Source organism: Kitasatospora sp. NPDC049258, from assembly GCF_040678895.1.
GTDB lineage: Bacteria > Actinomycetota > Actinomycetes > Streptomycetales > Streptomycetaceae > Kitasatospora.
On the sequence record NZ_JBFAQT010000016.1, the window covers coordinates 110520 to 160806 of the forward strand.

The following is a 50287-nucleotide window of genomic DNA, read 5'->3' on the forward strand; positions in this document are numbered from 1 at the left end:
CCACTTCACCACCGACCCGGCCTACCTGGAGCCGACCCGCCGGCTGATCGAGGAGTTCGGCGTCTCGTACCTGTCCAACGTGCAGTTCCGCCACCACCGCGGCCGGCCCGTGGTGCTGGACGTCAACACCCGGCCGTCCGGCGGGCTGCACCAGCTCCGGCTGTGCGGGCTCAACCTGCCCTGGGCAGCGGTCCAGCTCGCGCTCGGCGAGGCCCCCGCCCAGCTGCCCGAGGTGGGCCTGCTCGGCGCGGACTACACCCTGGTCTCCGGCGTCCAGCCGGTCCTGCCGCGCCAGAGCCTGCTGCCCCGGCAGGCCCCCGCACCCGCTCTGGAGCAGGCCGGCGCAGCGGTGCTCGGTCTGGTCTGAGCCCCGGCCGGCCCTGAACTCGGGTGACCGGGCCGGCCGGGGATCAGTCCCCGGCCGGCCCGTCCCAGTCCAGCGTCGGCGGCAGCACTCCCTCCAGGGTGAGCAGCCAGCGCTTGGTCTCCATCCCGTTCGGGCCGCCGCCGAAGCCGCCGATCCCGTCCGCCGCCACCACCCGGTGGCACGGCACCAGCAGCGCCAGCGGGTTGGCGCACATCATCTGGCCGACCGTCCTGGCCGCCAGCCCGGGCTCCGTCACGTCCTCGAACACCCCGCTGCGGGCGGCGAGTTCGCCGTAGGTGATGGTCCGGCCGTAGCCCACGTCGGCCAACAGCCGCTGGAGCACCGTGCGGTGCGGCCCGGAGGCGAACCGCCAGTCGATCGGCAGCCCGAACTCCTTTCGCCGGCCCGCGAAGTAGTCGGCCAGCCGGCCCCGGACGGCCTCGACCTTCCGCTCGTCCGTGCAGCGCGGCACCCCGACCGGCAGGCCGGCCAGCGACTCCCCCGCGTACGAGGCCGCGGCCACCCCCAGCGGGGTCACCGCCAGTTGCATCGCTCCGGTCGGCAGCGGTGTCCCGACGGGCACCCAGGAGATCTCCATACCCGCAAGCTACTCCGCGGGGCCGTCGGTGACCGCCGCCCGCAGGCCCGCGATGTCGAACACCACGGTGGAGTCGACCACCAGCCCGTCGCGCAGCAGCATCCGGTCCACCCCCTCCCCCTCGGCCGGGCGGCCGGCCACCAGGGCCGAGGCGCGCCGGGCGATGAACGAGGTGTCCCCGTTGCCGGCGTGCGCGGCCGGACATGCCGCCGGCCAGGGCGCCGGATCCGGCCGCCACCCTGGCCCGGCTCACCGCCGAGACCGACGCCCTGCTGGACGCCTTCGCGCTCAGAGATGCGTCTTCAGGTACTCCGACAGGTCCCGGCACCACTGCGTGAACTCGCCGCGGTCCTGGGGCCGGCCCGGGCAGAGCGCCGTCACCTGCGCATCGGTGAGCCGGTCGGCACCGGACTCCGCCAGCATCGACGACATCCCGCGCAGCACCGTGGCCAGCCGCTCGGCATCCGCATGGCTGAGCGCCACCAGCGCCTCGGCGTGACCGATCGTGACAGAACCAGGCATCGCGACCTCCTCCGACGAACCCCCGCCCCCACCGTACGACCGCCCCCGCCTGGGCGCGCCCCGACCGTCCCAGCACCCGCCGCGCCCCCGTGGCCGTACGCCCGCACCGTGTGCCCCCTACGACGCCGGAAGGCCGGCCCCCGGGGAACGTTCCCCGGGGGCCGGCCTCCGTGGTGGAGCCGCGGGTGCGGTCAGGACCGCGGGCGGCGGGGCTGGTCGACCCGCTCCGCCTTCTTCTCCTTGATCCGCACGGTCTCCTTGCGGACCTCGGCCTGGGTGGCGCGCTCGCGCTGGAGCCACTCGGGGGCTTCCTCCTTCAGCGCGTCGATCTGCTCGGTGGTGAGCGCCTCGGTGACTCCGCCGCGCGCGAGGCCGGCGATCGAGACGCCCAGCTTGTTCGCGACGACGGGGCGCGGGTGCGGGCCGTTGCTGCGCAGCTCCTGGAGCCACTGCGGCGGGTCGGTCTGCAACGCGCTCAGCTCCGCACGCGAGACGACACCCTCCTGGAACTCGGCGGGGGTGGCCTCGAGGTACACGCCCAGCTTCTTCGCCGCGGTCGCGGGCTTCATCGTCTGGGGGCTCTTGTGCGACGTCATGAGGTCAAGGGTAACGAGCGCGTGCGCCGCCTCCGACCACGCCGGGTAACCTGGCGGGGTGACTGGCCCGGATGCAACCCCTTCGTTCCGACTCGCCTACGTCCCCGGGGTGACGCCCACCAAGTGGGTGCGGATCTGGAACGAGCGGCTGCCCGACGTCCCGCTGACCCTCGTCGCGGTGTCCGCCGCCGAAGCGTGCGGTCTGCTGCGCGGCGGCGGGGCCGACGCCGGCTTCGTCCGGCTGCCGGTCGACGGCGCGGACCTCAGCGCGATCCCGCTGTACACCGAGACGACGGTGGTGGTGGTCCCGAAGGACCACGTGGTGGCGGCGGTCGACGAGGTCACCGCCGAGGACCTCGCCGAGGAGCTGGTGCTGCACCCGCTGGACGACACCCTCGACTGGGAGCGCCCGCCGGGCCGGCCCGCCAAGGAGCGCCCGGCGACCACGGCGGACGCAATCGAGCTGGTGGCGGCCGGCATCGGCCTGCTGGTGGTCCCCCAGTCGCTCGCCCGCCTGCACCACCGCAAGGACCTCACCTACCGGCCGCTCGCCGGCGCCCCCGAGTCGCGGGTGGCGCTGTCCTGGCCGCAGGAGAAGACCACCGACCTGGTGGAGCACTTCATCGGCATCGTCCGCGGCCGGACCGTCAACAGCTCCCGGACCACCGCCCCGGACCCCGCCGCGCCGCAGGCGAAGGCCCAGGGCAAGGCACCGGCCAAGGCGAAGGCCCAGGCCAAGCGCCCCGACACCGCCGGCACCGGGCGCAAGAGCGCCGCCGGCAAGCCCGGCGCCAGGAATCCCCGGAGCGGCTCCGGCGCCGCCAAGCCCGCCAAGCGCGGCAAGCCCCGGCGCCGTTCGTAGCCGTACCCGTGCCGGACTACCCCCTGCCGGGCCGCGCTCCGAGCTACTCTTGACACCTGAGCGACAGTCAGATGGTGCGGGATGGATCTCGCCGGAGCGGGCAAGGGGTTGGGCGGAGGGTGCTGTGCCTCATTGGCAAAGCTTCGTATGTGGAGCTCTAGGCGGTGGGCTGATCTCCCTCCTGGCTTTCTACCGGGTCTTGCGCAGCAAGAACCAGTGGCCGTGGGCGGTCAAGAACGGACCCACGCCCGCCATGTACGTGACGGGCGAGGTGGTTCGCATCATCATCGGCGGGGTGGTCGCCTGGGGGTTGGCCGAGGCCGGTCCGCTCGGCGCCCTCGGTGCGCTGATGGCGGGGGCCGGCGCTCCGGCGATCCTCGACACCTGGCAGCGGACGGGCCCGCAGGCCACCGCTCCCGCCCGGTCGCGGCAAGCTCCCCGGCAGGCCACCAGGGCCTCGCGGGGAGGCGGGCCGGCGGCGCAGCCGTCGGCTCTCGAAGGTGTGTCGGCCTCCACAGCGTCCGAAGGCGGTGCCTGAGATGACTACCAAGTTCTCCGACGTCCTGACCAGGGGCGGGGTCGACGGCGAGGCGGACCCGGAGCGGAGCTGGTCCACGCCGCGCGCTTCGCTGGCCGGCCGGTTCCTCGACTCCCTCACCCACAGCGGCCCGGGGTACTGCCCGGCGTCGGCGGAGGAGCTGGCCGACCACGCCGCGGCGGGCCGGCAGGCGAAGGCCGAGCTCGTGGAGTTCCTCCGCACCTCGGTCGGGCAGGTCATCGCCATCAGGGAGTCGATGGCGGCGATGGAGTCGGCCGGCGGCGGCCAGCGCGACCTCCGGAGGGCCGACGCCGAGCGCACCCTGCGCGAGTTCCTGGAGTTCTTCGACGACCGGTGGCCGTCGACGCTCCGGGCCGTGCGCGAGACCCTCGGCCCGCTCGACTTCCGCGGCCGCCACCTGATCTCCCGGCTGGCCCGGGCGCAGCGCAAGGCGGTGGACCAGATCGCCGGGCTGGCCGACGAGCTCGCGCAGCAGGGGCGCAGGCCCGGTACCGATGCGTTCTCCGCGGCCCGGGCCGCCGGTCGGAGCACCGTGGGCCAAGGCGCGGCCAGTGCCGCGGACCGGGTGAACCGCTCGCTCACCCATCTCCTGCACTCCGCCGCGCGCTCGGCCCAGGGGCGGCCCGACGGGCGGCGGGCGGCCTGACGGCCCGCTGCGGGCCGGTGGGCCACTGAGCTCACCGGCTCGGGAAGCCCCCTGCTCACCGGCCCGGGACGCTCCTGCTCACGGCTCCGGGACGAGGTGCCGGCGGCCGGCGATCTGCTCGAAGATCAGGTTGGTCCGGGTCTGGGCCACCGCCGGGTGGGTGGTGAGGTGCTCCACCACGAAGTCGCGCAGGGCGTCGGGGTGCGCCAGGGCGACGTGGAGCAGGTAGTCGTCGGAGCCGGCCATGTGGAACACCGCCACCACGCCCGGCATGTCGGGGGCCGTGGCACGGAAGCTCTCGTTCTGCTCGCGGGTGTGCGCCCGGAGCCGGACCGAGATCATCGCCTGCAGCGGCAGGCCGATCGCGCCCGGGGCGATCTCCGCCCGGAAGCCGCGGATCACCCCGCGCTCGCGCAGCGCGCGGACCCGGGCCAGGCAGGTCGACGGGGCGATGCCCACCGCGTCCGCGAGCGCGTTGTTGGGCGTGCGGGCGTTGTCGGCGAGGATGCGCAGGATCGCGCGGTCCACGTCGTCCAGGGGCGCCCGCCGGGGCGGGGGAAAGTTCGGCACGAGGCCCAGGGTCGCCCCCCGCACCGACGATTCGCAAGGTCTTGCCCGCCGATTCGAAATCTTCTTCGGACTGCTTCCCCCTCCGGCGTCACAGGTTCCATCCTGGCCGTTGATCGGATCGGCCTCCGCCACCCCACCGGGCTCGCCCGGCGGGTCGTCCGACCCAGCGACCCGGGAGTGCTGTGCCATGAGCCGAACCGACACCCTGACCGTGCCCGCCGGCCATGACGAACCCGTACGGCTGCGCGTCCACCTCCCGCCGCCGGCCGCGAACGCCCTCCACCGGTCGCCGGACCCGACCGAGGAGCCGGACGCCGCCGACTTCGCGCTCCCGGCCGACGGGCTGGGCAACGAGCGCCGGCTGCGCGCCCTCGACCGGCTCGACGGCTACCTGACCAGGAAGCGCCGTCACCTGCTCGGCTACCAGGCCACCCAGGAGATGGGCGGCTGCGCGATCGACCTCGGCCGGTTCATGCAGCACAACATCAACAACCTCGGCGACCCGTTCCAGAGCGGCGGGTACAAGCCGAACACCAAGGTCGTCGAGCGCGCGGTGCTCGACTACTACGCCGCGCTCTGGCACGCCGACCGGCCGTACGACGCGCACGACCCCGAGTCGTACTGGGGCTACGTGCTGTCCATGGGCTCGACCGAGGGCAACATGTACGCGCTCTGGAACGCCAGGGACTACCTGAGCGGCAAGGCGCTGATCCAGGCGCCGGCGGGCCCGGGCGGCGCTGTGCGGTACGTCCAGGTGCCGGGCGAGCCGAGCAACCCCAACGCCCACCGCCCGGTGGCCTTCTACTCCGAGGACACCCACTACTCGTTCGCCAAGGCGGTCCGGGTGCTGGGCGTGGAGACCTTCCACGCCGTGGGCACGGAGCGCTACCCCGGCGAGTGCCCGCTGGGCGGGCCCGGGGCGGAGCAGGGCGAATGGCCCGTCGAGGTGCCCTCCCGCAGCGGGCCCTCGGGCCACTCCTGGGACGGCACCGGCGAGATCGACGTCGACGCGCTCGCGGTGCTGGTGGAGTTCTTCGCCGCCAAGGGGCACCCGATCTTCATCAGCCTCAACCTCGGCAGCACCTTCAAGGGCGCCCACGACGACGTCCGGCTGGTCTGCGAGCGCCTGCTGCCGGTCTTCGAGCGGCACGGGCTGATCCAACGGGAGGTGGCGTACGGCAAGGACCGGGCCACCGGCGAGCCGCTGGTCGACCTGCGCCGGGGGTTCTGGATCCACGTGGACGGCGCCCTCGGCGCCGGGTACGCACCCTTCCTGCGGATGGCCGCCGCCGACCCGGAGGCCTTCGGCTGGAGCCCCGGGGCGGACCTGCCGGAGTTCGACTTCGGCATCAGGCTGCCCACCCGGGAGTTCGGCGACCTCGACATGGTCTCCTCGATCGCCATGAGCGGCCACAAGTGGCCCGGTGCGCCGTGGCCGTGCGGCATCTACATGACCAAGGTCAAGTACCAGATCTCACCGCCGTCCCAGCCGGAGTACATCGGCGCGCCCGACACCACCTTCGCCGGGTCGCGCAACGGCTTCTCCCCGCTGGTGCTCTGGGACCACCTCTCCCGCCACTCCTACCAGGACCAGGTGGACCGGATCCGCCGGGCGCAGGACCTGGCCGCCTACCTGGAGGACGGCCTGCGCCTGCTGGAGCAGGAGCGGAACATCGACCTGTGGCCGGCCCGCACCCCCGGCGCCATCACGGTGCGGTTCCGCAAGCCCAGCCCCGAGCTGGTGGCCAAGTGGTCGCTGTCCTCGCAGGACGTGCTGCCCGACCCCGGCGACGAGTCCACCCGGCGCGGCTACGTGCACGTCTTCCTGATGTCCTCGGTCGACCGCACCAAGCTGGACGCCCTGCTGGATGACCTCGCCCACGACCCGGTCATCCTGGCCCCGGCGCTCGGCTAGCCCCCGGCTCCGGCCCCGTTCTCGTCGCGGTCCCCGTTCGCGTCGCGGTCCCCGTCGAGCAGCGCACCGAGGGCCCGCTCCATAGCGGTCTCGCGGCCGCGGTCGCGCAGGACGTGTCGGAAACGTGTTCGCCCGGGGGGAGATCGTCGCTGTACGATCACTCGGCCGACCGCTGCACAGTCGCGGTGGGGCTCATTCGCATGCAGATTCCCGGGGGAATGTTGAAGATCCGTCGTTCGCTTGCCGCTGCCCTCTTCCTTGCCACGGCAGCCGCCCCCGTCGCCATGGGCGCCACCCCGGCGTTCGCCGACACCGTCCCGGCGGGGCACGAGCAGACCGACCCGGCCGAGACGAAGGCCGACGCGGAGAACCGGGCAGCGATCGAGAAGCTGCTCGTCTACCCGAACGACTACCTGCTCACCGCCCCGAGCGACTACCTCCGCGAGCACGCGGCGGCGGCCCTCGCCGGCACCCCGGCGGACCGCGCGCACTTCCTCGCGGTGGAGGTGGACAGGATCCGCCGGGACGACGCGCGGATCGCGATCCTGCGGATCATGAACGCCGGTGGTCCGGCGGTGAAGAGCGCCGGCAACGCCGCGGTCGGATCGGACGACATCGAGGTGCTCCGCGCCTTCCTGAAGGTCGGCCAGTTCACGGCCCGCGCCGAGGACGAGAACCGCGCCGAGGTCCAGCGCATCCTCGACGACCCGAGCAGCGGCCCGGTTGTACGCGAGGGCGCGCAGCGGGCACTCGCGGGTACGGCCGCGGACGTCGAGACCTTCCTCAAGGTCGGTCGGGCCGCGGCCGCGGCGACCGACGACCGGATCCACGTCACCCAGATCATGTCGGTCGGTGGCCCGGCAGTGCGGAAGGCCGCCGGCGCCGCGCTCAGCGGCACCATCGAGGACGTCCGCGAGTTCCTGAGGGTCGGCCAGTACGTGGCCCGCGCCGAGGACGAGAACCGCGCCGAGGTCCAGCGCATCATCGACGACCCGAACACCGGCCGGCACGTCCGGGAGGCGGCCCAGAAGGCGCTCGCCGGCACCGCCGCAGACGTCGAGCACTTCCTCAAGACCGAGCTGGAGCCCCTGCGGGAGTCCGACGACCGGATCCGCGTCTCCCAGATCATCGAGGCCGGAGGCCCCGAGGTCCGCAAGGCCGGCAACGCCGCGCTCAACGGCACCATCGAGGACGTCCGCGCCTTCCTGAAGGAGGGCCAGTACACGGCCCGTGCCAAGGACGAGGCCGCCGCGAAGGCCGCCGGCGAGGCCGGACAGGGCAATTCCGGCACCACCGGATCGGGCACCACCGTGGTCCGCGCCTCCGACACCACCGGCACCTCGACCACCGACGACCAGGCCACCAGCGGCTCGCTCGCCTCCACCGGCCCGACCACCCCGCTCGGACAGCTCGCCGCCACCGGCGCCGCAGCCGTCCTGCTGGGCGCCGGCACCCTCGTCGCCGCCCGCCGCCGCCCGCAGGCCTGACCCACCGTCCACTCCGCCGGCCGGCCGCCCAGGGCGCCGGCCGGCGGAGTACTTCCATCGGACCACTGCCGGCCGCGCGAACCTCACCAACGTCGAGGTTGCCGCACGACCTGCACTCCACACCGAACTGCTTCAGCGCACGATCCGAAACGACAACCCTGGAGCCGGAGCGACCTCCTCGAGCCCGACTGGACGGCTCGCTCCGGCCTCGGTGACGTTGCCTCAGTCACCGACCCGACCCGTCATCCACTCCGGGTCGGACAGCGATCCGTCTGCCTCGAGTCCAGATGCCAGAAGTCTCATGGCGCGGTCTCGCTCCCCGGCTCGCTCCCACAGCTTTGCGAGGCCCTCGATGGCTCGGCTGTCTCCAGCGTCGGCTCCTTGCCGGTAGAGCAGTTCCGCTCCTTTTCCATCTCCGGCCTCTTCTCGGAGCCTCGCGAGCTCTCTCAGGGAAAACGGGTCCCCCGCATCGGCAGCCTGGCGATACATCCGCTGGGCGCTCTCCAGATCACCTTCGTCCTCCCATGCCCGCGCAAGCGTGACGAGTGCTTCCCTGTTCCCGGCATCAGCAGCTTGCCTGGCCAGCTGCTCCGCGCCCGTCTTGTTCCCGGTCCGGGACCATGCTCGTACGAGACTGGTCAGCGCCTTGGTATCCCCAGCATCTGCAGCCTCCTTCGCCAGGTGCTCCGCTGCCTCCCAGGACTCGCCTCCGAGCCATACGAAGTCGATCAGGTCGGAGACCTGGCCGGCATTGGAGATGCGCACAGCCAGCGCCTCCGCTTCCTGCTCGTTGCCGAGCCGCCGAAGCATCCTTGCCAGGCCAACGAGCGCATACCTGTCTCCGCTGTCAGCAGCATGTCTGGCCAGCTGCTCCGCTCTCTCCTTCTGCCCAAACCGTTCCAGCAGTTGTGCGAGCTCCAGCAAGGGATATGAGAACCCGACGTCAGCGGCACGGACAGCAAAGCGCTCAGCCTCTTCAAGGTCACCGGCCTCCACTCGAAATCGCGCGACTTCGGCCAGCGCCAGGGGATGCTGTCCATCTGCGGCCTGCCGGTAGAGCCGCTCGGCGTCGTCTCGGTGCCCACCTCGGTCCCAGATTCCCGCCAGGTCCACCAGCAGGGAGAGATTTCCCAGCTCAGCAGCCTGCTGAGCCAGACGTTCAGCCTCCTCGGGATCCGCCAAGCGTTCCCACATGAGCTCGAGGATGGGGGCTCCCATGCCGCTGAAAGCGGCCTTCATTGCCAGCTGCTCTGCTTCGTCCTGGTCACCTGCCCTCTCTCGCAACATCGCGAGATCCGCCAATGCCACGATGTTTCCGGTGCCAACGGCGTGACGGTGCAATCGCTCTGCTCCCTCCGAATCCCCGAGTTCTTGCCTCAACCACCCGAGTTCCATTCGGGCGGAGGAGCGACCGAGATCGATGGCCTTCCGGTAGAGGCCGTCAGCCGTGCGATACCGGCCACGTGCTCGCGCAGCCCCGCCGAGAGACTGCAGTTCCGCAGCAGTGACCGCATGGCGTTGCGAGGCGCTCCAGAACGAGGCTGGCGGGCAGCTGTAGTAGCGGGCAGTGCGCGCGTGACGGTCGAGATAGTCCGCGAGACAGAACATGTCCGGTAGCGCACCCATCGCCTCCGGGTCCGGAGCATTGTCGAGAGCCGCGACCACTCCCTTGACCTTGAACCTGGCGTAGTCCAGTGCATCTGCGAACCAGCCGGGGCGCGCCTCTCTGCGCTGGTCCTGTGTGAGGTAGCCGATGGCAGCCGTTTCAAGGAAGCGGGCAGAGACCAGGGAGCCACCACCGAGGCGGCGGGCATCCATGGCAGCCGTGATGATCGCTTTGCCGAAACACGCCGGGGCTGTTCCTGCTTGCTCGTAGTGGTCAACCAGTTCGGGACCAGCCGCCAAAGTCTGGGCGACGGCTCCGCTTCGGCTCGCCTTCTCGGCTGCGGCCAGCGAAGCGTCGGTCTTGGAACGAGCGCTCAAGTCATTCATGGCCTGGGTGGAAAACGCGTCCGGAACGTGAACGGGCAAGTGAGAACCGAGCAGAGCGCGCACGTTGGGACGGTGCTCCTGGCCCGGTGAGGGTGTGGCGGTCAGCTGGCGGTAGTGGACGGGCCAGAGCGTCATGACGATGGCAACAGGTCCGGGGCGTTCCAACTGGGTGCGCAATGCTGCAGCAGCGGCCTCTCCAGCAGTGCCGGTCAAGTAGTTCTGAGCCTCGTTGAGCCAGAGCACCGTCCCCGACGTGAGCACATCGGCCGCCAGGATCGCGAGCAGGCTCTCAGGCGTCTTGGGGAAGACGAGATCCCAGGCCGGAAAGCACGCTCTGACAGCTTCGAAAGCCGTGCGGGTCTTCCCGGTGCACGACTCGCCTCTCACAACCACCAGTGCCGTCTCCGCCCCCGAAGCCACCACGGCGAGCCGTTGCCGAAGCACCCGATCGTGTTCGCGCTCGACGTAGGCCGGCAGGACGAAGTTGCCGGCGATCCGGTCCGACAGCAGGCCGGGAATGGCGGGATGAACGCCGAGCTGCTTCGGGGTCCACTCCTTCAGTGGACGCGGCCTGTCAACCAGAGCCTCGTACCTGGCCTTTGACTCCCGTTCCTCCAAGCCCGCAACCGCTGCCGCCCGGCCGACACTCTCGCGGACAACGTCCGCCCGCTCTCGGGCGACCGCGTCATAGAGCTTCTTCCAGACTTCCTGGTCCAGCACTCCTGAATCACGGGCGGCTCGACTCAGGTCTGCATCGTCGGCGGCCGCTCGCAAGATGTTGATCAGTCGGATGAAGCGATCCCGCTGTTGGGGAAAGGACTTCCCGTCCAGCCAATTGGACACCGTGGTCGGTGCCACCTGCAGTTCCCTGGCCAACCATCTCAGTGGCCGACGCTCAGCGAGAGAGGTCTTGTAGTAGTCGCTCAATCGGCGAGCTGCCTCGATGAAGTCCCGTTCAACGCCGGTGCGCTCCGCTGCCACCACATCGCCCCCGAACCTGGTGTCCAACCACGCGTCTGGACACACCCGGCAGCGTACGGGCCCCACCAGCGTGATCGTCGACAGATCGAGCAACTCCACCCCGAAGGCTGTTGGACACCCCCGTGGACAGGGAGCTTGGGCTCAGCAAGCCGGCGCCGTCGGCACTGTTGACCACAAGGGAGCTGTTCATGTCAGCCGCCTGCACCACCGCCAAGGCGCTCCTCCTCGCTGCCTCCACCTTCGATCCGCTGACAAGCCTCTGCCTGCTCGTGTTCGTCCTGATCTATCTCGGAGTGATCCTGCCGACGGTCTGGTCTCGGCACCCCGATCGGCGCAGTGCGGCACGACGCACTCTCGAGACCCTGGTGGGCGCTCTTCGGAAGGCCGGGCGGCGGTGATCCGCCGGGGCGAGAACTCGTCGTCCCCACAGGTCGGCCGGGATATCTCCGGAGAAGTAGTCCACCTCTCCCTGCGCAATCAAACTGTGCAAGGAGCTCGGTCGATCACCGTGTCCGGCGCGGCCGAGCCACCCGCTCATGCAAACGGCCCCGGACGAGTCGTCCGAGGCCAGCGCTGGAGCCCCCTGTCGGGTTCGAACCGACGACCCCCGCTTTACAAGACGAACCCGGATCATGACGGCGTGTGACGCCTGATGCCGCGTGGCGCTGAACCTGCAGGTCGGCCGCCACGCAGCCGATTACTTGATCCACATCCAGTTAGGTCCTGCCACCTCGTCCGCTCACGCATCGCTCACGCACACGGGAGCCTCCCTGCGTTGTTCTCCCATATCAGCGACGGCGATGAGAGAGAGCCTCCATCAGCAACCGTAGAACTGAACGAGCGGCAGCCCGTCGATACGCGTGACGGGACCAAACCGCTGGTAGTGCGACACCGACAACCACAACCAGCGCAAGGCCCGCCGCCGCTGCCAAGACAACCGGCACATCCGCCGCCTGCACAACTCCAGTCAGAAGCTTCACCCTAGTCTCCGAACTCCTCGTCCCTGCTCGCTGACGACTGGAAGTAGTCCAGACTGGGAAGTGTCCGTCGATCGCTCAAGACGGTCGGCCGGGGAAACCCGCAGGTGAGAAGCGTGTCCGGAGTATCCGGAGTCGGACAGTGGGCAGCATGGACGGGACGGTCAGGTGGAACGGTTGGATAAGGCTGGCAACGCCCGGACCAGGCTGGCTGCCGCACTGCGGACGCTGCACCAGTCCGCCGGGGGCCCATCTCTTCACGCCGTCGTGCGACGAGCGGCGGAACACGACAAGCACTCGCCATTGAACACGTCATCAATCAGCGAGTGGATTAATTGCAAATCCATACCAGGGAGAAAGCGCGAGCTAGCCGTCCTAGTCAGAACATTGCTACTCTGGGGGAATTCGTCATTCGACTCTCAGAAAAACGCCGGGCTGACAATCGGGGAGATAGCAAGAATTGAGCGACTGCGACTGGCCGCGCAGGCCGAAAAGCGATCGCCGACGGCCGCCAAGGAAGATGCAACGCACCATTGGGTGGGCCGTCCGCTGGCAGCCTGGAGCGATCCGATAGCTCTTGAGGTTCACCGCCCGATCAATGTGGCCGGATCCTCAAATGATCTACCTGAATACCTAGAACGCGCACATGACCAGATAACCGCGAACGCCCTCGCCGAAGACTTGCCGCGCTTGATAGTGATTGTCGGTGGATCCTCAACCGGCAAGACTCGCGCCGCCTACGAGGCCATCCGAAAGCTTCCTCAAGATTGGCATCTCCACCATCCCATATCACCCAATAAGCCAGAGGCCCTGATTAACTGCCTCCAGCCTGGGAAGCTGAAGCCTAGAACCATAATCTGGCTCAACGAGCTTCAAGAATACCTATTCCCCGCAAGCGGAGAAAAAGCCGCTGCCGCATTGAGAGAATTCCTCTCCGGCAACGATGAAGTAGTAGCGATAGGGACGCTTTGGCCCGATTACTGGCAAGACCTCACCCAGGCACGCGGCCCCGAGGAGGACGATCATAGCCAGGCCCGAGGGCTCCTAAAGCATGCAGCCCAAAGAATTGACATAACCCCAGACTTCTCGGCCAGTGAACTCGAGGAGCTGGGGAATCGCGACCCTAGAGTCCGAATGGCTCTCAAATCGGCAAGAGATCGGGTAACTCAATACATCGCAGCCGGCCCAGCCCTTGTGGAGTTCTTCATGGACTCCCAGCAAATCGCCCCAGGGGCCTGGGCCATGCTATCTGCTGCGATGGATTGGTGCGTCGTAGGAAATTCAAACGAGACCACCGAAGGATTTCTTCGCATCGCCTCCGAGGGCTACCTGGATGACGATCAATGGGGAACACTTGAAGACGAATGGTTCTGCGCCTCGCTAGATCACGCGATGACACAACTCCGTGGAGCAATCAGGCCACTTACCCGAATTCGCTCCCGGGATGACGACAGCCCGGGTATACGATATCGGCTGGCCGATTATCTTCTTCAAGATGCCCGACAGAACCGGTCTGCGATCCCCGTGCCTGCAAGCTTTTGGCGTGGCGTGCTCGCGGCAGGAGATGGGTTTTACATTCCCACATATGCCCATGCTGCCGAAGACAGGGGGATGCATGAAACAGCAGCACAGCTCTGGGCTCCTATGGCCATGGACGGTGACCCTGTGGCCCTTGCTTCCCTTCTTCGCAACCCACGCGCGGATCAAATTGCAGTACAAAGCATGACTGCCAGTGCTATCGACAGCCTTGATCAATGGGATTCAAGTAGCCTCGGATGGCTACTCCAAGAACTGAGGGACTTTCCTGAGTGGAGCGGGATCGCCACAGAAAGGGTCAGCAGGAGAATTGCGACCCTGCCTGTCGCTTCGCCAATTGACATGGGCTCCATCCTGGAGTCGCTCGAGCGCCACGGCCACCTCGAATCGGTAGCCGAATATTCACTTAAGATAGAACAGAATATCTCAAGCATTGACTTGACCGAGCCATCAGAGCCGCTCTTCCTTGTCGAAATCCTCCGGGAATCGGCCACCGATCAGGCCCAGAGAACTGCCTTGGTCGTCGCGCGCCATGTCTGCGAGACCGAAATTAGCGTTGGGAATTTTGCCCTTCTGCTTGCACTTATGCACGATACAGATATCTTCAGCGAGGGGGTACGGCGACTGGAGGGAATGCTCGATAAGGTCGATGCGACAAATCTCATGCAGACGCACCCACTGGCCTTTAACATGAGGTCACTAGGACTAACGGATGCAAGCCGGGCACTGCTGAGGCGCGTGTCGGAGACGATTGGTAATCTGTCGATCGATCAGTCGTATGCACCACTTGAGATGATAGCCCTCCTCCAGGAAGAGGGTTTCCATGACGGAGCTTTCTGCCTAGCGGTCCGCGTGTCCAAGGAATATGATCCTGGCTTGACTGGGGCAGCAGCTCACACGCTCAGAAAATTGAATGCCTGCGCCCCCAGAAGCGTCGTTGAGGAGTATGCGCAACGCATGGCCCACTCTGGCCCAATAATCCCAGTCGAAGACGCAGCCGAGGTGGCCGATTTCTTTGGCGAGCTCGAAATGAGTGAACTCCGGAGAATCTATTTTGCGCGCGTCAATGATTTTCTGCTACGGGAGGGATCCTAATCTCTTAGAAGTGGACCCGCGCACGGTGGCGGGTGGCTCTCCTAATAACGGCATACTAGAATTCCGCCCATGCATGTGATCTTGAACGAGCCTTCGGTCGCGATAGTGGTGGCAGCGATCTCGGCTGCCCGGCTGACGGTCTCATGGAACGGAACACCGCATTGGTCGGCCCACGCCTCATAGGAGGCAAGGTGGGCGACGATCGGCGCCGCGTCGGTGATCTCGATGGTGCCAGGCAGTTCCCGCACCCGGATGTCCTTGAACGCTGTTCCGAGGTACCCGGGAGCCTTCTCCAGGGAGAAACGGGAGCTGAGGGAGACCCGTGCCGGCCCCTTGGGGATCCCGAGGACGTCTCCTGCGGCCCTGGCCCAAAGCTTGTCCAGCTCCTGCTTGTCGGTGTCGCTGTTGGTCGAGGCGATGAGCACGCCGCCAGGCCGAAGGACACGGGCCAGCTCCTTGATCGTGGCCTCAATGTCGCTGACGTGGTACAGCATGTGCAGGGCCAGCACGGCATGGGCGCTGTCGTCGGCGAACGGCAGGGCCTGGGCGTCGGCCACCAGGACCGGCTTCTCGACATCGGCAAGAATGCCCGCCGAGATGTCCATCCCGACGACCTGAAGGTCCGGCCGGTCATTGTGCAGGCGGCTGACGAACTTGCCGTTGCCGCAGCCGACGTCGAGGACGGTCCCGCTGCTGCCGGCCAGCTCTTCGAGGACGATCCCGGGCAGGTCGTACTGCGGCTGCTGCCACCGGTAGATCGACTGGCGGGCGGCTAGGTGGCGTCCGTCAGCGTAGGCGCTGTTCGCGAGGATGGACTTGTCGGCGACAGCGGCGTCCTGCTGTGCGGCGTTGCTCGTCACTGTGGCAGCTCCGGAGGATTCGTGAGTGCGGGTCGAGAGCAGGCTTCTCTGACATTCTCACGGAGACTCAGGACGATCGGGGAGCCTGCGTACGCGGGCTCGGCGAGACGAGTGCTCAGCGCCCGAAGGCGACTGGAGATACTCGCTGTTCGCCGGTCCGGCGCGGCGTCCAGCACCACCGAGAGCTTCTCCTTCACGCCGTCGAGGTCGCCGTGGGCGAGGTGGGCGTTGGCAAGGTCAAGGCGGGCGGCCAGCAGGTCGCCGGTGGACCGTTCCTGCCGCGGTGCGGACTCGTACAGGCCGATGGCCCTGGAGGAGGCCTCGATAGCGCGGTTCACGTGACGCTGGCTGCCCAGGGCAAGGAGGGCGGTGCCGGCGTAGGTCCACTGCTTGGCCTCGGGAAACGTGAATACGCCAGGAAGATCCACGGCGGCTACTGTGCTCCGCGCCGCCTCTGCAGCTTCCACGGCTCGTAGCGCGCTCGCACTGTCGCCGAGCGCGGCGGTGGCCCGCGCTTCGAGGCTGAGTAGGCGGGCGGCGATCGTCCCGCGGTCCGCGTACGGCAGTCCGGCCCTGGCCAGCTCGGCGGCCTGGTGGTGGTCCTGCTGCCAGTAGGCGATCAGGGACTGGACGGATCGGATCCAGGCCCGGAGGCCGTTGTGGCCGGCTGACTCCGCGCAGCGCCAGGCCGTTCGCGAATGCGTAGCCGCAGCTGTGTACTGGCCGAGGTCGAGGGCGACGTGAGTGGCCAGGCCACAGAGGCGTCCGGCCTGCAGGTAGAGATGGCTTGTCTGGTGGGGGTGTTGGCGGCCTCGGAGTAAGTCGAACACCCCTCGTCGAAGGGTTCCGATGTCGTGGAAGAGCTCGTACACCGGCTTGCTCACGTAGTCCCCTGCCAGCCTCGCAATGTCGGCGTCGATCTGTTCGAGCAGCGTGTCGTCCACGTTGGACGCGCTCGCGAAGCGGAGGAAGAGCGCGGACTCTGTCGAGTCGGCTGCCACGGCCACTACGAGATCGTTGTCGTGGTCCGTGCGCCGGGCAGGCACAGGAGGCGAGTCGTCGCCGACGCTGCTGGGCGATGGGACTGCTTCGGCGGCTGCAGAGGGCACTGCCAACAAGTCTGCCAACTGGTCGACCGAGAGTTCCAAGGCGCGGGCGAGCTTCGGCCGCATCCAGGGCTGCGGGGCACCCCTGCCGCTCTCCCATCGCCCCACGGTCGTACGGTCCACATCGAGGACTTCAGCCAGGGATTCCTGGGTGTGGCCAACCGCCTCCCGGCGCTGGATCAGCCGGGACCTCCTGGATGCCATTCCGCGTCCTCCAGAGGTACGTCAGTTCGTCTGCAGTCGTAACAGGCCAGGTCATGCCCGGGTTTGCAGCACAGATGCCTCGTTGCCGCCTCAATTCTGCTCTGGTTCACCCGCGTTGGAGGCGGTTCTGTAGATACCTGCCGGGTGAATCCCGGCGCGAATCGGCCCGCTGCCGACCTCGTCCCGGTGAAAGGTCCGCGCTCATGTCCGTCGCCACCCGCCAAGCCATCACCCCTGCCCCGTTCGGCTTTCGCGTGCCGCCCAGTGCCGAGGCCGTGCCGAACGCCCGGCGGCGGGTGATACAGGCCGTGCGCGGTTGGGGCCTTCCGCTCGCGGAGGACGCGCTCCGCGATGTCGAGTTGCTGTCCAGCGAGCTGATCACCAACGCCGTGTCCCACACCGACGCGCCATGCGTCGTCTGCGTGTCCTGTGACGGTGACCGGCTGCGCGTCGAGGTGACGGACGTCAGCCACGAACTGCCGGCTGCCGGCGGGGTCGATCTCGACGCCACCGACGGGCGAGGGCTGTTCCTGGTGGCAGCGCTCGCGACGGGCTGGGGAGCCGAGCCGGACCCCGCCGGCAAGCGGATCTGGTTCGAGGTCGGCACCACCGCCGCCGTCTCGGGCGACGAGCGACTCACCGCGCTAGTGAGGGCCGCGGCTCCGAAGGCACGGGACGTCGTCCCTAGCAGTGTCTGACAAGACTTCCTCCTGCCCCGACGCGGGCTTGGGGGGATGCAGGTGGCCGCGCTGGTCAACAGCCACGCGGCAAAAGCACCCGAGGTTCCTTGCCAACGGCTTGCCCTGGCAACGGATCCATCGCTGCACCCACGACGGGGCCGGGCAGTCGGCCCGCCCCATGAAACCGAAGGAGTGCTTCATGCCCGAGAACCTGACGACCAGCACCGAGCTGGAGGGCGACGGCCTGCTGGTCGCCCGTACGAAGGTCGCCGCGGCCCGCTCGCGTGGCGAGCAGCCGTCGGACGGCGGCTCCACCGGCCGTACCGACACCAACGACTGACGGCTGCATCTCGATGACCGCCGAGCACTTCTCGGCGGTTGAGCGTCTGGGCGGGGATGACTTCCTCGCCCAGACGCTCGGCCGCAGCTTCAAGGTCGCACGCGGTGAAGCCGCGTCACTTGCCGGACTCATGGGCTGGGATGACCTCAACGCCATCCTGACCCACCACCGGTTCGAATCGCCTCGCTTCCGACTCGCCGCCAACGGCGAGCAGGTGCCCGCGCACACCTACTCCCAGCCGATCGTCACCCGGCGCAGCACCGTCTGGCACCGCCTCCAGCCCTCCGAGCTGCACCAGCGTCTCACCGAGGGAGCCACGCTGGTCCTGGACGCCGTCGACGAACTCCACGCCGGAATCGGCGCTCTGGCCGGCCAGCTGGAGCGCTGGCTGCGAACCGGCGTACAGGTCAACCTGTACGCCTCCTGGACCGGCACCGAGGGCTTCGGCGTCCACTGGGACGATCACGACGTGGTCGTCGTCCAGCTCGACGGCGCGAAGCGCTGGCGCATCTACGGCCCCACCCGCGCGTTGCCGATGCACCGCGACGTCGAGACGCCCGAGCCACCACCCGAGGAGCCCGTCGCCGATCTGGTCCTCACCGCCGGCGATGTGCTCTATCTGCCTCGGGGCTGGTGGCACGCCGTCGCCGCCTCTGAGGGCCAGCACTCGCTGCACGTCACGTGCGGGCTGCAGAGCACGACGGGTGCCGACTTGATCACCTGGCTGTCGGAGATGTTGCGTGCTCACCAGGCCATCCGAGCGGATGTCCCGCGTTTTGGGGCCGTCGAGGAGCAACGCGCCTTCCTCGACACGATCGGCAAGCTCATCGCGACCGAGCTGGAGAGCGACGACCTGATCGCCCGCTTCTCCTCCGCCCGCGACGCCACCGAGCGAGCCCGGCTCGCGCCGTCGCTGCCCCACATCACGGCGGCCCCGCCGGATGCCGACCTGCAGGTACGCCTGGTCACCACGCGGCCCGCGCTCGCGGCCATGCCCGACAGCACCGTCCGGTTTACCGCCGGCGGCGAGGAGTGGACGTTTGCCGCCAAGACCGAGACGATGCTCGCGCTCCTCGCAGACGGGGGACCTCACCGGCTGGCCGATCTCGCTCAGGCTGCAGGCATCACTCTCGGCCAGGCGGCCGGTGTCGTGACTGAGCTGGTCGACGGCCAGGCCGCTGCGATCGGAGGCCCACGATGACCGCCCGGCTGGGCCTCGGCACTTACCGCTGTCACGATGTGGCCGAGGCCGCAGTGAGGACCGCTGCCCGAGGTGCCGACTGGGTGGATACCGCGCCCAACTACGAGGGTGGTCGGGCGGAGGCGGCACTGGCCCTGGTTCTGGCGGCGTATCCGGATCTACGCATCTCCACGAAGGTGGGTTTCGTCCCTCCCAGTGCCCGGCGGATCGGCGTACGCGCGGGCGCGCTCTCCGCCGGTGATGCCGAGCGCGGGCACTGCCTAGCGCCGGACTACATCGGCTGGCAGGTCGCCCGTAGCAAGCGCATGCTCGGCCGCGTCCCCGACGTGGTGTTCCTACACAACCCGGAACACGACTGCCAGGAGGGCGCGATCGCCGACCAGCTCTACGCCGCGTTCCTCGCCTTGGAGGAGGCCTGCAATCAGCGCGTCATCAGTTCCTACGGAGTGGCTACCTGGCGCGGTTTCAGCAGCGGGTTCTTCGACGTGCCGACCCTGCTCGAACTCGCAACCAAGGCCGGCGGCCCACAGCACCACCTGCGGGCCATCCAACTCCCTGTCTCCCTCGTCCACCTCGCGCCGGTCGCCCAGGCGCTCGACGGACACGGCCCGCTGGTCGACGCCTTGGACGCAGGACTGGAGGTGTTCGCATCCGCCCCGCTCCACGGTGGCGAGATCCCCGGCATCGTGCCCCGTGAGCTGACCGACCTGATCAGCCCTGGCAGCACACCCGCCCAGGCTGCCCTCGCCGTCGTCGCCTCGACCACCGGAGTGAGACGCGTACTTCTGTCGACGGGGAATCCGGAACACTGGACGCAGGCCGCCGATGCCGTCGGCCGTCCGCCGTTGTCTCCGGACGTGCTGCGAAGGGTCGTTGATGTACTCGGAACCTGAGCCGGACATCGCCGAGCGGATGCGCGGGATGCACGCCACAGCCGCAGCGGCGCTCGACGCGACGCCGATCGGCTCGCGCGAAGCGTGGGGCTGGCGTGGGCGTACCCTCAGCCGCCCGGTTGCCACGGCGTCCGGCGAGGGATGGCTCCGCCTGGTGTCCGCCCCGGCCGACAAAGCAGGCGGAAAGCTCTGGGAGGGACCGCAGGAGGCAGAACGGCTCATGCCGCCTGCGGTACCCAGACCGCGCCTGCGAGATCGGCGTACCTGGAGCGAGGGCGAGCATGGGTACTTGGCGGAGCTGTACGACAAGATCACCGCCTCCACCATCACCACCCACGAGCCGATCCTCCGGGAGGCGCCCGACCTGGACGACGCCTGGTGGGACGGGCTCAGCACCGCTCTCGACGCCATCGCCGCTGTCCCCAGCGACCGTGTGGCGGTCCGTCAGGAGTACCTGGACCGTGCCATCCCGCAGTACCTCGGCATCTCGATCGAAACCAAGGTGCCCGCCTGGACGACCGCTCACGGCGATCTGCACTGGGCCAACCTGACAGGCCCGACCCTCACCGTCCTCGACTGGGAGGGCTGGGGCGCCGCGCCTGCCGGCTACGACGCAGCGCTGCTGTACTCCTACAGCCTCCTCGTACCCGAGACCGCCGTCCAGGTCCGCAGCCGCCTCGGGCACGTCCTCGACACACCGACCGGACGATTCGCCGAACTCGTCGTCATCACCGAACTTCTGCAGACCATCACACGAGGCGACAACCTGGACCTGGAGGGGGTCCTACGGTCCAGACTCTCGGCGCTCACCAGATGACAGCGCCCCCTACCGGCTGGCATGTACGGCACCACCGTTGCCGGCCTTGGAGACCGAATTCATAGATAAGGCACTCCAATGCGGTCTCAGAAACGCTCCAGGCGCCGCTCTGTGCAGTCGTAGCAAAGTCCAATGTCGCTGTCGGTGAGCGTGCCGCACCCGTCAGCGCAGGCGAACATGCCGGTGAGACTCTGTGCGCAGTTGAAGCAGAAGTCGTCGTCCTGGTCCGGTGTCGCAGCCAGGTGGGTACCGCGGACCACCGCCTCCAGGTCGCACTCTGGGCAGGTGAACACCGGATCGGGCCCACCGTCCTTGATCGCGTCGTACCAGGACATGCCCAGGACCATGTCGGCGTAGTCCCCGGCCGCTTCCTCCGGCTCCCAAATCTTGCCGCATAGCAGGCACTCGACGACATCCTGGCCGGTGGCCACCATCGCGGTCCGCCCGCAGTCAGGGCACTGGACCGTTCGATCTGCAGCAGCTCTTAGCTCGGGCTCGATCCGCTTCATCCTGGCGTCGACCAGAGCCTTTATGCCGGTGAGCGCGTCGCGGACCTCTTCCATCTCTTGGTCCACGTGGACCGCCTCATCGCCATCGAGGCCCGGACGTAGGTGTCGCTGGACGAAGTCGAGCAAAAAGTCGAGGACCGTTGCTGTGCGGGCTTCGATCGCGAGCGCGGTTTCAGTGAGGCCAAAGTGCTGGAGTCGGTTGCGCTGCTTGGCGAGCATGGTGATCTCGCTCTTAACCGCAGGCGGGATGTCCACGTCGGTCTGCTGTCGCAGGCGCTTGATGACGTCGTCGATGCCGCAGCTTTGAAAGTCTCCGCGCTCGTATGCCGCCTGGTCAGCGTCTTGCGGCTTCATCCACACCTGCCGCCAATCGTGCTGGACGAGCCGCGCCTTCAGAAGCACTTCGGTGGCGGCTTGGAGATGGAGTACGGCGTACTTCAGGTCGCGGGGGTGAGGGGTACCACCGAGGTGGTCCATGACGTTGGCCAGGTAATCCATGCCGTTGGCGACCGGTGGGAAGTGCACGTCCTTAGTGCCGCTCACGCTCAGCTCCATCGCTCTGACCATTGCCGCCGGATGACCGTGGTTACTGGATACGCCGCAGCTGAACCATCCAGCCGCAGCCTGTCCACCTCGTCAGAATTCACCGCCGAGCGTACAGGCCAGATCCGCGAGCGCGCGGGGCATTCTGCATGGCTACCAGCTGGTTGGCTCGGCCTCGCACCCCTGGGCGGGGCCGAGTACGCGAGGCGACCGTAGGACGGTCGTACGCGACAACTTGCTCCGCCCCCAGTGGCGCGGGCTGGGGTAAGGACTCCTTACCCCACAACTTGCTCCGCGTGCGGTCCCCTCCGCCTTCTACGCTGTGGGGCTAGGCTCTCAAGGACCGGCAGTTGGAGGGGGCATGGGCGGCGAAGTCAGGTACGTCACGCTGGTCTGTGACGACGTGCCGTACAGCGTCGTCCTGGCCGATCCCGGCACCCACACCATGGACGTGCTGAAGGAGATCCGCCGGCTCACCGGGCTCAGTCTGTGGCACGGCAAACTCCTCCTCGGCCAGCTTCCAACGACGGTTCTCAACGACCAACCCGAAGACGCAGCTCGGGCAGCTGCCAGCGCTCTTCGCGCCGTTGGCGCTGTCGCCCTTGTCATCGAGCAGATCGACTGAGAATCCGTCCGCTGCCCACCGCGTTGCACTCGTCCCACGCGTTGCACACCTGGTCAGGGCGGTACGGGTGGCGCTCCCGGGACGACAGGACCCGTTGCGGAGAACGAACCCGTCCCCGCCCTGAGCTGGGCGGGGACGGGTGGTACGACTGGCGACGGGTCAGCCGCCAGTCGTGACCGGCGACTCAGCGGGCTCGGGGCAGTAGCGGCTCCATGCGTCGAGGAAACCGTTGCGGGTGAAGCCCTTGAGCTGCACGCCGTCCGGGAAGCGGATGTTCATCGAGCCGATGCCGTAGTCCTTGAGCGGGAGCTGCAGGCCACGGGCGCTCAGCCCCGTCGGTCCGTGCTCGGCCCACGGCGCCTCGTGGTCGGCCTTCAGGGCGGTCAGGAGGTGCTCGGTGGACAGGGCGTCCGGGTTGCCACCGGCGGCGAAGACGCGGCGGATGTCGACCAGGATCCTCGTCTTCAGACCGCCGTCCTCGTCCTGCCCGGACTCGAACGCGGTCATGGCACGGCAGGCCTCGCGAGCCCGCACCGGCCACTCACCTCCGGCGAGGTCCGCGACCGTCACCAAGGGCTCCCAGGTGTCAGCGGCACGGTCGTCGACCGGCATGGGCGGCTCCATGTCGGTCGCCGCGTCGATCAGCGGCACCAGCCAGGTGTGAAGGCCGTCGCGCAGCTCGCGCAGGCCCGGGTTGTCCCGGTCAGAGCGGTACGAGGAGACGCGCTCGCCCGGTGCGCGGCGGCGCATGCGGATGACCACTGACCGGTCCATGATCGTGTCCGGGAGGTCGCCGATGCCGGCCAGGGCCGCCATGGCGAAGGTGGGGAACTTGACCACCTTGTGGTCCGGGCCGGTCACCCGCAGGGTGGGGCGATTGCGCTGGTGACCGGCGTTCAGCAGGCCCCGAAGGTCTTCGTTCTTCTCAGCCGCCTTGACAGTGCCGAACATGGTGTCGGCCTCGTCCACGAGCAGGGTCGGCGGCTGGTCGGTGATCGACCGGAAGATGGCCGCCGAGGACGCGTTGACCGTGATGAGCGGGTCGTGCACGGTCTCGGTGACGATGTCGAGCAGCCGAGACTTCCCACAGCGCTTGGCCGGGCCGATCACGGCAAGACGCGGGGCATGCTGCCAAGCGGGCTGTAGATGGGTGGCGGCAACCCACAGCGTCACGGCATCCAGAGCTTGCTCGGATGGGAGGATCACGAAGTGAGCTATGGCGGATCGGAGTTCGCAGAGCAACTCGGCTCCCGGCGATGACGGAGTGACCGGCAGGTCGCCGCTTCCGGTCATCCCGCCGAAGACGTCCGGGTCACCGACCTGTCCCGCCGGGGCACTGACCGGGTCAGCGGTGACCTGACCGGTCAAGGCACCGGGCTCCCGGTCAGTCCGGTCGGTCAGTACACCGTTCTGACCGACCGCCGGTCGGTAGTGACCGGATTGACCGGGGACGGCAACGGCGGGCCAGCCCTTCGCCGGGTCTCCCGACGCAGGCTGGCGGGAAGTAGAGTTCACGGTGAAGCTCCTCGCTGGTGCGCACGACCTCGACCGTCGCGCTGCCACCGGTTGAACTGATTCGCTGATCTGGGGACTTCGTCCGGCCCTCGGTGTTGGTAGCACCGAGGGCCGTCGCGTTCCCGGCCTGCCGAGCCGATGAGCTGATTGGCCCCAACTCGCAGGCGGTTGGAGTGCGTTGCGCCGGTTTGCGACCGGCGGGCGACGCGACGATACGACCGCCCTGGCGGAAGATCCACTGCTCGGCCGGCAGTCCTCTCACGGCAGACAAGCTCGTGGCTCGACCTGCAGCCTTGTCGTCACGCCACTGCACCGTCCGGCACAACGTCGATGCCCAGCAGCCGCAGGAGGTCTGCGGTGATCACCCGGTACTTCTTGCCCAACCGCAGCACGCGGCACGGGTAGACGTCCCGCCGCGCCAGTTCGTAGCCCTTGCTGCGGCCAAGGCCGATCGCGCGGTTGGCGGTGTCCAGGTCGATGGCGGCCGGCAACGCAAGCAGTTCCGCCCGGCTCATGCCCGCGAGCTCCTGGTTGCCCGTCTCAGTTCGCACAGCTGTCTCCATTCACGGGGGCAAGCCCCGGTCGGCGGCCCCGGCAGGTCCGGGATCGAGGAGCAGCTTGCACCGCAATAAAGTGTCGATATGACACACGACGAAGTGGAATCTTGGTCGGCACAGGTCACGAGAACCGTGATCGCCGAGGTTCGTAGGTGCCGGAAGGAGCTGGGCATGACCGCGCAGGACCTGGCCGACGCCTGTGACGAGCTGGGCCACCCCATCCCGCGCAACGTCATCGCGAACTGGGAGTCCGGGCGTCGGCTAACCCTCACCGTCCCGGAGCTGCTCGTGCTCGCCAAGGCAGTCGACGCGCCGCCGGCCACCCTGGTCTTCCCGCTCGGCGGGAGCACCAACGTGGACTGCCTCCCGCACGAGAGCCGAGACCCGTGGACGGCGTTCAGCTGGTTCACCGGTGAGGACCTGGGCTTCGGCGACGCGGCCGTGTTTCGCGAGTACGCGAGCGTCGAGCACCGCATCCGGACCGAGCAGCACGACGCCTGGCAGCTCCAGTTCTCAGGCGCGAGGGAGGACTGGCCGCACGGCGCCGAAGCCAAGTTCGGCCGCCTCGTGAAGGCCGTTCGCTCGGAGCTCGTGCCGATCCGGCACCGCATGCGCGAGCTGGGGCTGACTCCCTCACCGCTCCCCCGCCACGTCGCATTCCTCGACACCGATCACAAGGACGACCAGATGAAGGAGGGAACCCCGTGAAAGGCTCCACCTACCACCGCTGCTACTGCCGGGACGCCGACACCGGCAAACCGCTCGGCAAGGCCTGCCAGAAGCTCAGCAGCCGCAAGCACGGTTCCTACGCAATCCGCCAGGAACTGCCCAACCGTGAGGACGGCTCACGCCGGTCCTTCAACCGCTCCGGCTACGAGTCCCGGAAGACCGCCCAGGCCGATCTCGACCAGGTGCGCGAGCTGCTGCACATCCCGGACGCGGACGATCCCGAGGGCCTCGCGCAGATAGCCGATCTGTTGGAGAAGGTCGCCCACGAGAAGGCGCCGCTGCCCGACGTCGAGGAGACTCGTCGCCGACTCGCCTCCGGCCAGGACCTCCAGAATCGGCTGACGGTCGGCGAGTGGCTCGACCAGTGGCTAGCGGGCAAGCGCGGCCGGCAGACGGCGATCAGCCGGGACGAGAGCAGCATCCGGCTCTACCTCAAGCCGCGGATCGGCCACATCCGTCTCGACCGCCTCCGCGTCAGGCACCTGGAGGAGTTGTTCGCCGCCATCGAGGAGGAGAACGTCGAGATCGCCGAGGCGAACGCCCAACGGCGGGCCGCCATCGACGAACTCGCGCAGATCCCTTGGAAGGGAGGGGAGTTCCGCGCCCAACGTAAGGCCCTCAAGGCTGCCATCGCCGAGATGGAGCCATTCCGAAGGGCCGTCAGCGCGTCCACCTGCCAGCGGATCCGCTCCACGCTCCGGGCGGGCCTCAACGCTGCGATCCGGCGCCAGATCATCACCTTCAACCCGGCCTCCCACGTCGAGCTGGAGTCCGCGAAGCGGCCCAAGCCGCTCGTGTGGACGGAGGAGCGGATCGAGCACTGGGAGCTCACCGGCGAGCGCCCGTCGCCGGTGATGGTCTGGACGCCGGAGCAGACCGGCGCGTTCCTCGACCAGGCCGCCGGTGACCGCCTCTACGCGCTGTTGCACCTCATCACCTTCCGAGGGCTTCGGCGTGGCGAGGCGTGCGGCCAGCGGTGGGCCGACACGAACCTGAAGGCCGGGCTCCTCACCGTGGCCAAGCAGCTCGTCGTGGACGGCTGGGCGGTCTACGAGGACGACCCCAAGACCGATGCGGGCGCCCGCACCATCGCCCTCGACTCCGAGACGGTGGCCGTCCTGGAGGCGCACCGCGAGCGGCAGCGGGCCAACCGCGAGCAGTGGGGCACCGCTTGGGTTGAGACCGGCCGGGTCTTCACCAAGGAGAACGGTGAGTGGCTGCACCCGACCGCTGTGACCGACCGGTTCCGCGAGCTGGCCGACGAGGCCGGCCTCCCGCCGATCCGGCTGCATGACCTCCGACACGGCGCGGCCACGCTCGCTCACGCGGCGGGCGCGGACCTGCACTCGATCAAGGAGATGCTCGGCCACTCCTCGATCGGCATCACCTCGGACACGTACACGACCCTGCTCCCGCAGGTCGACCGGGCGATCGCCGAGGCGGCGGCCCGGCTCGTCCCCCGGGCGAACAGGCCGCGCAAGGTTGCGCAGTCCACCACGAACACCCAGCTCACCGGGCCATCCGCTCACGCATCGCTCACGCAAACGGCCTCGGACGAGAAGTCCGAGGCCGACGATGGAGCCCCCAGAAGGCCAAAGCTGCAGCTCATCCGGGGTGGAACCCAGAGCCCCCTGTCGGGTTCGAACCGACGACCCCCGCTTTACAAGAGCGGTGCTCTGGCCAACTGAGCTAAGGAGGCACGGTAGCCGTCCGCGGCGGACCACGGCGGCACCAGGGGCAGTGTACCGGGAGGGGCCGGGCGTCGCCGGTGGATATCGGGGGCGGGCGGCGATTTGGGTGGTCTGTCCTGGTTGTGATCGGACCGATGCCGAAATCGCCCGCCTCCAGGGGCTGACAAGCGGATGAACGGGCGGGTACGGTCGCCAGGAGTCGGCTCTCATCGATGGTCCAGACCACTGGCACGGTGAGGGCGGGCCCGCAAGACAATCCAGCCCTTTACTCGGATCGTCCGGCACGTTCCTGCCGGTGAAGGAGAGCACAGCCATGGCTTCTGTCACGTTCGACAAGGCGACCCGCCTCTACCCGGGCGGCAACAAGCCCGCCGTCGACGCCCTGGAACTGCACGTCGAGGACGGCGAGTTCCTCGTCCTCGTCGGCCCCTCCGGCTGCGGCAAGTCCACCAGCCTCCGCATGCTGGCCGGCCTGGAGGACGTCAACGGCGGCGCCATCCGGATCGGCGAGCGCGATGTGACCCACCTGCCGCCGAAGGACCGGGACATCGCGATGGTGTTCCAGAACTACGCGCTCTACCCGCACATGACCGTCGCGGACAACATGGGCTTCGCGCTCAAGATCGCCGGCGTCAACAAGGCCGAGATCCGCACCAAGGTCGAGGAGGCGGCGAAGATCCTCGACCTGACCGACTACCTGGACCGCAAGCCGAAGGCGCTCTCCGGCGGCCAGCGCCAGCGCGTCGCGATGGGCCGGGCGATCGTCCGCCAGCCGCAGGTCTTCCTGATGGACGAGCCGCTGTCGAACCTGGACGCCAAGCTCCGCGTCTCCACCCGCACCCAGATCGCCGGCCTGCAGCGCCGCCTGGGCATCACCACGGTCTACGTCACGCACGACCAGACCGAGGCCATGACCATGGGCGACCGCGTCGCGGTCCTCAAGGACGGTCTGCTGCAGCAGGTCGACACCCCGCGCAACATGTACGACCGTCCCGCCAACCTCTTCGTGGCCGGCTTCATCGGCTCCCCCGCGATGAACCTGATCGAGGTCCCGCTGGTCGACGGCGGCGTGAAGTTCGGCGGCTCGGTCATCAACATCTCCCGCGAGGACCTGGCCGGCGTCGGCACCGACAAGAACGTGACCGTCGGCATCCGTCCCGAGCACTTCCAGATCGTCCCCGCGGGCGGCATCGAGGGTGTCGCGGTCACCGTGAACGTGGTCGAGGAGCTCGGCGCCGACGGCTTCGTCTACGGCACCACCAAGGTGGCCGGCGAGGACAAGGACATCGTCGTGCGCGTGCACGGCCGCCAGATCCCGGCGAAGGGCGAGACCATCAACGTCGTCCCGAACGGCGGCGAGCCGCACGTCTTCTCCACCAGCACGGGCGCCCGCCTCAGCAACTGATCCCGGTCGGGCAACCGACTCCAGGGACACCGGGCACCCGAGCCCCGGCCGGACCCGTTCCGGCCGGGGCTCGGTCGTACCCACACCCGCACCCGCACCCGAACCCGTGCCGACGCCCGTACCCGCACCGCCCCATGACCACCGGACACACCCGTCCGGGCCCCCGGCGTCAACACGATGACGGAACGAACCAGGACACGTGTCACTCATTGGTGTAACGGAGTGCGCCGACCCGGCCACCCACCGCTACGCTCCTGTGCGTGAAACAGCTCGTTCGCCGCATCGGCCAGACCGTCGCCCTCACCCTGCCGGTGGTCCTGGTGACCACCGGCACGCTCGCCGTGACCCGGGTCCCCTGGGCGCCACCGACCGGGCTCGACCAGCAGGTGGTCGCGGCCTCCAGTGGTGACGGCACCATCGGGCGCTCCGCCACCGCCCCCAGCTCCCAGGGCCTGGCCCCGCAGGACGCGCTCCGCGTCGACCTGATGGAGGAGCTGCGCAACCACACCCCGGGCACCGCGCTCGACCTGCTGGAGCGCACCATGCGGGAGAAGCCCTCGCTGACGCCGTACTGCAGCAGCCTCTCGGCCGAGCTCGGCCGGGCCGCGGTCCGCAAGTACCAGGGCGACGTCCAGCGCGCCCGCTCCTTCGCCCGGCCGGTCTGCGACGGCTCGTTCGCGGCCGGCGTGGTGGGCTGAGCGGCCGCCCGCGACAACGGTCGGCCGGCCCCGACAACGGCCGGCCCCGGTCCTCGGTAGGGTCCGCCCCGCGCGGACCCTATTGTGTCCGCTATGACCGCAGACTCGACGCGCCCCGAACCACCCGCAGCCGCCGTCGCCCAGCCAGTCACCTCGCCAGTCACCTCGCCAGTCACCCCGCCCGCCGCCCAGCCGGTGACCGCGCCCACCGCCCGGCCCGCCGCCCACCCCGCGGCACCGGCCGTCACCCAGGCCGTGATCCTCGCCGGCGGCCAGGGCTCCCGGCTGCGCCCGTACACCGACGACCGCCCGAAGCCGCTGGTCGAGATCCCCGGGACGGGCATCCCGATCGTCGGGCACCAGCTGGCCTGGCTGGCCTCGGAGGGCGTGACGGACGCGGTGATCTCCTGCGGCCACCTCGCCGAGGTGCTCGAGGACTGGCTGGCCAAGGCCGACCTGCCGCTGAACGTCCGCACCGTGGTGGAGAGCGAGCCGCTCGGCCGCGGCGGCGGCCTCAAGTACGCCTCCCGCGCGCTCCCCCGCCCCGACGAGGCCTGGTACGCCACCAACGGCGACATCTGGACCAGGTTCAGCCTGCGCGACATGGCCGCCTTCCACCACGAGCGGGACGCCCTGGCCACCCTCGCGCTGGCCCGGCCGCGGATCCCCTGGGGCGCGGTGGAGACCGACCAGTTCGGCAACGTGCTGGACTTCATCGAGGCCCCGCCCTCGCCGTTCCTGATCAACGCCGGCCTGTACGTCTTCGCCCCCGGCTTCCGCGAGCTGCTGCCGGAGGTGGGCGACCACGAGCGCACCACCTTCCCCCAACTCGCCCGCAGCAAGCGGCTGGCCGGCTACCAGCTGCCGCAGGGGGTCTACTGGCGCGCCATCGACACCGCGAAGGACCTCACCGAGGCCGCCAAGGAGCTGGCCGCCGCCCGCGGCGAAGCCTGAACCCGACGGGAAGCCCCCACCCGCAGTACCCGCGGGAAGCCCCCACCCGCAACGCCTGCGGGAAGCCCCCCACCGCGAGGCGCGCAACAAACGGACCCCCCACCGGTCAAGTCCGGTGGGGGGTCCGTCCGTCGGCCGCACCAGCAGCAGCCGCCGAGGCACTGCCGGGCCGGCCCGGCTCAGGTCAGCTGCTCCTCCGTCTGCCGCTCCAGCCCGAGCTTCGGCAGCTCCACCGGCCCGCTCCCCAGCACCCCGCCGATCAGACCGGGCGTGCTGGTCGGGTTGGTGCTCCGCGAGCTGCCGCCCCCAGGCGCCGACCCGCCGGCGCCGCCCTGGCCGGAGCTGCTGCCGCCGTTCGCCGGGTGCGCGCTGCTGGGCCCGGAGGACGGCTTGGGCTTGCCGCTGCTCTTGCCCGGGGCGGGCGAGGAGGGCGGCGGCGAGCCAGCCGGGCGGGACGGGGTGGGCGACGGGCTGTGGCTGGGCGACGGCGGCGTGGAGGGGCCGTTGCCGGGCCACATCGGCGAGCCGAAGTCCGTCGGCGGCTTGACCGGCGCCTGCTGGGTGCGGCCGGTGCGGACGGCGGCGCCGAGCATCGAGCCGATCAGCAGGGTCAGCCCGACCACCACCGCGGTGACCACCGCGCCGCGCCGCAGCACCCGGCGCCGCAGCGCCTCGGGCGCCCCGGAGCCGTACCGGCGCCAGGCGTTCAGTGCGATCCGGCCGTCCAGCGAGCCGAACGGCGCACCGGCGATCAGCAGCGGGCTCCAGGCCGCCAGGAAGATCAGGTCCGGGGTGTCGTAGACCGGGACGGCCCGCCAGCTGACGGTGAACAGCAGCGCGGCGGAGAGCAGCATCGCCGCCCCGGCCGCCAGCCGCTGCCACAGGCCCAGGATGGTCAGCACGCCGACCACGATCTCGGTGAAGGCGACCGCCAGGCCCGAGCCCACCGGGTGCGCCATCGCGAAGTCGAGCAGCGGCGTGGCGGCCTTCCACGGGTGCAGCGCCGAGAGCCAGCGCATCATCGAGCCACGGTCGCCGCCGTCGAAGTACACCGGGTCGCAGAGCTTGCTGAAGCCGGCGTAGACCGACAGCGAGCCGAGCACGGCCCGCAGCGGCAGCAGGACCAGGCCGAGGTCGACCCGGCGGCCCGGGTCGCGCAGGTGCTTGGCCTCGGCGGCCGTGGCGGCCGACATCTCGGGCAGCTCCCCGTGCGGGGACCAGCCGGGGTGCTCGGACGGGCGCGCGGCCGACCGGGCCCCGCCGGAGCCGGGCGAACCGGGCTGCCGGGGCACCGCCTGGCCGTACTGCTGGATCTGCGGGAGCTGCTGGGTGTCGTCGCCCGCCGGCGCCCCGGCGGGGGACGGGACGGTGGTGAGCCGGACGGCCTCCAGCAGCCGGGTGGCGGCGAGGTCACCGGGGGCGGCCTGGCCGCTCCAGGTGACGGCCGTGACCCGGCCCTTGCGCCGTGGACCGCCCCCGCCGATGCCGGCCATCGCCGGCACCTCGGTACTGGGCAGGACCACCTGCGGGGTGACCATCGGGCGGGTGCCGAGGCCGGCCGCGCGGTACGGGTTCGCGTAGGGGTTGCCGCCGCTCTGCATGCCGTACGGGTCGCCGAAGGCGGCGCCCGCGGGGGCGTCGATCAGCGGATCCACCGGGGTGACCAGTCTGACCCGGAAGCTGGCCTGGGTGCTGCTGAGCTTCGCCGGGTCGGACGGCACCTTGACCGTGTTGAGGGCGGGCCCGGAGTCTATTCCCGCCGTGCCGCCCTGCCCGGGGCGCCGAGGTGTTCTGGTGTCCACACCCCTCTAACCGGGTGACGGCCGCTTAGGACACTCTCCCGGGTGGATTCCGGGCCCGGCTTTGAAGTGATCATGAGAAAACCGACCGGGCCCGAAAGGACCCGGTCGGTTCAGCTCCAAACAGCCGTCAGAGACGGTCAGACGGTGGCAGCCGGGCCGCCCTTGGCCCGCAGCCGCGCGGCCTCGTAGAGCACGATGCCCGCCGCGACGCCGGCGTTCAGCGACTCGGTGGCACCCGGCATCGGGATCCGCACCCGGATGTCGCAGGTCTCCGCGACCAGCCGGGACAGGCCCTTGCCCTCGGAGCCGGCCACGATCACCACGGGGCCGCTGAGCAGCTCCAGGTCGCCGATCTCGGCCTCGCCGTCGGCCGCCAGGCCGACCACCATCAGGCCGGCCTTCTGGTAGGCCTCCAGCGCGCGGGTGAGGTTGGTGGCCCGGGCGACGGGCAGCCGGGCAGCCGCGCCGGAGGAGGTCTTCCAGGCACCGGCGGTCATACCGGCCGCGCGGCGCTCGGGGATGACCACGCCGTGCGCGCCGAAGGCGGCGGCGGAGCGGACCACGGCGCCCAGGTTGCGCGAGTCGGTGACCCCGTCCAGCGCCATGATCAGCGCCGACTCGGCGTTGTCCGCAGCGGCCGCGAGCAGGTCGTCCGGGTGCGCGTAGTCGTACGGCGGGACCTGGAGCACCAGGCCCTGGTGGTTGAGCCCGCCGGTCATCTGGTCCAGCTGCGGGCGCGGGGCCTCCATCAGCGGCACGCCGCGGTCGTTGGCGGCCTGGAAGGCCTCCCGCACCCGGTCGTCGGTCTCGATGAACTGCATGACGTAGAGCGCGGTGGCGGGCACCCCGCCCTTCAGGGCCTCGACCACCGAGTTGCGGCCGACCACCAGCTCGGCCGCGCCGGCGCCGCCGCGGCCGCCGCGGGCGCCCGCACCGGCCCGGCGCATGCCGGCCCGGGACTTGGCGTCCCGCTCGCGCTTGACCGCCGCGTTGGCGGCGCGCTGCTTCGGGTGGCCCTTGCGGGCCTCGCCGGGCGGGGTCGGGCCCTTGCCCTGGAGTGCCTTCCGGCTGTGGCCGCCGGTACCGACACTCGCGCCCTTCTTGGAAGTGGGGTTGCGGCGGTTCCTGCGCTGGCTGTTGCCGGCCATGGCTGTACTTCCTGTCTCTTCTGCGTCATACGGCAGGCCGCACCGGCGAACGGTGCGGCCGGCCCTCACCCCGACGGGTACGGGGTTACTGGTTGTTGATGGTCCAGCGCGAGCCGGACGGGGTGTCCTCGATCGCCAGACCGGCCCTGGTGAGCTGGTCCCGGATGGCGTCCGAGGTGGCGAAGTCCTTACGGGCGCGGGCCGCCTGGCGCTGCTCCAGGACCAGCTGGACCAGCGAGTCGACCACGCCGTGCAGGTCGTCACCCCGGTCCGTGCCGGCCCAGTGCTCGTCGAGCGGGTCCAGACCCAGTACACCGAGCATCGCACGGACCTCGGCGAGTCGCGCCACCGCGCTCTCCTTGTCGCCCGCGGTGAGCGCGCTGTTGCCCTGCCGGACGGCGGTGTGCACCACGGCCAGCGCCTGCGGGACGCCCAGGTCGTCGTCCATCGCCTCGGCGAAGGCCAGCGGCACCTCGGGGGCGGCGTCGACCGGGCCGCTGCCCTCGACGACCCGCTGGATGAAGCCCTCGATCCGGGCGAAGGCGGTCTCGGCCTCGCGGATCGACTCCTCGCTGTACTCGATCATCGAGCGGTAGTGCGGGCCGGCCAGGTAGTAGCGGAGCACGATCGGCCGCCAGCGCTGCACCATCTCGGAGATCAGCACCGAGTTGCCCAGCGACTTGCTCATCTTCTCGCCGGACATGGTCACCCAGGCGTTGTGCACCCAGAAGTTGGCGAAGTCGTCGCCGAACGCCTTGGACTGGGCGATCTCGTTCTCGTGGTGCGGGAAGATCAGGTCGATCCCGCCGCCGTGGATGTCGAAGCCCTTGCCCAGGTACTTGTGCGCCATGGCCGAGCACTCCAGGTGCCAGCCCGGGCGGCCGCGGCCCCAGGGGGTCTCCCAGCTGGGCTCGCCCTCCTTGGCCCGCTTCCACATCGCGAAGTCGCGCGGGTCGCGCTTGCCGGTCTCGCCCGCGCTCTCCGGCTGCCGGAGGTTCTCCAGCTCCTGGTTGGAGAGCTCCAGGTAGTCGGGGTAGGTGGTGACGGCGAAGTAGACGTTGCCCTCGGCCTCGTAGGCGTGCCCCTTGGCGATGAGCGCCCGCATCATCTCGATCATCTCGGGGACGTGCCCGGTCGCCCGCGGCTCCACCGACGGCGGCAGGCAGCCCAGCGCCGCGTAACCCTCGTTGAAGGCGCGCTCGTTGGTGTAGGCGATCTCCCACCACGGGGTGCCGAGCTGGCGCTCCTTGGCGATCACCTTGTCGTCGATGTCGGTGACGTTGCGCACGAACGTGACCTGGTAGCCGCGGTAGCCGAACCAACGGCGCATCACGTCGAAGTTGAGGTTGGACCGGATGTGTCCGATGTGCGGGGCAGCCTGGACGGTCGCGCCACACAGGTACATGGAGACACAGCCCGGTACAAGCGGGACGAAGTCGCGTACCTGGCGGGTGTTGGTGTCGTACAGGCGAAGGCTCACAGCGTCAAGCGTAGTGGGCGGTGGGGGGTGCCTCGCCACCTTTCGCGACGGGCTGCGGGCCCGTTGCCGTCGCTCCGGCCCGTCCGCGCTGCGCGGCGGTCGGCGCCGACCGCACCGCCGGGCCCGTGCCCCGGCCTCCGGATCGGCCGGCCGGAGCGCCAAACCACCAGGTCAACGGCGTTCCCCGGGCTCGGTACGGGCTGCGTCGCCGGGCGGGGCGCCCACCGGGACGCCGGAAGGGGCGCCGCCGCGGGAGATCCCGCCACGACACCCCTTCCGGTCATGCCCGGCCGGCTCAGATGTTGCCGACGACCTTCCGGGGCACCAGCCGGACCACCACCCGGACGTCCTCCGGCCCGTCGAACCCGTAATCCTCACCGCGGTACTTGCGGGACAGCTCGTCGATCAGCTCCCGGCCGCCCTCGGTCGTCATGGTGACCTCCCCGCGCAGCTCGGCGTAGGTGTAGGGGTGCGCCGGCGGGTTGACCACCACGCTGATCCGCGGGTCCCTGACCAGGTTGAGGTGCTTGCGGCGGCCCTGGACGGTCGAGAACAGGATCTCGTCGCCGTCCCGCTTGACCCAGACCACCGAGGACTGCGGGCTGCCGTCGGGCTGGACGGTGGAGACCACGGCGAACGTCTTGTCGTCGAGCAGTTCCTTCAGCCGGTCGGGGAGTGCGGCACCCATCTGGACCTCTTCTCAGTGGACGAGCGGACTGGTACGGGCCAAGCTACCCACCCGGTCGCGGCCCGCGCACCGGGACACTCGCCAACCGCCGGATCGGCTCAACCCGCCCGGTACACCAGCGCGGTGGCGAGTGCGGCCAGCCCCTCGGCCCGGCCGGTGAGGCCGAGGCCGTCGGTGGTCGTGCCGGAGACCGAGACCGGCGCGCCGACGGCGGCCGAGAGCACGGCCTGCGCCTCCGCACGCCGCTTGCCGATCTTCGGCCGCACCCCGACCACCTGGATCGCCACGTTGCCGATCTCGAAACCGGCCGCGCGGACGATCCTGGCCGCCTCGGCCAGCAGGGTCACCCCCGCCGCACCGGCCCACTCCGGCCGGTCGGTCCCGAAGTGCGCGCCCAGGTCGCCCAGGCCCGCGGCGGAGAACAGCGCGTCGCAGGCCGCGTGCGCGGCGACGTCGGCGTCCGAGTGGCCGGCGAGGCCGTACTCGGCGTCGGGCCAGTCCAGGCCGGCCACCCGCAGCGGGCGGCCGGCCTCGAAGGCGTGCACGTCGGTGCCGATGCCGACCAGCGGGATCACCGGCGCGGTCGGGTCAGAAGCCATCGGAGGCCCTCCTTCGGGCGAGTACGGCCTCGGCGAGCACCAGGTCCAGCGGGCGGGTGACCTTGAAGGCCTCCTCGTGCCCGGGGACCACGACCACCCGGCCGCCGAACCGTTCCACCAGCCCGGCGTCGTCGGTGACCGGCGGCAGGCCGCCCTCGGCCTCCTCGGCCAATGCCTTCTCGTGCACCTGGTGCAGGGTGGCGCGCAGGAAGCCCTGCGGGGTCTGCACCGCGCGCAGGGTGGCGCGGTCCGGGGTGTCCAGCACCGGCTCGGGGCCGCCGGCCGGCCGCGGCTCGACCCGCTTGACGGTGTCGGCCAGCGGGACGGCCGGCACCACCGCCTCGGCTCCGGCCCGGACGGCGGCGGCCACCGCGTCCACCACCTCGACCGGCACCAGCGGGCGGGCGGCGTCGTGCACCAGCACGATCCCGGTGTCGGCCGGGATGGCCGCCAGGCCGAGCCGGACCGACTCCTGCCGGGTGGCGCCGCCGGCCACCACCCGGATGTCCTTGCCGTCCAGTCCGTGGCTGTCCAGCAGCGCGGCGACCTCGGCGACGCCGTCGGCCGGGGCCGCGACCACCACCAGGCCGACCGCGCGGCTGCGCGCCAGCGCCCGGACCGCGTGCACCAGCAGCGGGACGCCGCCGAGTTCCCGCAGGGCCTTCGGGGCGCCGGGGCCCAGCCGTTCCCCCCGCCCCGCGGCCGGGACGACCGCCGCCGCGAGTTGTGCTGTGGCGTTCAGGTTTCGCTCCTCAGTCGCAGTGGGTATGGCCCTGCCGAGCGCATCGGGTGCTCGGCACGACCCCCTTCCGGCTGCACGTTAGTGGACACCCGCCCGCAGTGGCGGCCGTCCACGGACACGCCGAAGCGCCCGAGGTGCTGCTGCACCACCCTGGACGACTGCGCGTCCCCGGTGGCACACCCGCATCGGGCGCCGTGGCGTACGGAGCTGGACTGCCTTACGAGGCGAGCACCTCGTCGAGCAGCGTCTCCGCCTTGTCCTCGTTGGTGTTCTCGGCCAGCGCCAGCTCGCTGACGAGAATCTGCCGAGCCTTGGCGAGCATCCGCTTCTCGCCGGCCGACAGGCCGCGCTCGCGCTCGCGGCGCCACAGGTCGCGGACGACCTCGGCGACCTTGATGACGTCACCCGAGGCGAGCTTCTCGAGGTTCGCCTTGTAGCGGCGGGACCAGTTCGTGGGCTCCTCGGTGTACGGTGCACGAAGCACCTCGAAGACCCGGTCGAGACCTTCCTGACCCACCACGTCACGCACACCGACGAACTCAGCGTTCTCGGCGGGCACGCGCAGCGTCAGGTCTCCCTGCTGCACCTTCAGCACCAGGTAGGTCTTGTCCACACCTTTGATCTGGCGAGTTTCGATGGCCTCGATCAGCGCAGCCCCGTGATGGGGGTAGACCACCGTGTCGCCAACCTTGAACGTCATGTGACAGGACCCCTTCCGTGGCTTTCCAGAATAACACGCTTTTCTGCCGACCCGAAGGGCGTTTTCGCAGGTCAGGGCGGGTCTCGGGGCTTGACAATCACCCCCATCACATGCTGCGACCGATGTTCGACGAGGGCTTCCCGCAGGTCGGAGGCGGTCCGAGAGCTCGACGAAACCCCTGGCAACACTCCCGAAACCATGGTTTGATCTTGAGTTTTTACCGCCGTTCGCCGCGCGCCCCGGCAGTGACCTGCGCCACGTCCCGGCCGGTACCGGACACGGGCCCTCGGGACACGCCCGAAACCCGCCCCGCCGGGCCCGCCGGACGACCGGGGCGCGACACGGGGCCACCCCGTGAGAACCGGATAACTGCGGTGGGTAGTCTGAGCGCTGACCACCGACCGTGATCCACATCCACCGTGATCTCACCCAAGGAGAAGTCGCCGCCGTGAGCCGGAGCCTTCGACGCGGCGCCATCGCCGCCCTCGTCCTCGCCGCGATCGTCCCGCTGTCGGCCTGCGCCGCCGGGAACTCCCCGGACACCCTGGAGATCCAGCCGGACAACGCGTCCACCTCGCTGGGCGACAACCTCAGGCTCAACAACATCGTGGTGGTGACCGAGGACAGCGCCTCCGGCGAGGCGGCCGGCCCGGCCAACGTCACGGTCAACATCAGCAACAGCGGCACCACGCCCGAGACACTGAAGTCGATCACCGTCGGGGACAGCTCGACCGCCACCTTCACCGACGCCAAGGGCGCGCCGATCCCGGAGATCGTCATCCCGGCCGGCAAGGCGGTGCTGCTCGGCGGCCCGGAGCAGCCGGTCGCCCACGTGGCCTCGGCCAAGGTGAACGTCGGCGGCTTCGCCGCCACCTCGTTCGTGTTCGGCTCGGCCGGCAAGGTCGGCTCGCAGGCCGCCGTGCTGCCGGCCCGCGGCCAGTACGCGGCCTTCGGCCCGAAGGCGGAGAGCGCGCCGTCGGCCTCCGCCTCCCCCGCCGTCACCGTCTCCCCCTCCGCTCCCGTGTCGGGCTCCCCCGCGGCCCCCGCCACCGGCTCGCCGTCCGCCCCGGTCCCGGCCTCCTCGTCGGTCTCCGGCGCGGCCAGCCCGTCCGGCTCGGTCTCGGGCAGCCCGATCGCCGGGCACTGAGGCGCTGAACGCCCGAGAGGGCCCCTGCCGGAGCAGGGGCCCTCTCGTGTGTGCCGGGACGGGCACCGCCCGTCCGGTGCGGCTTACGGCTCGAACTTGTAGCCCAGGCCACGGACGGTGACCAGGTAGCGGGGCGCGCCCGGGTCGGGCTCGATCTTCGCCCGCAGCCGCTTGACGTGCACGTCCAGCGTCTTGGTGTCGCCCACGTAGTCGGCGCCCCAGACCCGGTCGATCAGCTGCATCCGGGTGAGCACCCGGCCGGCGTTGCGGAGCAGCATCTCCAGCAGGTCGAACTCCTTGAGCGGGAGGTCGACCTTGGCGCCGTCCACGGTCACCACGTGCCGGTCCACGTCCATCCGGACCGGGCCGGCCTCCAGCGCGCCGGGGGTGGCGCCGCCGCCGTCGCCGTTGCCGTCCTCGCCGCGGCGGCGCAGCACCGCGCGGATCCGGGCGACCAGCTCGCGGGTGGAGTAGGGCTTGGTCACGTAGTCGTCGGCCCCTATCTCCAGGCCGACCACCTTGTCGATCTCGCTGTCCTTGGCGGTGACCATGATCACCGGGACGTTGGAGCGAACCCGCAGCTGACGGCAGACCTCGGTGCCGGGAAGGCCGGGGAGCATCAGGTCGAGCAGCACCAGGTCGGCGCCGTTGCGCTCGAACTGCTCCAGCGCGTCGGGGCCGGTGGCGGCCACGGCCACCTCGAAGCCCTCTTTGCGGAGCATGTACGAGAGGGCGTCGCTGAACGACTCCTCGTCCTCGACCACCAGTACTCGGGTCACGATCGGGCCTCCGGGGCAGCAGGAAGGGTGTTCGACGCGGTCGCGCCGGAACGGGTGTGGGATGTGGTGTCGCGGTCCGGGGCCTGGCCGGCCGGGAGCCGCAGGGTGAAGGTCGAGCCCTGGCCCTCGACGCTCCAGACCGACACGGTGCCGCGGTGCGAGGCGGCGACGTGCTTGACGATCGAGAGGCCCAGACCGGTTCCCCCGGTGGCGCGGGAGCGGGCGGGATCGACCCGGTAGAAGCGTTCGAAGATCCGCTCGCGGTCCTTCTCCGAGATCCCGATGCCCTGGTCGGTCACCGAGATCTCGATCAGTTCGCCGTCCGCCTCGCCCAGGGCGGCCGCACTGGAGATGCGGCGGGTGGCGATGGCGACCCGGGTACGGGGCGGACTGTAGTTGACGGCGTTCTCCACCAGGTTGCCGAGCGCGGCGGCCAGCTGGCCGCGGTTGCCGTCCAGGTAGAGGTCACCGATGCCGCCGGCGGCGATCAGGATCTGCTTGGCCGCGGCCGGCTGGCGGCAGCGGTCGATCGCCTCGGCGATCAGCTCGTCCACCGGGACGGGCTCGGGGTCGGGCAGCAGGCGGTCGTCCTGGACCCGGGAGAGGTCGATGATCTCCTGGACCAGGCTGGCCAGCCGGGTCGCCTCGATCTGCATCCGGCCGGCGAAGCGCTGGACCGCCTCGGGGTCGTCCGAGGCGTCGGCGACGGCCTCGGAGAGCAGCGAGAGCGCGCCCACCGGGGTCTTCAGCTCGTGCGAGACGTTGGCGACGAAGTCGCGGCGGATGGCCTCGATCCGGCGGCGGTCGGTCAGGTCCTCGACCAGGACCAGGACCAGCCGGGAGCCGAGCGGGGCGACCCGCACGGAGACCGCCAGCGGTTCGGCGGCGCGCGCCGCACCGGGGCGGGGCACCTCCAGCTCGACCTGGCGGATCTCGCCGTCCCGGCGGGTCGCGCGGGCCAGCGACAGCATCTGGTCGACGGCCATCGCGCCGCCTCTGACCAGGCCCATCGCATAGGCGGCCGAGCTGGCCTTGACCACCTCGTCGCCCTCGCCGAGCACGATCGCGCAGGAGCGGAGCACCGAGAGCACGGTGTCCACGCCCGGGGGCAGCCCGGGCTCCTGAACGAGCGGTCCGCCCGTGCCTGTCCTGGTGCCGGCCCTGCCGCTCCTGCTGCCCTTCGCCTGCTCGCGCTCACTCCAACGGAAGGCGATGGCGGCCGTGAGGCCGACGCCGAGCCCGGCTATGGCGCAGGCTGCGGCGGCGGCCACATTCACGTCCATACGGCCAGCGTAAGCGCATGCCGGGCGGCTCCCGTACGGGTGCGATCAAGGCATCGGCCTCACGTTGCCGAGAATTCACCTTCAAGCTGCCGCCGATTCACCGGACCGGCCGTGGGTGGTCGCCCGAACGGACCAGTCTGGCGGATGCAAGCCCGTGTGGGCGGTGACGCGGCTACCATTCGCGCCACCAGCAGCGGCCATCCCGGCGCAGAGGGGACCTGCGGCCCGGGACGTCCGGTCGGCACCGCCACCGACACAGCTACTGATGGACCGAACGACCCGGCACCCGGTGTCGGCGGCCAGGAGGAGAAAGCATGCGCGACGCTTACCACGAGGAACTCGACTCGATCAGCGACGGCCTGGTCGAGATGGCCCGGCTGGTCGGTTCGGCCATGGGCCGCGCCACCACCGCGCTGCTCGACGCGGACCTGGCACTGGCGGAGAGTGTGATCGCCGCCGACGACAAGGTCAACACCCTGCACCACGAGCTGGAGAACCGGGCGATCGACCTGCTGGCCCGCCAGCAGCCGGTCGCCACGGACCTGCGGATCGTGGTCACCTCGCTGCGGATGAGCTCCGACCTGGAGCGCTGCGGGGACCTGGCCCGGCACGTCGCCAAGGTGGCGCGGCTGCGCTACCCGGACACCGCGGTGCCGGCCGACCTGCACCCGATCGTGCTGGAGATGGGTCAGCTGGCCCAGCGCCTGGTGGCCAAGGCCGGCCAGGTCATCGCGACCAAGGACGTCGACAAGGCGCTGGAGCTGGAGCGCGACGACGACGCGATCGACGCGCTGCACCGCGAGCTGTTCTCGCACCTGCTGGACGACCGCTGGCAGCACGGCATCGAGACCGCCGTGGACGTCACCCTGGTCGGCCGCTACTACGAGCGGTTCGCCGACCACGCGGTCTCGGTGGCCAAGCGCGTGGTGTTCCTGGTGACCGGTGAGCACGTGGACGAGTTCGTCGCGGCGAACGAGGCCGGCGGCCCGACCGAGTGACCGCGGTCGCGGGCTGACCGCCGCCGGGCGGTGACGGGCCGGGCGGTGACGGGCCAGGTGGGGGCGCACACGGCGGGTGCGCCCCCACTTCCGTGCGCCCGTTGACGCCCTGTCAACGGCCGGGTTCACTCGGAGGGCAGGCACGTGCCACGTGCCCTGACGAGGAGGGCTCCAGCACCATGAAGGCAACCGCCACCCCGACCGCCGCGCCGAAGAGCGTCACCGAGCCGCCCGTCGCCAAGCTGCTCCCCGTCCTCGCCGCAGGCTGCGGCTGCGGGCCCGGCTGCGGCTGCGGCTGCCAGTCCGGCTCGCCCTGCCAGTGCGGCGGTGCCACCGGCGGCTGCTGCGGCGGCCACTGAGCCCGCCGCGCGGCCCGCGCGCGGGCCGGCAGCGTCCGTCCGGCACCTGTCCGGCACCTGTCCGGCACCGACAAGGCCCCCGGGGGCGGCGCGCTCCGCGCCGACCGGGGGCCTGATCGTTTCTGCGGTTACTTCTTGCCCTGGTTCTTGACCGCCTCGATGGCGGCGGCGGCGGCCTCCGGGTCGAGGTAGCGGCCGCCCGGGGTGACGGGCTTGAAGTCGGCGTCGAGCTCGTAGGCGAGCGGGATGCCGGTGGGGATGTTCAGGCCGGCGATGGCCTCGTCGGAGACGCCGTCCAGGTGCTTGACCAGGGCGCGCAGGCTGTTGCCGTGCGCCGTGACCAGCACGGTCTTGCCGGCGGCCAGGTCCGGGACGATCGCGTCGTACCAGTACGGCAGCATCCGCTCGACGACGTCCTTGAGGCACTCGGTGCGCGGGCGCAGCTCGCTCGGGATGTCGGCGTAGCGGGCGTCGCCGGCCTGGGAGTACTCGTTGTCGTCGGCCAGCACCGGCGGCGGGGTGTCGTACGAGCGGCGCCAGAGCTGGAACTGCTCCTCCCCGAACTCGGCCAGGGTCTGGGCCTTGTCCTTGCCCTGCAGAGCGCCGTAGTGGCGCTCGTTCAGCCGCCAGCTGCGGCGGACCGGGATCCAGTGCCGGTCGGCCTTGTCCAGGGCGATCTGCGAGGTGCGGATCGCCCGGCGGAGCAGGGAGGTGTGCACCACGTCGGGGAAGTAGCCCTCGGCGGTGAGGAGCTCGCCGCCGCGCGCGGCCTCCTTCTCACCCTTCTCGTTGAGGTCGACGTCGACCCAGCCGGTGAAGAGGTTCTTCTGGTTCCACTGGCTCTCGCCGTGGCGGAGCAGGATCAGTCGGTAGGTCGTGTCAGCCATGGCCCACAGCTTAGTGGAGGCCGAAAACGGCTGGTCGGGCCGACGGTCGATGGGTAATGTGTGCCTGCCATCAGTGCCACTTACTGCCCGCTGAGCGGTCCCTCCTGTCCCGCCAGGCCGGCAGCCTGCCGCCCGGGAGCCCCGCTTGCCCGCCTCCACCCGTCTGCGCGCCACCCTCTCGGAGACCGTGGGCGGCCTGCCCCGGCCGTTCTGGTGGCTGTGGACCTCCACCCTGGTGAACCGGCTCGGTGGCTTCGTGGTCACCTTCCTCGCGCTGTACCTGACCGTCGACCGGGGCTACCCGCCCTCGTACGCGGGCCTGGTGGCCGGCCTGTTCGGGCTCGGCTCGGCGGTCGCCGCGGTCGGCGGCGGGGTGCTGGCGGACCGGCTGGGGCGGCGGCCGACGCTGGTCGCGGCGCAGCTGGCGACCGCGGTCTCGACGGCGGTGCTGGGCTTCGTGGACGGCCCGGTGGCGATCGCCGCGGTGGCCTTCCTGGTCGGCCTGGCCGGCAACGCCTCCCGGCCGGCGATCTCGGCGATCATCTCCGACCTGGTGCCGGCCGAGGACCGGGTCCGGGCCTACGCCCTGAACTACTGGGCGATCAACATCGGCTTCGGCGTCTCGGCCGCCGCCGCCGGGCTGATCGCCGCGCACGGCTACCTCCTGCTGTTCCTGCTGGACGCGTTCTCCACGCTGGTCTGCGCCGTGGTGGTGTTCGTCCGGATCCCGGAGACCCGGCCCGAGCGGTCGGCCGTGGCCAAGGCGGAGCCGCGGGTGGGTCTGGGCCGGGTGTTCCGCGACGGGCGGTTCATGGCCCTGGTCGGGGTCAACCTGCTGCTGGCCCTGGTGGTCCAGCAGGGCAGCACCACGCTGGCCGTCGACATGGGCGAGGCCGGCATCTCCACCACCGGGTACGGCCTGGTGATCGGGCTGAACGGCCTGCTGATCGTGCTGCTCCAGCTGCCGATGGGCCGGCTGATGGAGGGCCGCGACCGGACCGCGCTGCTGGTGGTGAGCGCGCTGCTGACCGGGTGGGGCTTCGGGCTGACGGCACTGGCGGGCTCCTCCGCCGCGTTCTTCGCCTGCACCGTGGCGGTCTGGACGGTCGGCGAGATCATGGCCGCGCCGATCATGATGGGCCTGGTCGCCGAGTTCGCCCCCGCCGAGGCGCGCGGGCGCTACCAGGGCGTCTACTCGCTGTCCTGGTCGCTCGCGTCCTTCCTCGGGCCGGCCGCGGGCGGCTACCTGCTCCAGCACGCGGGCAGCGCGGTGGTGTGGCTGGCCTGCGGGGTGTGCGGGACGGCGGCCGCCGCGGCCTTCCTGCTGGTCGGACGGCCCACGGCGGCGGCCCGGGCCGAGGCCGCGGCCACCGCCACCAGCACCGGCGGGGAGCGGGCGCCGGTCGTGGCACCCTGACCGGCCCGGCCGAGCCGGTCAGGACTCCTCGGGGTCCGGGGCGGTGGCCGGGGATGCGGTCCGGGCGGCGTCCGGGGCGGTGGCCGCTGCGGCGAGGTGGGCGAAGGCCGCCAGGTTGCGGGTGGACTCACCGCGCTTGGTGCGCCACTCCCACTCGCGCCGGATCGCCGTCGCGAATCCGAGTTCGAGCAGGGTGTTGAACGGCTCGTCGGCGTTCTGCAGCACCGTCCCGAGCAGCCGGTCGACCGCGTCCGCGGTCAGCGCCTCCAGCGGCAGCCGGCCGGCCAGATAGACGTCGCCGAGCGCGTCGACCGCGTACGCCAGGCCGTACAGCCGGGTGTTGCGCTCCAGCAGCCAGCGGTAGACCGCCTCGTGGTTCTCGTCCGGCCGGCGGACCACGAAAGCGTTCACGGACAGCGTGTGATCGCCGACCCGCAGCGCACAGGTGGTGGAGAGCTTCCGGTTGCCCGGCAGCGTCGCCACCAGCGTGTACGGATCGGTGGCGGCCTGCTCCCAGGCCACCCCGGCCTCGTCCAGCGCGCTGCGCAGCAGGGTGAGCGACTCGTCCTTGGTGCGGATTGCCATGGGACTGACGTTACTCGGCGGTAGTGGTGCTGCGCAGCACCTGCCCCGGGCCCGGTCGGGCGAGGCCGGGCCGGGCCGGGCCGGGCCGGGCCGGGCACCGTGCCGGGGCCGCTGCCGGTCAGGCCAGCCTCAGCCGCGAGCCGGCCCGCGCGTCGGGGCGGGCGAGCGCGCCGGCGTAGACCTCCGCCGTGCCCGCCGCGGCGGCGCCCCAGCCGAACCCGGCCGCGTGCCGGGCGGCCGCCTCGCCCTGCCGGGCCGTCAGCTGCGGCTCGGCGACGTACGGCCGCAGGGCCCGCGCCCAGTCCTCGGGGTCGTGGCCGTGGACCAGGGTGCCGGTGACACCGTCCCGGACGGCGACCGGGAGACCGCCGACGGAGGCCGCGACCACCGGCGTGCCGCAGGCCTGGGCCTCCAGTGCGACCAGGCCGAAGGACTCGCTGTACGAGGGCATCACCAGCGCCGTGGCCGCCCGGTACCAGTCGGCGAGCCGGTCCTGTCCGACCGGGGGACAGAACCGGACCACGTCCGAGATGCCGAGCTGCGCCGCGAGCTTGTGCAGGCTCTCCGGTCGGGCCAGCCCGGTGCCCGAGGGCCCGCCGACCACCGGCACCACCAGGTGCTCGCGCAGCCGCGGCTCGCGCTCCAGCAGGACGCCGACGGCGCGCAGCAGCACGTCGGGCGCCTTGAGCGGCTGTATCCGCCCGGCGAACAGCAGCACCGAGGCGTCCTGCGGCAGGCCCAGTCGGGCGCGGGCGGCCTGCCGTGCGGCGGGGCCACCGGGCCGGAACACCTCCAGGTTGACGCCGGGGTGGACGATCGCGAGCTGGTCCGGCCGGGCCCCGTAGTGCCGGGAGAGCTCGGCGGCCTCCTCGGCGGTGTTGGCGATCAGCCGGTCGGCGGCCTCGACCACCTGGGTCTCGCCGATCACGCGGGCGGCCGGCTCCGGGGTGTCGCCCTCGGCCAGCGCCGCGTTCTTCACCTTGGCCATGGTGTGCATGGTGTGGACCAGCGGCACGCCCCAGCGCTCGGCGGCCAGCCAGCCGACCTGCCCGGACAGCCAGTAGTGCGAGTGCACCAGGTCGTAGTGGCCCGGCCGGTGGCCTGCCTCGGTGCGCAGCACGCCGTGGGTGAAGGCGCACAGCTGCGCGGGCAGGTCCTCCTTGATCAGGCCCTCGTACGGGCCCGCCGTGACGTGCCGGACCAGGACGCCGGGGGCGAGCTGCACGGTGGGGGCGTCGTCGCTGCTGACCGCCCGGGTGAAGACCTCGACCTCGATGTTCAGCTCGGCGAGCCGCTTGGCCAGCTCGACGATGTAGACGTTCATCCCGCCCGCGTCGCCGGTGCCCGGCTGGTGCAGCGGGGAGGTGTGCACGCTGACCATCGCGATCCGCCGGGGCCGCCGGGAGCGGCCTCCGCTCACCAGGGACTGTAGGCGGCCTCTAGTGGACGACGGCAGAGTGAGCCGGTCGCGTCGGGCCGTGGCCCGTGCGGGGTGCTGGGTCACCTGGCTGATGCCTCCTCGTGCTCCCCGGTCGGTGGTACTTGCTCGGCTGGCGGTGCCCGCGGTTGCCCACCGCGCGCACACGGGCGCCGACGTGCGCCCTGCCCGCCGGCGCGCCCGCGCTCCGTTGCGCGGGCGGCCGCATGCGAACGCCCGGGGCCGGTGGCTCCGGGCTGGCACACGTCCCGAGTGACAACCGTGGCACCGGCGGCAGGTATTCCCGACCCCGCCGGCGAGATCGCGCACGCCTTTTGCAGGGCGTCCGGGCGGTGCGCCGAGCTTCCGGAGGCCGGTGCCGGGCCGCGCCGTGGATCCGCTGGGCCGCCGCGACGGCACGGTGGCAGCGCGACGGCGGTACGGCGGTGGTGCGGCAGCGGCACGGTGGTGGTGCGGCAGCGGCACGGTGGTGGTGCGGCAGCGGCACGGTGGTGGTGCGGCAGCGGCGCGGTGGTGGTGCGGCTGCCGCGTAGGCTGCGGGCATGTCCGCCTCGCCCCCCGCCCGCGGCGCGCGCCCCACCCGCCCGGTCGGGACGGTCACCCGCGGCACCACCAACACCAACCGGCTCCGCCGGATGGATCGCTGGATCGCCCACACGCTCGGCCGGACGCTGCGCGCCGCCGACCGCCCGCCGGTGGCCGTCGACCTCGGCTACGGGGCGGCTCCCTGGACGGCCGTGGAGCTCTCGGCCCGGCTGCGGGCGGTGCGGCCGGACGCCCGGGTGGTGGGCATCGAGATCGAGCCCGACCGGGTCGCGGCCGCGCTGCCGTACGCCGCGCCGCCGTTGCTCAGCTTCCGCCGCGGCGGGTTCGAGGTGCCGCTGGACGGCGGTTCGGCGCAGCTGATCAGGGCCGCCAACGTGCTGCGGCAGTACGAGGAGCGCGAGGTGGCCGTGGTCTGGGAGCGGCTGTGCGGGCGGCTGGCCCCGGACGGCCTGCTGGTCGAGGGCACCTGCGACGAGATCGGCCGGCGGCACGTCTGGGTCGCGCTCGGCCCCGAAGGGCCCCGCACGGTGACCTTCGCGGCCCGGCTGGCCGGTCTGGAGCGGCCGTCCGACCTGGCCGAGCGGCTGCCCAAGGCGCTGATCCACCACAACGTGCCGGGGCGGCCGGTGCACCGCTTCCTGGCGGATTTCGACCGGGCCTGGGCCGCGGCGGCGCCGTACGGCGCGTTCGGCGCCCGGCAGCGGTGGATCGCCGCGTGCGGTTCGCTGGCGGGCAGTTGGCCGCTGGTCGACGCCCGGGGGCGCTGGCGGCAGGGCGAGGCGACCGTGGAGTGGGCGGCGCTGGCCCCGTAGCCGCAGCTGGGCGCGGTGCCTGCGGCCGTCGGCGGGGTCCGCCCGGCCGGTGGGCGAGCCCTCGATTCACTCGAACGAGTTATCGAATTCCTCTGGCGCGTTGACGGTCCGTCACGCCACCATGGGGGCAGTCGCACGAGCTGCCGCACAGGTCACGTGAGGTGTCGTCAGTTCCTCTGCCCGCTCCGCGCTCACTCCGCCGCAGGCCGCTCCGTCCCGGGCCGCTCCAGCTCCCGCCGCATCCGCTCGAAGACCTCGTACGCCTCCGTCCCGAAGAGCACGAACCGCACCTCGGCCGGCCATGCCGCAGCCGGGTCCTCCGCCGCCACTGTCTCCGCCACCGCCGTGAGGGCGATCCGCGCCGCGTCCTCCATCGGCCACCGGTACACCCCGGTCGAGATCGCCGGGAACGCCACCGCCCGGGCGCCCAGTTCCGCTGCCAGCCGCAGCGACTCCCGATAACAGGAGGCCAACAGCTCGGCCCGCCGCTCGTAGTCCGCCGGGTGGTGGACCGGCCCCACCGTGTGCACCACCCAGTCGGCCGGCAGCCGGCCCGCCGTGGTCACCACGGCGCGGCCGACGTCCAGACCGCCGCCGTAGTGCGAGTCGCGGAGCCTGCGGCAGTCGGCGAGGATCGCCGGCCCGCCCTTGCGGTGGATCGCCCCGTCCACCCCACCGCCGCCCAGCAAGGAGGAGTTGGCCGCGTTCACGACCACGTCCACCTGCTGTTCCGTGATGTCACCCTGCACCAGCGTGATCTGAGTCACGACCTCGAACCTTCCGTCAGCCCCGGTGGGCGGCGCTCACCGTACCCCCGATCACCACTCCAGAGCGTGGCAATAGCCACAGAGCCGGCGCTCGGCCAGAGAAATCCCCGGAGATCACGTTATGGTCGCGAGAAGCTCCCCGACCCGCGGTGCCAGGCGGGCACCGCACACGGACGTCAGCCGTTGGCCAGTCGGGGAAAGGGAGGACCGACCAATGCCCGCAACGGGAGACGGGCGGGCGTCCGGAGTCGGCGCCGCCAGTACTGCCGATGATGCCGCCAGCGCCGCGCGCCGGCCGGGTTCCGCAGCCGGCAGCGCGCCGACCATCGGCCGCGCGGCCAAGCGGCCCGGGCAGGTACACGCACACCGCGATCACACTCCCGAGCCTGGCTCCGGCACGCCGATACCGCACCCGCGGGCCCGCTCCGACTCCTCGCGTCCCCCCGGCGGCCCCGGCAACGCCCTGGCGGCGGGTCGCCGGCGCGAGCAGGCCGGCGAGGCGCCGGCCCACCTGCTGGTGATCGAGGACGGCCCCTCCGACATCGAGTTGATCAAGACACTGGTGGCCGACAGCGGCGCCAACGTGGAGCTGCACTGGGCCCGCGGCGTGGAGCAGGCCGCCGCGCTGCTGTCCGCCGCGCCCCCGGCCGCCCGGCGCGGCCCCCAGCGCCAGGGCGAGCGCCCGCCCGCCGGCGGCTTCGCCTGCGTGCTGCTCGACCTGGCGGCGCCCGGCTGCTCGGGCCCCGGGCCCTCCACCGAGCCCCAGACCACCGAGCGCCAGGACACCGAGCGCCAGGACACCGCGCCGCAGGACACCGAGACCCAGGACGCCGAGGCCGACGCCGAGACCCGGGCCGACGCCGGGTCGGGGCCCGACTCCGCCTCCGACTCCGACGGGTTGGACGGGCTCCGCGAGCTGCTCCGCCGCGCCCCGCACACCGCCGTGGTGGTGCTGACCGATGCCGCGGGGGCCGAGCTCGGGGCCGCCGCGGTGGCCGCCGGTGCCCAGGACTTCCTGATCAAGCACGAGACGGACGGGCCGCTGCTGGCCCGGGCCCTGCGGTACGCGGTGGAGCGCAAGCGGGCCGACGAGTCCCAGCGCCGCCTGGTCGAGGCCGAGCTGCGCGGCCAGGAGAACGCCCGGCTCCAGCGCCACCTGCTCCCCACCCCGCTGCTCGACGGCGCCGGTCTGGCCTTCACCCGCCGCTACCGGCCCGGCCGCCGCCGGGCCCTGCTCGGCGGCGACTTCTACGACGCGGTCCGGACCGACGACGGCACCGTGCACGTGGTGATCGGGGACGTCTGCGGCCACGGTCCGGACGAGGCCGCGCTCGGCGTGGCGCTGCGGATAGCGTGGCGGACGCTGGTCTTCGCCGGGCTCTCCGGCCAGGCCCTGCTCACCACCCTGCAGCACGTGCTGGAACACGAGCGGCGCAGCGACGAGATCTTCGCGACCCTCTGCATGCTGGTGCTCTCCCCCGGCGCCAGGCCCACGGCCGATCCCGACCGCGCCGAGCGGGCCGGGGCCGGCGACCGGGCCCGGCTCTACCTGGCCGGGCACCCCGCCCCGCTGCTGCTCGACGCCGGGCAGCGCCCCGTGCTGCTCCCGGCGGATCACGCGGGCCCGGCGCTCGGGCTGCTGCCCTGCGACGACGGCGAGTCGGTCTGGCCGGGCCGGGAGCTGGAGCTGGCGCCCGGCTGGCGGCTGCTGCTCTACACCGACGGTCTGGTCGAGGGCCGGGTCGGCGCCGGGTCCCGCCGGCTCGGACAGGACGGCCTGATCGACCTGATCGCCGACCACCAGTCGGCGGGGCTGACCAGGGGTCGCCTGGTCGACAGCGCCATCGCCGAGGTCGAGGAGCTGAACGGCGGAGCGCTGACCGACGATGTCGCGGTGCTGCTGCTGGAGCGCAACCCGATCCCGTTGATCATGGGCTGAGACCCGCCCGGAACGTGGTGGAGGGTGGCAGCCCGCCCGGGCTGCCACGGAGCCGTCGGAGAGGATGAAGGCCAGCGTGAACCACTTGGCGCCGGTGGCGGCCATCACGTCGGTCGGCTTCTGCGGGCTGCCCCAGCCCAG

Annotated in this window: 47 protein-coding genes, 1 tRNA gene and 1 pseudogene (1 of these 49 running past the window's edge); 25 read left to right on the forward strand and 24 right to left on the reverse strand. The window is 71.0% G+C overall.

Features of this window, described 5'->3' with window-relative positions; genetic code table 11:
* Positions 1-367: the final stretch of an ATP-grasp domain-containing protein gene (locus AB0K43_RS16525; protein ID WP_363640180.1), read on the forward strand. It extends 725 nt beyond the left edge of the window; the window shows 367 of its 1092 coding nt (coding positions 726-1092); the start codon falls outside the window, past its left edge; the stop codon is at positions 365-367.
* Positions 368-410: 43 nt separating this feature from the next.
* On the opposite strand, the gene AB0K43_RS16530 is transcribed toward AB0K43_RS16525, so the two are convergent.
* The 3 genes from AB0K43_RS16530 to AB0K43_RS16540 all read right to left on the reverse strand — a co-directional run bounded on the left by AB0K43_RS16530 (position 411) and on the right by AB0K43_RS16540 (position 2083).
* A complete protein-coding gene (locus AB0K43_RS16530; protein ID WP_363640182.1) occupies positions 411-965 on the reverse strand; it encodes a methylated-DNA--[protein]-cysteine S-methyltransferase in 555 nt (184 codons plus the stop codon).
* A 288-nt stretch (positions 966-1253) separates the two neighbouring features.
* On the reverse strand, positions 1254-1487 hold the full coding sequence (locus AB0K43_RS16535) for a hypothetical protein (protein WP_363640184.1): 234 nt from the start codon (positions 1485-1487) through the stop codon (positions 1254-1256).
* A gap of 191 nt (positions 1488-1678) precedes the next feature.
* Positions 1679-2083, reverse strand: a complete 405-nt coding sequence (locus AB0K43_RS16540; RefSeq protein ID WP_363640186.1) for a DUF5997 family protein — start codon at positions 2081-2083, stop codon at positions 1679-1681.
* Between the two features lie 58 nt (positions 2084-2141).
* Here AB0K43_RS16540 and AB0K43_RS16545 point away from each other — a divergent pair, with 58 nt between their 5' ends.
* The 3 genes from AB0K43_RS16545 (at position 2142) to AB0K43_RS16555 (ending at position 4150) form a co-directional block, all read left to right on the forward strand.
* Positions 2142-2945: a LysR substrate-binding domain-containing protein gene (locus AB0K43_RS16545; RefSeq protein ID WP_363640188.1), complete on the forward strand. Its 804-nt coding sequence runs from the start codon at positions 2142-2144 to the stop codon at positions 2943-2945.
* A 199-nt stretch (positions 2946-3144) separates the two neighbouring features.
* A complete protein-coding gene (locus tag AB0K43_RS16550) occupies positions 3145-3483 on the forward strand; it encodes a hypothetical protein (protein WP_363640190.1) in 339 nt (112 codons plus the stop codon).
* A gap of 1 nt (position 3484) precedes the next feature.
* On the forward strand, positions 3485-4150 hold the full coding sequence (locus AB0K43_RS16555) for a hypothetical protein (protein WP_363640192.1): 666 nt from the start codon (positions 3485-3487) through the stop codon (positions 4148-4150).
* Between the two features lie 78 nt (positions 4151-4228).
* Here the strand turns inward: AB0K43_RS16555 and AB0K43_RS16560 are convergent, their stop codons facing one another.
* Positions 4229-4720 (reverse strand): Lrp/AsnC family transcriptional regulator, encoded by a 492-nt coding sequence (locus tag AB0K43_RS16560; protein ID WP_363640194.1) that lies wholly within the window; start codon positions 4718-4720, stop codon positions 4229-4231.
* Between the two features lie 187 nt (positions 4721-4907).
* On the opposite strand from AB0K43_RS16560, the gene AB0K43_RS16565 reads away from it, so the two are divergent.
* Both AB0K43_RS16565 and AB0K43_RS16570 read left to right on the forward strand, forming a co-directional pair.
* A complete protein-coding gene (locus AB0K43_RS16565) occupies positions 4908-6635 on the forward strand; it encodes a histidine decarboxylase (protein WP_363640196.1) in 1728 nt (575 codons plus the stop codon).
* A gap of 218 nt (positions 6636-6853) precedes the next feature.
* Positions 6854-8122, forward strand: coding sequence for an ALF repeat-containing protein (locus tag AB0K43_RS16570; RefSeq protein ID WP_363640198.1), 1269 nt, complete (start codon positions 6854-6856; stop codon positions 8120-8122).
* A gap of 222 nt (positions 8123-8344) precedes the next feature.
* Here AB0K43_RS16570 and AB0K43_RS16575 read toward each other — a convergent pair whose 3' ends face one another.
* Positions 8345-11194, reverse strand: a complete 2850-nt coding sequence (locus AB0K43_RS16575) for a sel1 repeat family protein (RefSeq protein ID WP_363640200.1) — start codon at positions 11192-11194, stop codon at positions 8345-8347.
* A gap of 23 nt (positions 11195-11217) precedes the next feature.
* On the opposite strand from AB0K43_RS16575, the gene AB0K43_RS16580 reads away from it, so the two are divergent.
* Together AB0K43_RS16580 and AB0K43_RS16585 are read left to right on the forward strand one after the other, a co-directional pair.
* On the forward strand, positions 11218-11493 hold the full coding sequence (locus AB0K43_RS16580) for a hypothetical protein (RefSeq protein ID WP_363640202.1): 276 nt from the start codon (positions 11218-11220) through the stop codon (positions 11491-11493).
* Between the two features lie 747 nt (positions 11494-12240).
* Positions 12241-14703: a hypothetical protein gene (locus AB0K43_RS16585; RefSeq protein ID WP_363640204.1), complete on the forward strand. Its 2463-nt coding sequence runs from the start codon at positions 12241-12243 to the stop codon at positions 14701-14703.
* Between the two features lie 41 nt (positions 14704-14744).
* On the opposite strand, the gene AB0K43_RS16590 is transcribed toward AB0K43_RS16585, so the two are convergent.
* Positions 14745-15563, reverse strand: a complete 819-nt coding sequence (locus tag AB0K43_RS16590) for a class I SAM-dependent methyltransferase (RefSeq protein WP_363640206.1) — start codon at positions 15561-15563, stop codon at positions 14745-14747.
* The gene (locus AB0K43_RS16595; protein ID WP_363640208.1) at positions 15560-16873 is read right to left on the reverse strand and encodes a helix-turn-helix transcriptional regulator; all 1314 of its coding nucleotides are present in this window, start codon (positions 16871-16873) and stop codon (positions 15560-15562) included. The genes AB0K43_RS16590 and AB0K43_RS16595 overlap by 4 nt, the downstream gene beginning before the upstream one ends.
* A 203-nt stretch (positions 16874-17076) precedes the next feature.
* Between AB0K43_RS16595 and AB0K43_RS16600 the strand changes: the two genes are divergently transcribed.
* The 5 genes from AB0K43_RS16600 (at position 17077) to AB0K43_RS16620 (ending at position 20804) form a co-directional block, all read left to right on the forward strand.
* Positions 17077-17571, forward strand: coding sequence for an ATP-binding protein (locus AB0K43_RS16600; protein WP_363640210.1), 495 nt, complete (start codon positions 17077-17079; stop codon positions 17569-17571).
* Positions 17572-17752: 181 nt separating this feature from the next.
* Positions 17753-17893: a hypothetical protein gene (locus tag AB0K43_RS16605; protein WP_167574070.1), complete on the forward strand. Its 141-nt coding sequence runs from the start codon at positions 17753-17755 to the stop codon at positions 17891-17893.
* A 13-nt stretch (positions 17894-17906) separates the two neighbouring features.
* A complete protein-coding gene (locus AB0K43_RS16610; RefSeq protein ID WP_363640212.1) occupies positions 17907-19094 on the forward strand; it encodes a cupin domain-containing protein in 1188 nt (395 codons plus the stop codon).
* The gene (locus AB0K43_RS16615; protein WP_363640214.1) at positions 19091-19987 is read left to right on the forward strand and encodes an aldo/keto reductase; all 897 of its coding nucleotides are present in this window, start codon (positions 19091-19093) and stop codon (positions 19985-19987) included. Before AB0K43_RS16610 ends, AB0K43_RS16615 begins: the two co-directional genes overlap by 4 nt.
* A 289-nt stretch (positions 19988-20276) precedes the next feature.
* A complete protein-coding gene (locus tag AB0K43_RS16620; RefSeq protein ID WP_363640216.1) occupies positions 20277-20804 on the forward strand; it encodes a hypothetical protein in 528 nt (175 codons plus the stop codon).
* Positions 20805-20890: 86 nt separating this feature from the next.
* Here the strand turns inward: AB0K43_RS16620 and AB0K43_RS16625 are convergent, their stop codons facing one another.
* Positions 20891-21868 carry a hypothetical protein gene (locus tag AB0K43_RS16625; RefSeq protein WP_363640218.1) on the reverse strand — a complete coding sequence of 326 codons (978 nt, stop codon included), beginning with the start codon at positions 21866-21868 and terminating at the stop codon, positions 20891-20893.
* 349 nt (positions 21869-22217) lie between these two features.
* On the opposite strand from AB0K43_RS16625, the gene AB0K43_RS16630 reads away from it, so the two are divergent.
* Positions 22218-22481, forward strand: coding sequence for a ribosomal protein L7/L12 (locus AB0K43_RS16630; RefSeq protein ID WP_363640220.1), 264 nt, complete (start codon positions 22218-22220; stop codon positions 22479-22481).
* A 159-nt stretch (positions 22482-22640) separates the two neighbouring features.
* On the opposite strand, the gene AB0K43_RS16635 is transcribed toward AB0K43_RS16630, so the two are convergent.
* Positions 22641-23774 (reverse strand): DUF3631 domain-containing protein, encoded by a 1134-nt coding sequence (locus tag AB0K43_RS16635; RefSeq protein ID WP_363640272.1) that lies wholly within the window; start codon positions 23772-23774, stop codon positions 22641-22643.
* 521 nt (positions 23775-24295) lie between these two features.
* Positions 24296-24511, reverse strand: a complete 216-nt coding sequence (locus tag AB0K43_RS16640) for a hypothetical protein (protein ID WP_363640274.1) — start codon at positions 24509-24511, stop codon at positions 24296-24298.
* 126 nt (positions 24512-24637) lie between these two features.
* Here AB0K43_RS16640 and AB0K43_RS16645 point away from each other — a divergent pair, with 126 nt between their 5' ends.
* Both AB0K43_RS16645 and AB0K43_RS16650 read left to right on the forward strand, forming a co-directional pair.
* Positions 24638-25261 carry a helix-turn-helix transcriptional regulator gene (locus AB0K43_RS16645; RefSeq protein ID WP_363640222.1) on the forward strand — a complete coding sequence of 208 codons (624 nt, stop codon included), beginning with the start codon at positions 24638-24640 and terminating at the stop codon, positions 25259-25261.
* Positions 25258-26742, forward strand: a pseudogene (locus tag AB0K43_RS16650) (site-specific integrase); the annotation flags it as partial. The gene AB0K43_RS16645 and the pseudogene AB0K43_RS16650, both read left to right, overlap by 4 nt.
* A 165-nt stretch (positions 26743-26907) precedes the next feature.
* Here AB0K43_RS16650 and AB0K43_RS16655 read toward each other — a convergent pair.
* Positions 26908-26981 (reverse strand) — tRNA-Thr (locus tag AB0K43_RS16655).
* 305 nt (positions 26982-27286) lie between these two features.
* Here AB0K43_RS16655 and ugpC point away from each other — a divergent pair.
* The 3 genes from ugpC to AB0K43_RS16670 all read left to right on the forward strand — a co-directional run bounded on the left by ugpC (position 27287) and on the right by AB0K43_RS16670 (position 30030).
* Entirely contained in the window at positions 27287-28378 is a 1092-nt protein-coding gene (ugpC, locus tag AB0K43_RS16660; RefSeq protein ID WP_363640224.1) for a sn-glycerol-3-phosphate ABC transporter ATP-binding protein UgpC, read from the forward strand.
* 260 nt (positions 28379-28638) lie between these two features.
* On the forward strand, positions 28639-29076 hold the full coding sequence (locus AB0K43_RS16665) for a hypothetical protein (protein WP_363640226.1): 438 nt from the start codon (positions 28639-28641) through the stop codon (positions 29074-29076).
* Between the two features lie 93 nt (positions 29077-29169).
* Positions 29170-30030 (forward strand): nucleotidyltransferase family protein, encoded by an 861-nt coding sequence (locus tag AB0K43_RS16670; RefSeq protein WP_363640228.1) that lies wholly within the window; start codon positions 29170-29172, stop codon positions 30028-30030.
* 179 nt (positions 30031-30209) lie between these two features.
* On the opposite strand, the gene AB0K43_RS16675 is transcribed toward AB0K43_RS16670, so the two are convergent.
* From AB0K43_RS16675 to AB0K43_RS16705, 7 genes are all read right to left on the reverse strand, one after another.
* On the reverse strand, positions 30210-31751 hold the full coding sequence (locus tag AB0K43_RS16675) for a DoxX family membrane protein (protein WP_363640230.1): 1542 nt from the start codon (positions 31749-31751) through the stop codon (positions 30210-30212).
* A 218-nt stretch (positions 31752-31969) separates the two neighbouring features.
* Complete coding sequence (gene rlmB / locus AB0K43_RS16680) at positions 31970-32980, reverse strand: 23S rRNA (guanosine(2251)-2'-O)-methyltransferase RlmB (RefSeq protein ID WP_363640232.1); 1011 nt, start codon at positions 32978-32980, stop codon at positions 31970-31972.
* An 85-nt stretch (positions 32981-33065) separates the two neighbouring features.
* Positions 33066-34460 carry a cysteine--tRNA ligase gene (cysS, locus tag AB0K43_RS16685; RefSeq protein WP_363640234.1) on the reverse strand — a complete coding sequence of 465 codons (1395 nt, stop codon included), beginning with the start codon at positions 34458-34460 and terminating at the stop codon, positions 33066-33068.
* Between the two features lie 295 nt (positions 34461-34755).
* A complete protein-coding gene (locus tag AB0K43_RS16690; RefSeq protein WP_363640236.1) occupies positions 34756-35148 on the reverse strand; it encodes a PPOX class F420-dependent oxidoreductase in 393 nt (130 codons plus the stop codon).
* 98 nt (positions 35149-35246) lie between these two features.
* Positions 35247-35747, reverse strand: coding sequence for a 2-C-methyl-D-erythritol 2,4-cyclodiphosphate synthase (ispF, locus tag AB0K43_RS16695; RefSeq protein WP_363640238.1), 501 nt, complete (start codon positions 35745-35747; stop codon positions 35247-35249).
* Positions 35737-36489: a 2-C-methyl-D-erythritol 4-phosphate cytidylyltransferase gene (gene ispD, locus AB0K43_RS16700; RefSeq protein WP_363640276.1), complete on the reverse strand. Its 753-nt coding sequence runs from the start codon at positions 36487-36489 to the stop codon at positions 35737-35739. The genes ispF and ispD overlap by 11 nt, the downstream gene beginning before the upstream one ends.
* A 217-nt stretch (positions 36490-36706) precedes the next feature.
* Positions 36707-37189 (reverse strand): CarD family transcriptional regulator, encoded by a 483-nt coding sequence (locus AB0K43_RS16705; RefSeq protein WP_014136563.1) that lies wholly within the window; start codon positions 37187-37189, stop codon positions 36707-36709.
* A 448-nt stretch (positions 37190-37637) separates the two neighbouring features.
* Between AB0K43_RS16705 and AB0K43_RS16710 the strand changes: the two genes are divergently transcribed.
* Positions 37638-38336 (forward strand): DUF461 domain-containing protein, encoded by a 699-nt coding sequence (locus AB0K43_RS16710; RefSeq protein WP_363640240.1) that lies wholly within the window; start codon positions 37638-37640, stop codon positions 38334-38336.
* 83 nt (positions 38337-38419) lie between these two features.
* Here AB0K43_RS16710 and AB0K43_RS16715 read toward each other — a convergent pair whose 3' ends face one another.
* Entirely contained in the window at positions 38420-39115 is a 696-nt protein-coding gene (locus tag AB0K43_RS16715; protein WP_033825386.1) for a response regulator transcription factor, read from the reverse strand.
* Positions 39112-40398, reverse strand: coding sequence for an ATP-binding protein (locus tag AB0K43_RS16720; protein ID WP_363640242.1), 1287 nt, complete (start codon positions 40396-40398; stop codon positions 39112-39114). The genes AB0K43_RS16715 and AB0K43_RS16720 overlap by 4 nt, the downstream gene beginning before the upstream one ends.
* Positions 40399-40712: 314 nt before the next feature.
* Here AB0K43_RS16720 and phoU point away from each other — a divergent pair, with 314 nt between their 5' ends.
* Both phoU and AB0K43_RS16730 read left to right on the forward strand, forming a co-directional pair.
* Positions 40713-41396 carry a phosphate signaling complex protein PhoU gene (phoU, locus tag AB0K43_RS16725; protein ID WP_363640244.1) on the forward strand — a complete coding sequence of 228 codons (684 nt, stop codon included), beginning with the start codon at positions 40713-40715 and terminating at the stop codon, positions 41394-41396.
* A 179-nt stretch (positions 41397-41575) separates the two neighbouring features.
* Positions 41576-41755 carry a hypothetical protein gene (locus tag AB0K43_RS16730; RefSeq protein WP_363640246.1) on the forward strand — a complete coding sequence of 60 codons (180 nt, stop codon included), beginning with the start codon at positions 41576-41578 and terminating at the stop codon, positions 41753-41755.
* 128 nt (positions 41756-41883) lie between these two features.
* Here the strand turns inward: AB0K43_RS16730 and AB0K43_RS16735 are convergent, their stop codons facing one another.
* Positions 41884-42642, reverse strand: a complete 759-nt coding sequence (locus AB0K43_RS16735) for a phosphoglyceromutase (protein WP_363640248.1) — start codon at positions 42640-42642, stop codon at positions 41884-41886.
* 145 nt (positions 42643-42787) lie between these two features.
* On the opposite strand from AB0K43_RS16735, the gene AB0K43_RS16740 reads away from it, so the two are divergent.
* Entirely contained in the window at positions 42788-44059 is a 1272-nt protein-coding gene (locus AB0K43_RS16740) for an MFS transporter (RefSeq protein WP_363640250.1), read from the forward strand.
* An 18-nt stretch (positions 44060-44077) separates the two neighbouring features.
* Here AB0K43_RS16740 and AB0K43_RS16745 read toward each other — a convergent pair whose 3' ends face one another.
* Both AB0K43_RS16745 and mshA read right to left on the reverse strand, forming a co-directional pair.
* Positions 44078-44644, reverse strand: coding sequence for a YbjN domain-containing protein (locus tag AB0K43_RS16745; protein ID WP_363640252.1), 567 nt, complete (start codon positions 44642-44644; stop codon positions 44078-44080).
* A 118-nt stretch (positions 44645-44762) separates the two neighbouring features.
* On the reverse strand, positions 44763-46025 hold the full coding sequence (gene mshA, locus AB0K43_RS16750) for a D-inositol-3-phosphate glycosyltransferase (protein WP_363640278.1): 1263 nt from the start codon (positions 46023-46025) through the stop codon (positions 44763-44765).
* A 599-nt stretch (positions 46026-46624) separates the two neighbouring features.
* Between mshA and AB0K43_RS16755 the strand changes: the two genes are divergently transcribed.
* Positions 46625-47440, forward strand: a complete 816-nt coding sequence (locus AB0K43_RS16755; protein WP_363640254.1) for a class I SAM-dependent methyltransferase — start codon at positions 46625-46627, stop codon at positions 47438-47440.
* 191 nt (positions 47441-47631) lie between these two features.
* On the opposite strand, the gene AB0K43_RS16760 is transcribed toward AB0K43_RS16755, so the two are convergent.
* Positions 47632-48207, reverse strand: coding sequence for an O-acetyl-ADP-ribose deacetylase (locus tag AB0K43_RS16760; RefSeq protein ID WP_363640256.1), 576 nt, complete (start codon positions 48205-48207; stop codon positions 47632-47634).
* A gap of 214 nt (positions 48208-48421) precedes the next feature.
* Between AB0K43_RS16760 and AB0K43_RS16765 the strand changes: the two genes are divergently transcribed.
* Positions 48422-50146: a SpoIIE family protein phosphatase gene (locus AB0K43_RS16765; RefSeq protein WP_363640258.1), complete on the forward strand. Its 1725-nt coding sequence runs from the start codon at positions 48422-48424 to the stop codon at positions 50144-50146.
* The last annotated feature ends 141 nt before the right edge of the window (positions 50147-50287 follow it).

Bases quoted from the DNA above. Each gene is read 5' to 3' on its own strand.
- AB0K43_RS16630 (WP_363640220.1), top strand. From the start codon at position 22,218: ATGGGCGGCGAAGTCAGGTACGTCACGCTGGTCTGTGACGACGTGCCG.
- rlmB (WP_363640232.1), bottom strand. From the start codon at position 32,980: ATGGCCGGCAACAGCCAGCGCAGGAACCGCCGCAACCCCACTTCCAAG.
- AB0K43_RS16765 (WP_363640258.1), top strand. From the start codon at position 48,422: ATGCCCGCAACGGGAGACGGGCGGGCGTCCGGAGTCGGCGCCGCCAGT.
- ispF (WP_363640238.1), bottom strand. From the start codon at position 35,747: ATGGCTTCTGACCCGACCGCGCCGGTGATCCCGCTGGTCGGCATCGGC.
- AB0K43_RS16645 (WP_363640222.1), top strand. From the start codon at position 24,638: ATGACACACGACGAAGTGGAATCTTGGTCGGCACAGGTCACGAGAACC.
- AB0K43_RS16745 (WP_363640252.1), bottom strand. From the start codon at position 44,644: ATGGCAATCCGCACCAAGGACGAGTCGCTCACCCTGCTGCGCAGCGCG.
- AB0K43_RS16640 (WP_363640274.1), bottom strand. From the start codon at position 24,511: ATGAGCCGGGCGGAACTGCTTGCGTTGCCGGCCGCCATCGACCTGGAC.
- phoU (WP_363640244.1), top strand. From the start codon at position 40,713: ATGCGCGACGCTTACCACGAGGAACTCGACTCGATCAGCGACGGCCTG.
- AB0K43_RS16670 (WP_363640228.1), top strand. From the start codon at position 29,170: ATGACCGCAGACTCGACGCGCCCCGAACCACCCGCAGCCGCCGTCGCC.
- AB0K43_RS16600 (WP_363640210.1), top strand. From the start codon at position 17,077: ATGTCCGTCGCCACCCGCCAAGCCATCACCCCTGCCCCGTTCGGCTTT.
- AB0K43_RS16565 (WP_363640196.1), top strand. From the start codon at position 4,908: ATGAGCCGAACCGACACCCTGACCGTGCCCGCCGGCCATGACGAACCC.
- AB0K43_RS16735 (WP_363640248.1), bottom strand. From the start codon at position 42,642: ATGGCTGACACGACCTACCGACTGATCCTGCTCCGCCACGGCGAGAGC.
- AB0K43_RS16730 (WP_363640246.1), top strand. From the start codon at position 41,576: ATGAAGGCAACCGCCACCCCGACCGCCGCGCCGAAGAGCGTCACCGAG.
- AB0K43_RS16720 (WP_363640242.1), bottom strand. From the start codon at position 40,398: ATGGACGTGAATGTGGCCGCCGCCGCAGCCTGCGCCATAGCCGGGCTC.
- AB0K43_RS16570 (WP_363640198.1), top strand. From the start codon at position 6,854: ATGTTGAAGATCCGTCGTTCGCTTGCCGCTGCCCTCTTCCTTGCCACG.
- AB0K43_RS16755 (WP_363640254.1), top strand. From the start codon at position 46,625: ATGTCCGCCTCGCCCCCCGCCCGCGGCGCGCGCCCCACCCGCCCGGTC.
- AB0K43_RS16635 (WP_363640272.1), bottom strand. From the start codon at position 23,774: ATGACCGGAAGCGGCGACCTGCCGGTCACTCCGTCATCGCCGGGAGCC.
- AB0K43_RS16530 (WP_363640182.1), bottom strand. From the start codon at position 965: ATGGAGATCTCCTGGGTGCCCGTCGGGACACCGCTGCCGACCGGAGCG.
- ugpC (WP_363640224.1), top strand. From the start codon at position 27,287: ATGGCTTCTGTCACGTTCGACAAGGCGACCCGCCTCTACCCGGGCGGC.
- AB0K43_RS16610 (WP_363640212.1), top strand. From the start codon at position 17,907: ATGACCGCCGAGCACTTCTCGGCGGTTGAGCGTCTGGGCGGGGATGAC.
- AB0K43_RS16595 (WP_363640208.1), bottom strand. From the start codon at position 16,873: ATGGCATCCAGGAGGTCCCGGCTGATCCAGCGCCGGGAGGCGGTTGGC.
- AB0K43_RS16555 (WP_363640192.1), top strand. From the start codon at position 3,485: ATGACTACCAAGTTCTCCGACGTCCTGACCAGGGGCGGGGTCGACGGC.
- AB0K43_RS16615 (WP_363640214.1), top strand. From the start codon at position 19,091: ATGACCGCCCGGCTGGGCCTCGGCACTTACCGCTGTCACGATGTGGCC.
- AB0K43_RS16535 (WP_363640184.1), bottom strand. From the start codon at position 1,487: ATGCCTGGTTCTGTCACGATCGGTCACGCCGAGGCGCTGGTGGCGCTC.
- AB0K43_RS16625 (WP_363640218.1), bottom strand. From the start codon at position 21,868: ATGGAGCTGAGCGTGAGCGGCACTAAGGACGTGCACTTCCCACCGGTC.
- AB0K43_RS16705 (WP_014136563.1), bottom strand. From the start codon at position 37,189: ATGACGTTCAAGGTTGGCGACACGGTGGTCTACCCCCATCACGGGGCT.
- mshA (WP_363640278.1), bottom strand. From the start codon at position 46,025: ATGGTCAGCGTGCACACCTCCCCGCTGCACCAGCCGGGCACCGGCGAC.
- AB0K43_RS16605 (WP_167574070.1), top strand. From the start codon at position 17,753: ATGCCCGAGAACCTGACGACCAGCACCGAGCTGGAGGGCGACGGCCTG.
- AB0K43_RS16540 (WP_363640186.1), bottom strand. From the start codon at position 2,083: ATGACGTCGCACAAGAGCCCCCAGACGATGAAGCCCGCGACCGCGGCG.
- AB0K43_RS16690 (WP_363640236.1), bottom strand. From the start codon at position 35,148: ATGGGTGCCGCACTCCCCGACCGGCTGAAGGAACTGCTCGACGACAAG.